The organism is Burkholderia sp. Bp8992, from assembly GCF_003853705.1.
GTDB lineage: Bacteria > Pseudomonadota > Gammaproteobacteria > Burkholderiales > Burkholderiaceae > Burkholderia.
On record NZ_QTQI01000028.1, the window covers coordinates 56,344 to 100,439 of the forward strand.

At 67.6% G+C, this 44,096-nt stretch carries 48 protein-coding genes and 2 tRNA genes (1 of these 50 running past the window's edge); 29 read left to right on the plus strand and 21 right to left on the minus strand.

Translation table 11 applies throughout. The features are described from left to right. The 6 genes from DIE03_RS31095 to DIE03_RS31120 form a co-directional block, all read left to right on the plus strand. Nucleotides 1-444: the end of an Rne/Rng family ribonuclease gene (locus DIE03_RS31095; RefSeq protein ID WP_124456032.1), read on the plus strand. 2,739 nt of this gene lie to the left of the window's left edge; 444 of the gene's 3,183 nt are visible here — the last part of the coding sequence; its start codon lies off the left edge, out of view; its stop codon occupies nucleotides 442-444. 129 nt (nucleotides 445-573) lie between these two features. Beyond that, on the plus strand, nucleotides 574-1,686 hold the full coding sequence (gene moaA, locus DIE03_RS31100; RefSeq protein ID WP_124456033.1) for a GTP 3',8-cyclase MoaA: 1,113 nt from the start codon (nucleotides 574-576) through the stop codon (nucleotides 1,684-1,686). 29 nt (nucleotides 1,687-1,715) lie between these two features. Next, nucleotides 1,716-2,333, plus strand: a complete 618-nt coding sequence (gene mobA / locus DIE03_RS31105) for a molybdenum cofactor guanylyltransferase MobA (RefSeq protein WP_124456034.1) — start codon at nucleotides 1,716-1,718, stop codon at nucleotides 2,331-2,333. A 112-nt stretch (nucleotides 2,334-2,445) separates the two neighbouring features. Beyond that, a complete protein-coding gene (glp, locus tag DIE03_RS31110; protein WP_124456035.1) occupies nucleotides 2,446-3,744 on the plus strand; it encodes a gephyrin-like molybdotransferase Glp in 1,299 nt (432 codons plus the stop codon). 39 nt (nucleotides 3,745-3,783) lie between these two features. Beyond that, entirely contained in the window at nucleotides 3,784-4,059 is a 276-nt protein-coding gene (locus tag DIE03_RS31115) for a hypothetical protein (protein ID WP_006476519.1), read from the plus strand. Further along, nucleotides 4,056-4,541: a GNAT family N-acetyltransferase gene (locus DIE03_RS31120; protein WP_124456036.1), complete on the plus strand. Its 486-nt coding sequence runs from the start codon at nucleotides 4,056-4,058 to the stop codon at nucleotides 4,539-4,541. The genes DIE03_RS31115 and DIE03_RS31120 overlap by 4 nt, the downstream gene beginning before the upstream one ends. 94 nt (nucleotides 4,542-4,635) lie before the next feature. Here DIE03_RS31120 and rmuC read toward each other — a convergent pair whose 3' ends face one another. The 5 genes from rmuC to pncB form a co-directional block, all read right to left on the minus strand. Next, nucleotides 4,636-6,114, minus strand: a complete 1,479-nt coding sequence (gene rmuC, locus DIE03_RS31125) for a DNA recombination protein RmuC (protein WP_124456037.1) — start codon at nucleotides 6,112-6,114, stop codon at nucleotides 4,636-4,638. Beyond that, the gene (locus DIE03_RS31130) at nucleotides 6,111-7,100 is read right to left on the minus strand and encodes a D-glycerate dehydrogenase (protein ID WP_124456038.1); all 990 of its coding nucleotides are present in this window, start codon (nucleotides 7,098-7,100) and stop codon (nucleotides 6,111-6,113) included. The genes rmuC and DIE03_RS31130 overlap by 4 nt, the downstream gene beginning before the upstream one ends. A gap of 81 nt (nucleotides 7,101-7,181) precedes the next feature. Beyond that, on the minus strand, nucleotides 7,182-8,612 hold the full coding sequence (locus DIE03_RS31135; RefSeq protein ID WP_124456039.1) for a sodium:proton antiporter: 1,431 nt from the start codon (nucleotides 8,610-8,612) through the stop codon (nucleotides 7,182-7,184). Nucleotides 8,613-8,655: 43 nt separating this feature from the next. Further along, entirely contained in the window at nucleotides 8,656-9,318 is a 663-nt protein-coding gene (locus DIE03_RS31140) for a lactate utilization protein C (RefSeq protein WP_124456040.1), read from the minus strand. Between the two features lie 88 nt (nucleotides 9,319-9,406). After that, the gene (pncB, locus tag DIE03_RS31145; RefSeq protein WP_124456041.1) at nucleotides 9,407-10,606 is read right to left on the minus strand and encodes a nicotinate phosphoribosyltransferase; all 1,200 of its coding nucleotides are present in this window, start codon (nucleotides 10,604-10,606) and stop codon (nucleotides 9,407-9,409) included. Nucleotides 10,607-10,873: 267 nt separating this feature from the next. On the opposite strand from pncB, the gene fdxA reads away from it, so the two are divergent. The 8 genes from fdxA to DIE03_RS31190 all read left to right on the plus strand — a co-directional run bounded on the left by fdxA (nucleotide 10,874) and on the right by DIE03_RS31190 (nucleotide 15,283). Continuing rightward, the gene (gene fdxA, locus DIE03_RS31155) at nucleotides 10,874-11,197 is read left to right on the plus strand and encodes a ferredoxin FdxA (protein WP_124456042.1); all 324 of its coding nucleotides are present in this window, start codon (nucleotides 10,874-10,876) and stop codon (nucleotides 11,195-11,197) included. Nucleotides 11,198-11,300: 103 nt separating this feature from the next. After that, nucleotides 11,301-11,376, plus strand: a tRNA-Asn gene (locus tag DIE03_RS31160). Nucleotides 11,377-11,447: 71 nt separating this feature from the next. Further along, a tRNA-Asn gene (locus DIE03_RS31165) sits at nucleotides 11,448-11,523 on the plus strand. Nucleotides 11,524-11,650: 127 nt separating this feature from the next. Then, complete coding sequence (locus DIE03_RS31170; protein ID WP_124456043.1) at nucleotides 11,651-12,136, plus strand: CreA family protein; 486 nt, start codon at nucleotides 11,651-11,653, stop codon at nucleotides 12,134-12,136. Nucleotides 12,137-12,198: 62 nt separating this feature from the next. After that, a complete protein-coding gene (locus DIE03_RS31175; protein ID WP_124456044.1) occupies nucleotides 12,199-13,104 on the plus strand; it encodes an AraC family transcriptional regulator in 906 nt (301 codons plus the stop codon). 145 nt (nucleotides 13,105-13,249) lie between these two features. Continuing rightward, entirely contained in the window at nucleotides 13,250-14,002 is a 753-nt protein-coding gene (locus DIE03_RS31180) for an AzlC family ABC transporter permease (RefSeq protein WP_124456045.1), read from the plus strand. Then, nucleotides 13,999-14,337, plus strand: coding sequence for an AzlD domain-containing protein (locus tag DIE03_RS31185; RefSeq protein ID WP_124456046.1), 339 nt, complete (start codon nucleotides 13,999-14,001; stop codon nucleotides 14,335-14,337). The genes DIE03_RS31180 and DIE03_RS31185 overlap by 4 nt, the downstream gene beginning before the upstream one ends. Before the next feature lie 160 nt (nucleotides 14,338-14,497). Then, nucleotides 14,498-15,283, plus strand: a complete 786-nt coding sequence (locus DIE03_RS31190; RefSeq protein WP_124456047.1) for a DUF4088 family protein — start codon at nucleotides 14,498-14,500, stop codon at nucleotides 15,281-15,283. A 126-nt stretch (nucleotides 15,284-15,409) separates the two neighbouring features. On the opposite strand, the gene DIE03_RS31195 is transcribed toward DIE03_RS31190, so the two are convergent. Beyond that, nucleotides 15,410-15,811, minus strand: a complete 402-nt coding sequence (locus DIE03_RS31195) for a hypothetical protein (protein WP_124456048.1) — start codon at nucleotides 15,809-15,811, stop codon at nucleotides 15,410-15,412. A gap of 270 nt (nucleotides 15,812-16,081) precedes the next feature. On the opposite strand from DIE03_RS31195, the gene DIE03_RS31200 reads away from it, so the two are divergent. The 3 genes from DIE03_RS31200 to fumC all read left to right on the plus strand — a co-directional run bounded on the left by DIE03_RS31200 (nucleotide 16,082) and on the right by fumC (nucleotide 19,551). Then, nucleotides 16,082-16,300 (plus strand): RNA-binding S4 domain-containing protein, encoded by a 219-nt coding sequence (locus DIE03_RS31200; protein WP_124456049.1) that lies wholly within the window; start codon nucleotides 16,082-16,084, stop codon nucleotides 16,298-16,300. A gap of 325 nt (nucleotides 16,301-16,625) precedes the next feature. Continuing rightward, nucleotides 16,626-18,011, plus strand: a complete 1,386-nt coding sequence (norM, locus tag DIE03_RS31205; protein ID WP_124456050.1) for a multidrug efflux MATE transporter NorM — start codon at nucleotides 16,626-16,628, stop codon at nucleotides 18,009-18,011. A gap of 145 nt (nucleotides 18,012-18,156) precedes the next feature. Continuing rightward, complete coding sequence (gene fumC, locus DIE03_RS31210; RefSeq protein ID WP_124456051.1) at nucleotides 18,157-19,551, plus strand: class II fumarate hydratase; 1,395 nt, start codon at nucleotides 18,157-18,159, stop codon at nucleotides 19,549-19,551. A gap of 46 nt (nucleotides 19,552-19,597) precedes the next feature. Here the strand turns inward: fumC and DIE03_RS31215 are convergent, their stop codons facing one another. Both DIE03_RS31215 and DIE03_RS38450 read right to left on the minus strand, forming a co-directional pair. Continuing rightward, complete coding sequence (locus DIE03_RS31215; RefSeq protein ID WP_011544912.1) at nucleotides 19,598-20,110, minus strand: acyl-CoA thioesterase; 513 nt, start codon at nucleotides 20,108-20,110, stop codon at nucleotides 19,598-19,600. Nucleotides 20,111-20,241: 131 nt separating this feature from the next. Then, complete coding sequence (locus DIE03_RS38450; RefSeq protein ID WP_185658257.1) at nucleotides 20,242-20,385, minus strand: hypothetical protein; 144 nt, start codon at nucleotides 20,383-20,385, stop codon at nucleotides 20,242-20,244. Between the two features lie 186 nt (nucleotides 20,386-20,571). Between DIE03_RS38450 and DIE03_RS31220 the strand changes: the two genes are divergently transcribed. Together DIE03_RS31220 and DIE03_RS31225 are read left to right on the plus strand one after the other, a co-directional pair. After that, nucleotides 20,572-21,279, plus strand: coding sequence for a helix-turn-helix transcriptional regulator (locus tag DIE03_RS31220; RefSeq protein WP_124456052.1), 708 nt, complete (start codon nucleotides 20,572-20,574; stop codon nucleotides 21,277-21,279). Nucleotides 21,280-21,429: 150 nt separating this feature from the next. After that, nucleotides 21,430-24,045, plus strand: coding sequence for a DUF6600 domain-containing protein (locus DIE03_RS31225; protein WP_260434983.1), 2,616 nt, complete (start codon nucleotides 21,430-21,432; stop codon nucleotides 24,043-24,045). 87 nt (nucleotides 24,046-24,132) lie between these two features. Here DIE03_RS31225 and DIE03_RS31230 read toward each other — a convergent pair whose 3' ends face one another. Both DIE03_RS31230 and DIE03_RS31235 read right to left on the minus strand, forming a co-directional pair. Next, nucleotides 24,133-25,104 carry a thymidylate synthase gene (locus DIE03_RS31230; RefSeq protein ID WP_124456053.1) on the minus strand — a complete coding sequence of 324 codons (972 nt, stop codon included), beginning with the start codon at nucleotides 25,102-25,104 and terminating at the stop codon, nucleotides 24,133-24,135. Nucleotides 25,105-25,145: 41 nt separating this feature from the next. Next, nucleotides 25,146-26,543 (minus strand): sigma-54 dependent transcriptional regulator, encoded by a 1,398-nt coding sequence (locus tag DIE03_RS31235; protein ID WP_124456054.1) that lies wholly within the window; start codon nucleotides 26,541-26,543, stop codon nucleotides 25,146-25,148. A gap of 497 nt (nucleotides 26,544-27,040) precedes the next feature. Between DIE03_RS31235 and DIE03_RS31245 the strand changes: the two genes are divergently transcribed. Further along, on the plus strand, nucleotides 27,041-27,367 hold the full coding sequence (locus DIE03_RS31245; RefSeq protein ID WP_124456055.1) for a hypothetical protein: 327 nt from the start codon (nucleotides 27,041-27,043) through the stop codon (nucleotides 27,365-27,367). A 231-nt stretch (nucleotides 27,368-27,598) separates the two neighbouring features. After that, on the plus strand, nucleotides 27,599-28,099 hold the full coding sequence (locus DIE03_RS31250) for a dihydrofolate reductase (protein WP_124456056.1): 501 nt from the start codon (nucleotides 27,599-27,601) through the stop codon (nucleotides 28,097-28,099). A gap of 91 nt (nucleotides 28,100-28,190) precedes the next feature. Here DIE03_RS31250 and pmbA read toward each other — a convergent pair whose 3' ends face one another. Next, nucleotides 28,191-29,561, minus strand: coding sequence for a metalloprotease PmbA (pmbA, locus tag DIE03_RS31255; RefSeq protein ID WP_124456057.1), 1,371 nt, complete (start codon nucleotides 29,559-29,561; stop codon nucleotides 28,191-28,193). Nucleotides 29,562-29,688: 127 nt separating this feature from the next. Here pmbA and yjgA point away from each other — a divergent pair, with 127 nt between their 5' ends. Both yjgA and mog read left to right on the plus strand, forming a co-directional pair. Beyond that, nucleotides 29,689-30,291 (plus strand): ribosome biogenesis factor YjgA, encoded by a 603-nt coding sequence (yjgA, locus tag DIE03_RS31260; RefSeq protein ID WP_311767315.1) that lies wholly within the window; start codon nucleotides 29,689-29,691, stop codon nucleotides 30,289-30,291. Next, nucleotides 30,275-30,883 carry a molybdopterin adenylyltransferase gene (mog, locus tag DIE03_RS31265; RefSeq protein WP_124456059.1) on the plus strand — a complete coding sequence of 203 codons (609 nt, stop codon included), beginning with the start codon at nucleotides 30,275-30,277 and terminating at the stop codon, nucleotides 30,881-30,883. The genes yjgA and mog overlap by 17 nt, the downstream gene beginning before the upstream one ends. 34 nt (nucleotides 30,884-30,917) lie before the next feature. Here mog and orn read toward each other — a convergent pair whose 3' ends face one another. Beyond that, complete coding sequence (gene orn / locus DIE03_RS31270) at nucleotides 30,918-31,538, minus strand: oligoribonuclease (protein WP_049030222.1); 621 nt, start codon at nucleotides 31,536-31,538, stop codon at nucleotides 30,918-30,920. 117 nt (nucleotides 31,539-31,655) lie between these two features. On the opposite strand from orn, the gene DIE03_RS31275 reads away from it, so the two are divergent. From DIE03_RS31275 to DIE03_RS31285, 3 genes are all read left to right on the plus strand, one after another. After that, nucleotides 31,656-32,915 carry a M48 family metallopeptidase gene (locus DIE03_RS31275; RefSeq protein WP_124456060.1) on the plus strand — a complete coding sequence of 420 codons (1,260 nt, stop codon included), beginning with the start codon at nucleotides 31,656-31,658 and terminating at the stop codon, nucleotides 32,913-32,915. Next, on the plus strand, nucleotides 32,912-33,853 hold the full coding sequence (gene rsgA / locus DIE03_RS31280; RefSeq protein ID WP_124456061.1) for a ribosome small subunit-dependent GTPase A: 942 nt from the start codon (nucleotides 32,912-32,914) through the stop codon (nucleotides 33,851-33,853). Before DIE03_RS31275 ends, rsgA begins: the two co-directional genes overlap by 4 nt. A gap of 65 nt (nucleotides 33,854-33,918) precedes the next feature. Next, on the plus strand, nucleotides 33,919-34,236 hold the full coding sequence (locus tag DIE03_RS31285; protein ID WP_124456062.1) for a DUF2007 domain-containing protein: 318 nt from the start codon (nucleotides 33,919-33,921) through the stop codon (nucleotides 34,234-34,236). Nucleotides 34,237-34,299: 63 nt separating this feature from the next. On the opposite strand, the gene DIE03_RS31290 is transcribed toward DIE03_RS31285, so the two are convergent. From DIE03_RS31290 to rpsP, 6 genes are all read right to left on the minus strand, one after another. After that, the gene (locus DIE03_RS31290) at nucleotides 34,300-35,238 is read right to left on the minus strand and encodes a CobD/CbiB family protein (protein WP_124456063.1); all 939 of its coding nucleotides are present in this window, start codon (nucleotides 35,236-35,238) and stop codon (nucleotides 34,300-34,302) included. A gap of 120 nt (nucleotides 35,239-35,358) precedes the next feature. Further along, the gene (locus DIE03_RS31295) at nucleotides 35,359-36,045 is read right to left on the minus strand and encodes a CoA pyrophosphatase (protein WP_124456064.1); all 687 of its coding nucleotides are present in this window, start codon (nucleotides 36,043-36,045) and stop codon (nucleotides 35,359-35,361) included. 87 nt (nucleotides 36,046-36,132) lie between these two features. Then, entirely contained in the window at nucleotides 36,133-36,525 is a 393-nt protein-coding gene (rplS, locus tag DIE03_RS31300; RefSeq protein ID WP_089450137.1) for a 50S ribosomal protein L19, read from the minus strand. A gap of 133 nt (nucleotides 36,526-36,658) precedes the next feature. Further along, the gene (gene trmD, locus DIE03_RS31305) at nucleotides 36,659-37,453 is read right to left on the minus strand and encodes a tRNA (guanosine(37)-N1)-methyltransferase TrmD (RefSeq protein ID WP_111939641.1); all 795 of its coding nucleotides are present in this window, start codon (nucleotides 37,451-37,453) and stop codon (nucleotides 36,659-36,661) included. A 1-nt stretch (nucleotide 37,454) separates the two neighbouring features. After that, a complete protein-coding gene (gene rimM / locus DIE03_RS31310) occupies nucleotides 37,455-38,132 on the minus strand; it encodes a ribosome maturation factor RimM (protein WP_124456065.1) in 678 nt (225 codons plus the stop codon). Between the two features lie 42 nt (nucleotides 38,133-38,174). Then, a complete protein-coding gene (gene rpsP, locus DIE03_RS31315; RefSeq protein ID WP_006476550.1) occupies nucleotides 38,175-38,429 on the minus strand; it encodes a 30S ribosomal protein S16 in 255 nt (84 codons plus the stop codon). A 152-nt stretch (nucleotides 38,430-38,581) separates the two neighbouring features. Here rpsP and DIE03_RS31320 point away from each other — a divergent pair, with 152 nt between their 5' ends. Both DIE03_RS31320 and DIE03_RS31325 read left to right on the plus strand, forming a co-directional pair. Continuing rightward, complete coding sequence (locus DIE03_RS31320) at nucleotides 38,582-39,721, plus strand: sorbosone dehydrogenase family protein (RefSeq protein ID WP_124456066.1); 1,140 nt, start codon at nucleotides 38,582-38,584, stop codon at nucleotides 39,719-39,721. 109 nt (nucleotides 39,722-39,830) lie between these two features. After that, nucleotides 39,831-40,298, plus strand: coding sequence for an NINE protein (locus DIE03_RS31325; RefSeq protein WP_124456067.1), 468 nt, complete (start codon nucleotides 39,831-39,833; stop codon nucleotides 40,296-40,298). 64 nt (nucleotides 40,299-40,362) lie between these two features. Here DIE03_RS31325 and DIE03_RS31330 read toward each other — a convergent pair whose 3' ends face one another. Both DIE03_RS31330 and DIE03_RS31335 read right to left on the minus strand, forming a co-directional pair. Then, the gene (locus DIE03_RS31330) at nucleotides 40,363-41,541 is read right to left on the minus strand and encodes a PA0069 family radical SAM protein (protein ID WP_124456068.1); all 1,179 of its coding nucleotides are present in this window, start codon (nucleotides 41,539-41,541) and stop codon (nucleotides 40,363-40,365) included. An 89-nt stretch (nucleotides 41,542-41,630) separates the two neighbouring features. Then, nucleotides 41,631-42,119, minus strand: coding sequence for an Lrp/AsnC ligand binding domain-containing protein (locus DIE03_RS31335; RefSeq protein ID WP_124456069.1), 489 nt, complete (start codon nucleotides 42,117-42,119; stop codon nucleotides 41,631-41,633). Nucleotides 42,120-42,264: 145 nt separating this feature from the next. Between DIE03_RS31335 and DIE03_RS31340 the strand changes: the two genes are divergently transcribed. Further along, nucleotides 42,265-43,551 carry a D-amino acid dehydrogenase gene (locus DIE03_RS31340; RefSeq protein ID WP_124456070.1) on the plus strand — a complete coding sequence of 429 codons (1,287 nt, stop codon included), beginning with the start codon at nucleotides 42,265-42,267 and terminating at the stop codon, nucleotides 43,549-43,551. Between the two features lie 291 nt (nucleotides 43,552-43,842). On the opposite strand, the gene DIE03_RS31345 is transcribed toward DIE03_RS31340, so the two are convergent. After that, nucleotides 43,843-44,096 (minus strand): electron transfer flavoprotein subunit alpha/FixB family protein (locus DIE03_RS31345; protein ID WP_221623705.1); only part of this gene is annotated, 254 nt, incomplete at its 5' end.

A 44,096-nucleotide genomic window follows, 5' to 3' on the forward strand; every position in this document is an offset into this window, starting at 1 on the left:
GTCGTCGCCGAAGCCGGCCCGGCTCCGGTCGAGGTTTCGCCGACCGACGCGTTCGAAGTGCCGGCAGTCCCGGCTGCGGCCCCGGCCGTCGTCGAGGCACCGCAGCCGGCACCCGTCGAGCAAGCCGCACCGGCCGTGGCGACCGAAGCCGCTCCGGTGGCTGTCGAGCCGGCACCGGTCGAAGCTGTGCCGGTCGAGGCCGTCGCAGCTCCGGCACCGGCAGCTGCTCCCGCGCAACCGGCAGCCGCGCCCGCTTCGGCGAGCCTGGATGTCGTGCTGGAGCAAGCCGGCCTCGTCTGGGTGAACACGGACGCCAGCAAGTTCGCCGCTGCGCAGGAAGCCGCGTCGCAACTGCCGCGCCCGGCCCGCGTGCCGCGTGAACGCAAGGCGCTGCCGCCGGCCGATACGGCCCCGATGCAGCAGGTCGAAACGACGCATCACTAAGTCGCATCACCTGACCAGGAAAAGCCCGCCCCCGGCGGGCTTTTTCTTGTCCGCGCTGCGGGTTTCCGCCCACCGGACCAGCCGGCCGCTTGCGGCTAAAATAGAGGTCTGGTTCGCACTTCTTTCAACATGTCCCGACGCATCATTCCTCTTGCCGACGTCAGCGGGATGCCGGACGTCTCCGGCGTCGCGCATGCCCCAGACGGCACGCTGGCCGACACGTTCGCCAGGCCGCTGCGCGACTTGCGCATTTCGGTGACGGACCGCTGCAACTTCCGTTGCGTGTACTGCATGCCGCGTGCGGTCTTCGACAAGGACTACCCGTTCCTGCCGCACAGCGCACTGCTCACGCACGAGGAAATCGAGCGCGTGGCACGGCTCTTCGTCGCACATGGCGTCGAGAAGATCCGCATCACCGGCGGCGAGCCGCTGCTGCGCAAGAATCTCGAATTCCTGATCGAGCGCCTCGCGCGGCTGACGACGCACGCCGGCCGCCCGCTCGACCTGACGCTGACGACCAACGGCTCATTGCTGGCGCGCAAGGCGCGGGCACTGAAGGACGCCGGGCTCACACGCGTGACGGTCAGCCTCGATGCGCTCGACGATGCGCTGTTCAAGCGCATGAACGATGCCGAGTTCGCGAGCGCCGACGTCCTCGACGGCATCTTCGCCGCGCAGGCCGCGGGCCTTGCGCCGGTCAAGGTCAACATGGTCGTGAAGCGCGGCACCAACGACAGCGAGATCCTGCCGATGGCCGAGCGTTTCCGCGGCACCGGCGTGGTCCTGCGCTTCATCGAATACATGGACGTCGGCACGTCGAACGGCTGGAACATGACCGAGGTGCTGCCGTCGGCCGACGTCGTCGCGCGGATCGCCGAACATTTCCCGCTGGTGCCGCTCGAGCCGCACACGGCGGCCGAAACCGCGCAACGCTGGGGCTACGCGGACGGCAGCGGCGAGATCGGCGTGATCTCGAGCGTCACGCAGGCGTTTTGCGGCGACTGCACGCGCGCACGGCTGTCGACCGAAGGCAAGCTGTACCTGTGCCTGTTCGCGTCGACGGGTCACGACCTGCGCGCGCTCGTGCGCGGCGGCGCGAGCGACGCGGAGATCGCGACCGCAATTGCCCGCATCTGGCAGGCCCGCACCGACCGCTATTCGCAGCTGCGCGGCAGCGCGTCGGCCGAAGCCATGCCCGACGGCACAGGCAAGCGTGTCGAAATGTCGTATATCGGCGGCTGACGCACGCCGGCCCGTTCCGCTCTCGCACGATGCCCGCTTCCGCCTCCCCGTCAATCACCGGCCTGCTGCTCGCAGGCGGGCGCGGCACGCGCATGGACGGCGTCGACAAGGGCCTGCAGCTGCTCGACGGCACGCCGCTCGCGCTGCACGTGCTGCGCCGGCTGTCGCCGCAGGTCGACGAGACGCTGATCAGCGCAAATCGCCATGCCGACCGCTATGCCGAACTCGGTGCGCCGTTCGATGCGCGCATCGTCGCGGACGAAACACCCGACTTCCCCGGCCCGCTCGCGGGCCTGCTCGCCGGCATGCGGGCGGCGCGCGCGCCGCTCGTCGTGTGCTCGCCGTGCGATACGCCCTACCTGCCCGCCGACCTCGTCGCGCGGCTGCGCGCAGCCCTCGACGCGCAACAGGCCGACATCGCGATGGCCGTGACCGTCGATGCAGCGCAGGCGCGCTCGCCGCAGCCGACGTTCGCGCTGCTGCGCACGTCGCTGGCCGACGACCTGGCCGCCCGGCTCACGGCCGGCGACCGCAAGGTGCGTGCGTGGTACGCACGCCACAAGACGGTCGAAGTCGAGTTTCGCGACGAGCGTGCGTTTTACAATGCCAACTCCTGGCAGGAACTCGCCGCGCTGGCCCGTCGCTGACGGCGCACGCGCCGTTACCGCCCGGCACCCGCCGCACGCGAAACCCGCGTCCGGGCACCCTCCTTGCGCCACCGGCCACGAACCCGATACGCCTTGCGGCGCAGTCCGACTGATGATCACGCAATCCTCGCCCGCCCCCCGATCCGCACCCGATTCCGATGCGCCGCTGTCGCTCGCCGACGCACAGGCACTCGCGTGCCGTTTCGCGGTGCCGGTCGACGCGTGCGACACGGTGACGCTGCGCGATGCGCTCGACCGCGTGCTCGCGGCCGACGTGAATGCGCCGTTCGACATTCCCGCGTACGACAACTCGGCGATGGACGGCTATGCATTCGACGGCAGCGCCGGCACGCCCGTGTCGCCGCAAGGTGATATCGAGATGACGGTCGCCGGCGCCGCGTTCGCGGGCCATCCGTTCGACGGCGCCGTGGCAGCCGGCTCATGCGTGCGCATCATGACGGGCGCGCCGATGCCGGCCGGATGCGACACGGTGATCCCGCAGGAACGCGTGCGCGTCGACGGCGACACGATCCGTTTCGCCGCGCACGACGCCGCGCCCGGCGCGAACTGCCGCAAGGCCGGCGAGGATCTCGCGCGCGGCGCCCGCGCGCTCGCCGCGGGCCGCATCCTGCGCCCGTCCGATCTCGGCCTGCTCGCCTCGTTCGGTTTCAGCGACGTCACGGTGCGCCGCCGCGTGCGCGTCGCCGTGTTCTCGACCGGCGACGAACTGCGCGAGCCCGCCGAACCGCTCGGTCGCGGCGCGCTGTACGACAGCAATCGCGGCATGCTGATCGCGATGCTGGAACGGCTGCATGTCGACGCGATCGATCTCGGGATCGTCCGCGACGACCCGGCCGCGCTCGAAGCCGCGCTGCGCGACGCCGTCGCCGCGCAGGCCGATGCGGTGATCACGTCGGGCGGCGTGTCGGTCGGCGAAGCCGACTTCACGCGCGACGTGATGGCAAAACTCGGCGACGTGACGTTCGCGAGTCTCGCGCTGCGGCCCGGCCGGCCGCTTGCGTGCGGCACGCTCGCACGCGCGGCCGACGGCGCCGGCCACGCGCTGTTTTTCGGCTTGCCCGGCAATCCGGTCGCGTCCGCCGTGACGTTCTACGCGATCGTGCGCCCGGCACTGCTGACGCTGGCCGGCGCGCAGGCAACGCCGCCGGCGATGTACACGGCACTCAGCACGCAAGCGCTGAAGAAGCGCCCCGGCCGCACCGACTACCTGCGCGGCATCGCGACTCGCGCCGCCGACGGCCGCTGGCACGTCACGCCGGCCGGTTCGCAGAGTTCCGCATCGCTGAGCGGCCTCGCGGCCGCCAACTGTTTCATCGTCCTGGGCCACGATGTCGCGGCAGTCGACGCGGGCACCCCGGTCGACATCCTGCCGCTCGACGGCCTGATCTGAATTCCACTATCGGTATATCTCTACGGGGGCAATCCACACATGAAGAAGCAAATCTCGTCGATCGCCGCGGGGCAGACCGCAAAGGCGCTGATCCTCGTCTACCTGACGTTCAGCGTGCCGATCGTGCTGCTCGGCATTCTCGTCGCGTACATCCGCTACGGGATGGTCGAATTGAGCACGATCCTGAGCGCACTGCTGCTGAACGCCATTCTCGGCTTCGTGCTGCTGTGGATCGCCTGCCACGCGTACAACTGGGTCGCATCGCGTTTCGGCGGCATCGAGATCGTGCTGTCCGACCCGCCGGAGGAAGCGTGAGCGGCATGCCGCTGATCCGCGCAGCCGAATCGCGCGACGTCGGCGCGATCCTCGCGCTGATGCGCGAGCTGGCCGAGTTCGAGAAGCTCACGAATCTGTTCGTCGCGACCGAGGCCGATCTCGCCGATGCACTGTTCGGCGCACACCCCGCCGCCGAAGCGCGAGTAGCCGAGCAGGACGGCGCGATCGTCGCGTACGCGCTGTTCTTCCACAACTATTCGACGTTCCTCGGCCGTCGCGGCCTCTATCTCGAGGACCTGTACGTGCAGCCGTCGCAGCGCGGCACGGGCCTCGGCACCGCGATGCTGCGTCATCTCGCGGCACTGGCCGTCGAGCGCCGTTGCGGGCGCTTCGAATGGTCTGTCCTCGACTGGAACCAGCCGGCGATCGATTTCTACGAGAAGATGGGCGCCACCGTGCTGCCCGACTGGCGCATCGTCCGCGTGACGGGCGACGCGCTGGATACGCTCGCCGGACAATGAGCGCAGGCCGGCCGCGCCGGCGATCGCATCAGACATGGCTTCAAAAGGAAAACGGGCGCCCGTTTTTCGTTCCGGCTGCGGCCGGCGACACGCGTCATGCGTCGTCCGCATCGGCGCCGTCGGCGCCTTCCGCACCAAGCAGCCCGGCCGCCGCGTCGCCCGGCAGCGCCTCGACCTGCTTCAGCTTGCGGCTCATCACGCGCGTGCGCTGCTCGGCGGACTCGATCGAGCGCGTGACCGTTTCGAGCTGCGCCTTCGTGCGCGCGAGCACGTCGCCGAACTTGCCGAACTCCGTCTTGACCGCGCCGAGCACCTGCCACACCTCGCTCGAACGCTGCTCGATCGCGAGCGTGCGGAAACCCATCTGCAGGCTGTTCAGCAGTGCGGTGAGCGTCGTCGGCCCGGCAACCGTCACGCGATAGTCGCGCTGCAGCAGGTCCGTCAGGCCGGGGCGGCGCAGGATCTCCGCGTAGAGCCCCTCGGTCGGCAGGAACAGCAGCGCGAAATCGGTCGTGTGCGGCGGCGCGACGTACTTCTCGGCGATCGTGCGCGCTTCCAGCCGCACGCGCGTCTCGAGCGCACGAGCGGCCTCCTCGACAGCCGCCGCATCGGCCCGCTCCTGCGCATCGATCAGCCGCTCGTAGTCCTCGCGCGGGAATTTCGCGTCGATCGGCAGCCACACGGGCGGCGCATCGCGCGTGCCGGCGTCACGCCCCGGCAGCCGGATCGCGAACTCGACGCGCTCGGTGCTCTTCGGCACCGTCGCGACATTCTTCGCGTACTGGTCGGGCGTCAGCATCTGTTCGAGCAGCGCCTCGAGCTGCACTTCGCCCCAGGTGCCGCGCGTCTTCACGTTGGTCAGCACCTTCTTCAGGTCGCCGACGCCGGCCGCGAGCGTCTGCATCTCGCCGAGCCCGCGATGGACCTGTTCGAGCCGGTCCGACACGAGCTTGAACGATTCGCCGAGACGCTGCTCGAGCGTCGCATGCAGCTTCTCGTCGACGGTGCGGCGCATCTCTTCGAGCTTCGCCGCGTTGTTGGTCTCGATTTCCTTCAGCCGCTGCTCGAGCGTCGCGCGCACCTCGCCGATCCGGCGGTCGTTCGCCTCGGTCAGCTGCGTGAGCTGCCGGTTCAACGTGTCACCGAACAGCCGGAGCGCGCCCGTCTGCTCCTCGCGCGCCTGCTGCGCCTGGCGCTGCACGCTCTCGCGCATCGCGTCGAACTGCTGCGCATTGCCGGCGACGAGCTTGCCGAGCTGCTGCGCGAAGCCTTCGATCTGATTGTTCTGCACGGTCGCCACGCTCGTCAGCTGCGCGGCGAGCGTCTGCTGAAGCTGCGCGAAGCTGCCGGCCAGCTCGGTGCGCGAGCCGCGCGCGTTCTCGACGATCTCGCCGCGCAATTCGCGTTCGAGGCGCTCGACCGCACGCGCCTGCGCATGCGCGGCGTCCTCGATCTGGTCGCCGAGCACCGCCGCATCGTCGTGACGGCCGCCGCCGCGCACGAGCGCGACGATCGCCACCGCGAGCGCGACGGCCAGCACGACGACCGCCGCAAGCAACAATGTCATGGTCATGCGCGCGGCTTCCCGATCACGTCAGGGTTGATCGGATTCGGCGGCTGCCCGGCACGCGGCCCCTCGCCCAGTGCGGCAATCAGGTTGTCGGCGGCGAGGTTCGCCATCGCGCGGCGCGTCTTTTCGGTCGCGCTCGCGATATGCGGCGTCAGCACGACGTTCGGCACCTCGAGCAGCGCCGGATGCACGGTCGGCTCGCCTTCGTACACGTCGAGGCCGGCCGCGGCGATCGTCCCGTCGCGCAGCGCGGCAGCCAGCGCCGCGTCGTCGACGATCCCGCCGCGCGCGATGTTGGTCAGCGTCGCCGTGGGCTTCATCTTCGCGAGCTCGGCCGCCCCGATCGTGTGATGGTTCTCCTGCGTGTACGGCAGCACGAGCACGACGTGATCGGCACGCGCAAGCAGCACATCCTTCGATACGTATTCGGCGTTCAGCTCGGCCTCGATCTCGGGCGCGACCCGCGAACGGTTGTGATAGATCACTTGCATCCCGAAGCCGCGGGCGCGGCGCGCGAGCGCCTGGCCGATGCGGCCCATTCCGATCACGCCGAGCGTCGAGCCGTAGATGTCGGCGCCGAGGAAGCCGTCGTACGCCCACTTCTGCCAGTGACCGGCACGCAGCCAGTGCTCGGATTCGGCGATCCGGCGCGCGGCGGCCATCATCAGCGCCCAGCCGAAATCGGCGGTCGACTCGTTCAGCACGTCGGGCGTGTTGGTGCCGAGCACGTTCGCCGCGTTGAACGCGGCCATGTCGAAGTTGTTGTAGCCGACCGCCATGTTCGCCACGACGCGCAAGCGCGGTGCCGCCGCGAGCGTGGCCGCGCCGACCGGGTCGCCGGCCGTCAGCGCGCCGTCCTTGTCGGCGAGACGCGCGGCGAGCGCGTCGGGCGCGAGCGCGTCGCCGTTGTTCCAGTCGACTTCGAAATACTGCTCGAGCCGTTCGATCACGTCCGGAAAGATCGGACGCGCGACCAGGATCTTCTGCATCGCCATCTCCGTATGCCGCGGGCCGCTCGCGGTGCGCGTCGCGCCGCCGGGATCGCCCGCGCTGGGTTGAAAGTCGTCAGGTTACGCCGGGAAGAAGATCAGCGACGTCAGCAGGAACACGGGGACCAGAATCACGAGTGCCCAGCCGAGGTACGCAAAGAAGCTCGGCATCTTCACGCCGCGCGACTCCGCGATCGCCTTCACCATGAAGTTCGGCGCGTTGCCGATATAGCTGTTCGCGCCCATGAACACCGCGCCCGCGGATATCGCGGCGAGCGTCGAGGCGCCCGTCGTCATCAGCGCCTGCGCATCGCCGCCCGCGAGGTTGAAGAACACGAGATAGGTCGGCGCGTTGTCGAGGAACGACGACAGCAGGCCCGTCGCCCAGAAGTACATCGCGTCGATCGGCTTGCCGTCCGGCCCCGTGACGAGATGGACGATCTGCGCGAACGCACCGTCCGCCCCCGCGCGCAGGATCACGATCACCGGCGCGATCGTCACGAAGATCCCGGCAAACAGCTTTGCGACCTCCTCGATCGGCGCCCAGTTGAACGCGTTGCCCTCGCGCGCGGAGCGCGGCGTCAGCGCGAGCGACGCGAGCGTCACGCCCACGAGCGCGACGTCGCGCACGAGGTTCTGCAACGCCACGTGCGTGCCCCACACGTCGAACGTGATGCCGGGCTTCCACACGCCGCTCATCAGCACGAGCGCGATCACGGCCGCGAGCAGCACGAAGTTGATCTTGCCGTCGATCGACAGCGCCGCGGCATCGGGTGTCGGATCGAGCGCGGCCGGCCGCTCCTCGCCGCCCTTCCGGTAGAAGTACGTATCGAGCGCGAAGAACAGCGCCAGCAGCACGACGCAGATGAACAGCATCGGCAGCGCGAGATGCGTGGTGGTCCAGAAGAAGCTGACGCCGTTCAGGAAGCCGAGGAACAGCGGCGGATCGCCGAGCGGCGACAGCGAGCCGCCCGCATTCGCGACGAGGAAGATGAAGAAGATCACGACGTGCACGACATGCTTGCGGTTGTCGTTCGCGCGCAGGAGCGGCCGGATCAGCAGCATCGCGGCGCCCGTCGTGCCCATCACGCTCGCGAGCAGCGTGCCGAGCGCGAGAATCGCGGTGTTCAGCTTCGGCGAGCCGTGCAGGTTGCCGTTCACGCAGATGCCGCCCGCGACCGTATAGAGCGCGGTGAGCAGCACGATGAACGGAATGTATTCCTCGAGCAGCGCATGCACGAGCGTGCCGAACGCGGTGCCCGCGCCGAACGCGAACGCGAACGGGATCAGGAACACGACCGCCCAGCCGGCCGCGATCTTGCCGAAGTGGTGATGCCAGAACACCGGCGCGACGAGCGGGAACAGCGCGATCGACAGCAGGATCCCGGCAAACGGGATGCCCCAGAGTGCGGACAGCGTGGCACCGTCGAGCGTGGCGGCCGATGCGAGCGCGGGCGCCGCGCCAAGCGCGATTCCCGACGCCATGCCCGCCCAGGCGGCATGTCGTTTCATGCAGGACTTCCTTGTTCGAGTGATAGGGGGTGCAGCGGGCGCGTCATGCGCCGCGTACGACGATCACGTGCACGCGGTACGGGCCGTGCGCGCCCAGTACGATGGTCTGCTCGATGTCGCCCGTGCGCGACGGGCCCGACACGAAATTGACCGCGCGCGGCAATTCGCCGCGCTCCGCGCGGATCAGCGCGAACGCGTCTTCATGCCCGGCGACGATCCGCGAAGCCGGTACGATCGCAATGTGGGTTTCCGGCAGCAGGCCGGCCGATGCATAGGTGTCGGGGCCCGACAGCAGCACCAGCGAACCCGTTTCGGCGGTCGCGCAAAAACAGCCGGTGAGGCCGACGAGATCGCCGTCGCGCGGCTTGCGGCATTCGACCGACAGGCCGGCGCCGGCCCAGTCGAGATCGGCGAGCGTGCGCCACGCGACGGCCTGCGCCGGCAGGCCATGAGCGGAAAGATAGCGGGCAGCGGCGGCGGGCGCGTCGGCCAGCGTCGCGACTTCGTCGACCGTGGTCGACAGGCGCGCCGCTTCGTCGACGAAGGCGGCGACGAGGTCGGCCGGCGCCGGCGGGCGCGGGCCCTGCGGATGCTGCGCGAGATAGTCGGCGACGCCGTCGCGCTCCGCTGCATCGGGTTCGGCCGCGCGCCCCTGCGCCGCGCGGATGCGCGCGAGGATCTGGCGACGGGCAGCGGAAGTGTCCATGAACGGTCCTCGTGACAGTGGCATGCAATACCGTCCGATTATACCGGCCGCCCCTGCCGCCACGCACCTTCGGCCGAACGGCCGGCGGCTACTTCGACGCGTCTTCCTCGACCGGCTGCGCAATGCCGAACACCTGGCGCAGGTACGCGAGATACGCCTTGTCGTCGCACATGCTCTTGCCCGGCGAATCCGACAGCTTCGCGACCGGCTGGCCGTTGCAGCGGACCATCTTGATCACGATCTGCAGCGGCACGTAGCCGAGATCGTTGGTGAGGTTTGTGCCGACGCCGAACGCGAGCTTGCAGCGGCCGCGGAACCGTTCGTACAACTGCATGACCTTCGGGATGTCGAGTGCGTCCGAGAACACGAGCACCTTGGTGCGCGGGTCGCAGCGGTTCGCCTCGTAGTGGCGCAGCATCCGCTCGCCCCAGTCGAACGGATCGCCCGAATCGTGGCGCGCGCCGTCGAACAGCTTGCAGAAGTACATGTCGAAGTCGTTCAGGAACGCATCCATTCCGTAGACGTCCGACAGCGCGATCCCGAGGTCGCCGCGGTATTCCTTCGCCCACATCTCGAACCCGTAGATCTGCGAATCGCGCAGCCGCGGGCCGAGCGCCTGGCACGCCTGCAGGTACTCGTGCGCCATCGTGCCGAGCGGCGTGATGTCGTGCTTCATCGCATACAGCACGTTGCTCGTGCCCGCGAACTGCGGGCCGAGCCCGTCGCGCAGCGTGAGCGCGACTTCCTCGTGCCAGACCTTCGAGAAGCGCCGGCGCGTGCCGTAGTCGGCGATCTTGCAGTCGGCGAACTCGGGCTTCGCGCCGAGCAGCTTGATCTTCTCGCGCAGCCGCTCGCGGCCCTCGCGATAGTCGGGCTCACGCTGCGTGTTGCGGAAATAGACTTCGTTGACGATCGCGAGCACCGGGATCTCGAACAGGATCGTGTGCAGCCACGGCCCCTCGATCACGATGTCGATCTCGCCATTGCCCTTCGGCGACGGCGTGATCGAGATGTATTTCTCGTTCAGGTGGAACAGCGCGAGGAAGTCGACGAAATCGCTCTTGATGAAGCGCATCCGCCGCAGGTAGTCGAGTTCGACGTCGGAAAAGCGCAGCGCGCACAGGCCGCGCACCTCGTCGCGGATCTCGTCGATGTACGGCACGAGGTCGACGCCCGGCGTGCGGCATCGGAAACGGTATTCGACGTTTGCAGCGGGAAAGTGATGCAGGACGACCTGCATCATCGTGAACTTGTAGAGATCCGTGTCGAGCAGCGAAGTGATGATCATGATTACGGCACCGCCAATATCGTGACAGGGCCCCGGCGCACCGCGCGCCGCCCGGTCTGTCGGCCATGTTACCCGAATGCGGGCCCGACCATCGTGAAACCGCCCGCCGCCCTGCGTGCGGGCATCCGCTTTGCGCACCCCATAAACTAATCACGAAACGATATAAGCCGGATAGCCGACCACGCCATGCGGGTTTTGCGCTTCAGTTACAATGCCGCTTTTGGCGCAAACGCCACCCCATATATACCGCCAAGCAGGAGCGTTTTAATGACTCACGTTGTGACCGAAGGCTGCATCAAGTGCAAATACACGGACTGCGTGGATGTGTGCCCGGTGGATTGCTTCCGTGAAGGTCCCAACTTTCTCGCCATCGATCCGGACGAGTGCATCGACTGCGCCGTGTGCGTCGCCGAGTGCCCGACCAATGCGATCTATGCCGAAGAAGACGTTCCGGGCGACCAGCAGCAGTTCACCGAGCTGAATGCCGAGCTGGCAAAGAGCTGGCCGTCGATCACGAAGACCAAGCCGGCACCGGCCGACGCGGACGAGTGGAAGGACGTGCAGGAGAAGCTGCACCTGCTCGAGCGCTGATCGCGCAGCGGGCGCGAAAAAAATTTTGTGCATCGCGGCCCAAAAGTATTGACAGGTTAGCGACCACTCCATATAATCTCGTTTCTCTGCTGTTGTTGTTTGTTCCCCGATAGCTCAGTCGGTAGAGCGCCGGACTGTTAATCCGTAGGTCCCTGGTTCGAGCCCAGGTCGGGGAGCCAAAAACACAAAGGCCCGTTGAAAGTAGACGGGTTTTTTGTTGGAAACAACACACGCAGATATACCGATTTATTCCCCGATAGCTCAGTCGGTAGAGCGCCGGACTGTTAATCCGTAGGTCCCTGGTTCGAGCCCAGGTCGGGGAGCCAGACAGCGAAAGGCCCGTCATTCGACGGGCCTTTTGTTTTTCCGGCCGCCCGCTCGCTTCTCCGCCTTTCATCGCCCGGTCACGCGCGTGCTAGAGTCTCTGTCCCGCATTCGCATCCGGTTCCGTCGATGAAGCATCGCCTCCTCCGCTCCGCCCCGTTCGCCCTCCTGTTTTCCGCATTCGCCGCGGCACCGCTCGCGCACGCGGAGGAAGTCGGCAGCGTCAACACCCATTTCCGCGTCACGGGCTCCGACCGCGTGGTCGTCGAAGCGTATGACGATCCGGTCGTGAACGGCGTGACCTGCTACGTGTCGCGCGCCCGCACCGGCGGGATCAAGGGCACGCTCGGCGTCGCCGAGGATCCGAGCGAAGCGTCGATCGCGTGCCGGCAGGTCGGCCCGATCAGCTTCAAGGAGCCGCTCAAGCAGCAGACCGACGTGTTCAGCGAGCGCATGTCGTTCATCTTCAAGACGCTGCACGTCGTGCGCGTCGTCGACACGAAGCGCAACACGATCGTCTATCTGACCTACAGCGACCGAATCGTCAGCGGCAGCCCGAAGAACGCCGTCACCGCGGTGCCGATGCCGGCCGGCACGACGATTCCGGTCAAGTAACGCGCACACCGGCCGGGCGCGCGAGCGATACACTGTCGGTTCGACCGCTCCCGCGCCCGATCATGTCCGCCACCCGCCTTCCCGACGCCGCACGCTACTGGCGCACGCCGCTGCTGCCGGACGCGGATCTGCTCACGGCCACCTATCGCGATCACGCGTTCGCGCCGCACTGGCACGACGCGTACACGATCCCCGTGATTCTCGAAGGCGCGGAACGGTTCACCTATCGCGGTGCCGGCTATGTCGCCGAAACGGGCACCGTGCCCGTGATCAATCCCGGCGAAGTGCATACAGGGTCGCGTGCCACCGACGAAGGCTGGTGCTATCGCGTCAGCTACATGCCGGTGGAATTCATCCACGCACTCGCAAGCGAGATCGCCGGCCGCCCGCAGGAGGCTCCCTGGTTTGCCCCCGGCGTGATTCGCGATCCCGATCTCGCGGCCCGGCTCACGCTGGCGCACCGGATGATGGAGGCCGGCAGCGAGCGCGCGCTGTCGTCGCAGGCACATGCGCCCGGGCAGCCGGCGGATGATCCAGCGCCCGACGCACCACGCATCTACGATCCGCTCGCCGCCGAAACCGCGATGCTCGACGCGCTGTCGACGTTGATCGCGCGCCACGCCGACGTGCGGCCGCAACCGGCGCCGCTCGCGACCGACGAACCACGCGTCGACGCCATGCGCGAGCGGCTCGCAGGCGACCTGCTGTCCACGGTGACGCTCGACGACGTCGCGCAGGCCGTCGGCCTGTCGCCGTTCCACGCGGCGCGCCTGTTCACGCGCACGACCGGCATGCCGCCGCATGCATGGCGCAACCAGCTGCGGCTGCAGCGCGCGCTGGCGCCGCTACGCGCGGGCGTGCCCGTCGCCGACGTCGCGGCGGCCAGCGGCTTCGTCGACCAGAGCCACTTCACGCGACATTTCAAACGGATGTTCGGCGTACCGCCCGGACGCTGGCAGGCGAGCTGACGCGCGGTGCCCGGCAGCGGGCAACCGCAGCGCCATCCGCGCCGGCCGGCACCGGGGCATCGCCCCGCCCCGATTCCGCGAGCGCAAGAACATACAAGCCGGCCCGCCGCCCGCTGGCTATCCTCCTGTTCATGGAGGAGACCCTTTGAACCCGACACCCGCCTCGCCGCCTCGCCGCCCGCTCAACGAATGGCTCGACGGCGCGCGCGACACGATTCCGATGATGATCGGCGCAGCACCGTTCGGCGTGATTTTCGGCACGCTCGTCGGCGGCGGCCCGCTCGCCGCATGGCACGGCGCGCTGATGTCGCTCGCCGTGTTCGCGGGCTCCGCGCAGTTCATCGCGCTCGGCCTGATCGCCGGCAGCGCGAGCTTCGTCGTCGTGCTCGCGACCACGCTGATCGTGAACCTGCGCCACCTGCTGTACAGCGCGACGCTCGCGCCCTATGTCGCGCACCTGCCGCTGCGCTGGCGCGCGACGCTCGGCGCGTTGATGACCGACGAGGTGTTCGCGGTCGCCTATGCGCACTACCGGCACTTCGCGCCCGGCACGATCGGCCCCCACTACTTCTTCGGGTCCGGGCTCGCGATGTACCTGAACTGGCAGGTCTGGACGCTCGCGGGCATCGGCTTCGGCGCGGCGTTCCCGGGCCTGCAGTCGCTCGGCCTCGATTTCGCGATGGCGGCCACCTTCATCGCGATCGTCGTCCCGCAACTCGGCACGCTGCGCTATTTCGCGGCGGCCGCGACGGCCGGCACGCTTGCGTACTTCTGGCAGGACTGGCCGTACAAGCTCGGGTTGCTCGGCGCGGTCGCCGCCGGTGTCGCGATCGGCGTCGTGCTCACGCTGCTGCACGAACGCACGCGCACCGGCTCGCGCACGGAGGCTGCATCATGAGCTACGCGTTGCTGATCCTCGGCATGGCCGTCATTACGTACGCGATTCGCTCGACGCTGTTCCTGTTCGGCGAACGGCTGACCTTCCCGCCGCTCGTGCGGACCGCGCTCGGCTTCGTCCCCGTCACCGTGCTGACGGCGATCATCGTGCCGATGACCGTCTCGCCGCACGGCGGCACGGCCGAGCTCACCTGGCGCAATCCGCAACTCGTCGGCGCGCTCGCCGCCGTGCTCGTGTCGGCGGCAACCCGCCGCCCGCTCGTGACGATCGCCGCGGGGCTCGCGGTGTTCTTCTTCTGGCAAGGGGTCGTGATCCCGCACTGGCTGCCCGCCTGAGCGGTCGCTCTACCCGCGCGCTCAAGTTTTCGCCCGGCGCGCCGATATAGGGAATGAAGACCCGCCACCGGCCTCGGCGCGTACCGGTCAGTCGACGCTGCGCCCGCTCCGGTGCGCCGTGCCGGCCGTCGGCTTGCGCGGGCCGCCATCGAGACGATTCATGGGCCAGATCACCCTTTCCCTCAAGGACGACACGCTCGAGTCCTTACGCAAGGACTACGACGCGTTCGTCCGCGTGTCGCTGAAACTCGACCCGCAGTTCGCGACGCCGTCGTTCGAGGATTTCCTGCGCGCCAAGTTGCTCGACAACATGGTGCCGCTGACCGAGCACGCGGTGCAGCGGATGCTGCAGGGCGGCCAGTACGCGTGGGCCAAGCGCACGCTCGACAAGGAATTTCCGGACGTCGTCGCGATCCTGATGCGACAGGCCGGCGAATTCGGCTTCGGCTTCGCATCGCGCTCCGAATGGACCCCCGACGAACTCGCGAAAGCGTGCCGCGACTGGGCGAAGGCGATCGTCGCCGAAGCGCAGGGCGACCCGTCGCTGATCGACCCGCTTGCATCGCAGATCAAGGGCGCCGCACAAGACATCCAGACGCTCGAGGAACTGATGCAGACGCCCGCGTGGCGGCTCGCCGAATCGTTGCGCCAGCGCATTTACGAGGCCAAGCTCGCGTGCGAGATGAGCGTCGGCAGCACCGCGCGCGACAAGCTCGGCGAACTGCGCGGGCTGCTGCGGCTCGGGCTCGCGCATGGCTCGTTCCAGAAGCAGGAAGCGCAGCAGATCATGGAATACCTGCGGCTGCTGAAGCCGGAGATCTTCGTCGAGGAACCGTACGACGTCTTCGCGCGGCTCGCCGCATGGCTGCGCGGCGTGTTCACACCGGCCGCCGTGCGACCGGCGCCGGGACAACCGGGACAGGGGCCAGGACAGCGCCGGCCGTGACCGCGCCCCGCCCGCCGAAAGCATGAACCCATGAAAACGGCCCGGTTCGCGCAAAGCGAACCGGGCCGTCGGATGGCCTCCGGCGCGACGCCCAGGGGGCCAGCGTCACGCGGCGCCAGGCGCCGCTTACTGCGTGGCGCCCTGGGCCGATGCACCGCCTTCCGCGCCGACCGACGCGCCGCCTTCGGTCGCTTCGCCGGCCTTCGCCTTGGCTGCGCCGACATGGCCCTTGGCCGACTTCGCGGCATGCTTCGTGTGCTTCTTGGCCGAATGGACGGCCGACGACGCCGAATCCTTCGCACCGTCGGCTGCCGCGCCGACCGCATCCGTGGCACCGCCGACCGCGTTGCCCGACGCGTTCGCGCCGGCACCGCCCTGCACGCCTGCGCCGACACCTGCCGCCGGAGTCTGCGCCTGCACGCCGGCACCGGCCGCACCCTGCGCCGCCGTACCCGTCTGGGCAAATGCGGCCGAGGTGGCGAACGCCGTCAGCGCGGCACCGATCAGCATCGTACGAATCTTGGACATGGCAATTCTCCTCGAGAAGTTGTGAGCCCGGACCGCATCGATGCGGTCCGTCGCGTCCCCTGCCGCAACACGCAGCAGGTACGACAAAAGACCCGCGGCGCGCCCGGCCGGTTCTCGAATCTCTCAGACTGTTACCCACCGTTTCATTTGCTGACGAATCGCTCACAGTCCTTAACAACTGCGTGCCGCGGCGGCCCGCGCTCGCGTGCCTGCCCGCGGTGCCGTATGATGCGGAGCGTTTCCTCCCGCGCCCTGCGCACCTTCTTCGTCATGCCCAATCTCGATTTCACGCTGACCGGCGAATACGTCGAGCTGCACAACCTTCTCAAGATCACCGGCCTCGCGGACAGCGGCGGCACCGCGAAGCTGATCGTCGCGTCCGGCGCGGTGAAAGTCGACGGCAACGTCGAGCTGCGCAAGACCTGCAAGATCCGCGCGGGCCAGGTCGTGCTGCTCGGCGACACGCGCATCGCGGTGCGCGAGGCCTAGGGCCTGTTCACGCTAATAACGGGCTTGCGAACGTGCCTTGCCGGTCGCAATGCAAGGAGGGAGGAGCGCCGTTTGGCCGCGCCAAACAAGCGACGATCGACGCCGCAGTGCGGCCGGCAAGGCACGTTCCCCTGTTGTTTGGAAAATTCATTCGTGGGGCTGGCCCGCTATTAGCGTGAACAGGCCCTAGCACTCGCGCGTTCCCCTGTCCGCGACATGGCCATCGGCGCACGCGTTCGACACGGTTTGAATAAAGCCGTAAGCTAGGCGTCTCTCAAAATAAATACATATAGCGCGGGCCCGCACCCGCGCGAGCGCCCATTCCATGTCGCATTCCGGTCTTACGCGGACGGTCATTGCGCCGCCGTCGCTCTCCAGTCACGCCGCCGATACCGCGCGCCTCGCCGCGCCGCTCGCAATCGCCCAACTTTCGCAGATGGCGATGAGCGTCACCGACACGGTGCTGCTCGGTTCGCTCGGCCCCGATTCGCTCGCCGCGGGCGGGCTCGGTGCGAACTTCTTCTTCGTCATCGTGACCATCCTGCAGGGCGTGCTGTCGTCGGTCAGCGTGAGCGTCGCGCACGCGCGCGGCGCGCAGGCCGAGGACCGCGTGCCGCACATCTACTGGACCGGCTTCGCGCTGTCCGTGCTGCTCGCGATTCCGGCGATCGTCGCGCTGTCGTTGTCCGAATCGATCCTGCTGATGTTCCACGAGCCGCCGCTGCTCGCGCATCACGTCGGCGAATACACGGGCATCCTGCGCTACGCGGCGCTCGGCAGCCTGATCGGCGTCGGGCTGATGCGCGCGTTCCTGCCGGCGATCGGCGCCGCAAAGCGGCTGCTGTGGGTGTCGATCGGCGGCGTCGGCGTCAACGGCGTGCTGAACTACGGGCTGATCCACGGCGCATTCGGGCTGCCGCGCCTCGGTTTTCTCGGCTCGGCGGTCGCGACGACGATCACGATCTGGCTCACCGCGCTCGCGCTGATCTGGCTGCTGCACGGCCGGCAGCGCTTCCGCCATTTCGTGACCGCGTCGCGCCCGAAGCTGCCCGTGATGGGCGAACTGATCGGCATCGGCTGGCCGGTCGCGATCACGTACGGGGTCGAATCGACGCTGTTCCTTGCCACCGGCCTCACGGTCGGCGTGCTGGGCGCGACGTCGCTGGCCGCGCACCAGATCGCGCTGAACGTCGCGTCGGTGTCGTTCATGGTGCCGCTCGCGATCGGCCAGGCCGCCAACGTGCGCGTCGGCTACTGGGTCGGCGCGGGCTCGCCCGTCGCCGCACGGCACGCGGGCTTCGTCGCGCTCGCGCTCGGCGTCGCGTTCATGTCGCTGTCGGGCGTCGTGATGATCGTCGCGCCGCATACGATCGTCGGCCTGTACCTGCACCTCGACGATCCGGCCAACGCCGCCACGGTGTCGCTCGCCGCGTCGCTGCTCGGCATCGCCGCGGTGTTCCAGATCGTCGACGGGATGCAGACCGTCGGGTCGGGCGCGCTGCGCGGCCTGAAGGACACGCGCATCCCGATGCTCGCCGCGACCTTCGGCTACTGGGGCATCGGCTTTCCGACCGGCTACTGGTTCGCGTTCCACGCGGGCATGGGCGCGCGCGGCCTGTGGTGGGGGCTCGCGGCCGGCCTGGCGAGCGTCGCCGCGCTGATGGCCTGGCGCTTTCACCGCAAGACGGCGTCGCTCATTGCGGCGCGCTAGGCGCGACACGACGCGAAATCGCGGCCGGCGCTATGCTTGTCGGTTGAATCCCTCGAGACGCCGCGCGAGCGGCGCGACTGCCTCACGATACGTCTGACGCCGCGCGACGACGCGCGGCCTTTCCCCTTTCCTGGAGGAGTGCATCATGAACGAAGCAGTTCGGATGGAACGCGACACGTTCGGCGAGATCGCCGTGCCGGCCGACCGCCTTTGGGGCGCGCAAACCGAGCGCTCGCTGCAGAATTTCCGGATCTCGACCGAGAAGCAGTCGCCCGAGCTGATCCACGCGCTGGCGATCGTCAAGCGTGCCGCGGCGGCCGTGAACCAGTCGCTCGGCGTGCTCGCCGACGACAAGGCGCGCGCGATCATCGACGCGGCCGACGAGATCATCGCCGGCAAGCATCCGCGCGAATTCCCGCTCGCGGTGTGGCAGACGGGCTCCGGCACGCAGACCAACATGAACCTCAACGAGGTGATCGCGAATCGCGCGAGCGAGCTGATGGGCGGCGAGCGCGGCGAAGCGCGCAAGGTGCATCCGAACGACGACGTGAACCGCGGCCAGTCGTCGAACGACGTGTTCCCGACTGCGATGCACGTCGCGGCCGCCTACGCGATCGTCAACCACCTGCTGCCGGCGTTGCGCACGCTGCGCACGACGCTCGATGCGAAGTCGAAGGCGTTCGCCGACATCGTGAAGATCGGCCGCACGCACCTGCAGGACGCGACGCCGCTCACGCTCGGCCAGGAATTTTCCGGCTATGTCGCGCAGCTCGACCAGGGCATCCGTCACGTCGAATCGGCGCTGCCGCACCTGTACGAGCTCGCGCTCGGCGGTACCGCGGTCGGCACCGGACTGAATGCGCATCCGGAGTTCGCGGTGCGCGTCGCCGACGAAATCGGCCGGCTCGCGAAGCTGCCGTTCGTGACGGCGCCGAGCAAGTTCGAGGTAATGGCGGCCGCCGATGCGCTGGTGTTCGCGCACGGTGCGCTGAAGACGGTCGCGGCCGGCCTGATGAAGATCGCGAACGACGTGCGCTGGCTCGCGAGCGGCCCGCGCTGCGGGCTCGGCGAACTGTCGATTCCGGAGAACGAACCGGGCAGCTCGATCATGCCGGGCAAGGTGAACCCGACGCAGTCGGAGGCCGTGACGATGCTGTGCTGCCAGGTGTTCGGCAATGATGTCGCGGTCAACTTCGGCGGTGCGAGCGGCAATTTCGAGCTGAACGTGTTCCGGCCGATGATCGCGCACAACGTGCTGCAGTCGGTGCGGCTGCTCGCCGACGGCGCGCAGAGCTTCAACGATCACTGCGCGGTGGGCATCGAGCCGAACCGTTCGCGGATCGACCTGCTGCTGAACGAATCGCTGATGCTCGTGACGGCGCTCAATCCGCACATCGGCTACGACAAGTCCGCGCAGATCGCGAAGAAGGCGCACAAGGAAGGCACGACGCTGAAGGCGGCCGCGCTCGCGCTCGGCTACCTGACCGAGGCGGAATTCGATGCGTGGGTGCGCCCCGAACAGATGATCGGGACGCGGTAAAGGCAGGACGGCGGGCGCGGCGCGGCGAGCGAGGCGCCCGTCGCGGTCAGACCGCGCCCTTCGCGACTTCTTCCGGTTTCATCTCGACGATCTTGTCGAGCGCGGCCCGCACGTCGGCCGCATATTTCGCGAGCACCTTCTGCTCGTCGGTCTCGGGTACGAACGGCGGCACCGGCACCGGGTTGCCGTTCTCGTCGACCGCGACGAACACGACGAGGCAATCGGTCGTCTGGCGCAGCACGCCGCCCTTCGGATCGCCGGCGTGCACGGACACATGGATGTGCATGCTGGTGCGGCCTGTCGCCACGACGCGCGCCTTCAGCTCGACCAGGTTGCCGACCAGGATCGGACGCTGGAAACGGATGTTGCCGACGCTGACCGTCACGCAATAGCGGCTCGACCAGACGGCCGCGCACGCATACGCGACCTCGTCGATCCACTTCATCAGCGCGCCGCCATGCACCTTGCCGCCGAAGTTCACGGACGAAGGCTCGGCGAGGAAGCGGAATACGGTTTCGGTGCGGTCGAGGGCGGCCGGCACGGGGGACGGTTGGGGCATCGTTCTGGCTCCAGGCGGCGGGGGCGCTGTAATCGGGCCATTATACGTTGCACTGCGGCAACGCGTCGCGGCAAGCCCCGTGTGGCGCGGCTGTGGCGGCCATGCCCGACACGCGCGCCGATCGGTTCCGGTCAGCGGCGCACCGTGATGCCCTGGTCGATCGTCCCGTACATCTCGATACTGCCGCCCTGTCCGCCGGCGGCGCCCGCGCCGCCCTGCGCACAGGCCGCGCAGACGAGCGCGGCGGCCAACACACAGAAAATCGTCTTCATCATTGCGTCGAGTCACATGCGGCGGCCCGCTGCCGCCGCGTCCGGCCATTCTACGCGCGCGCTGCAACGGGCCGCAGCCGTGCCCGCCGCCGGGACGGCGCCGCTGCATCCGACATTTCATCCGGAAGCGAAACATCGAATGCCCGCACGCACTACACTGCAACTCATCCCGCCTGACGAGAGACGACGATGACCGATCAAGACGACCACCACTTTCCGGGCCTGAGCCGCATCGGCGCGCTGATCGCCGACCCCGGGCGGGCCGCGATGCTATGGGTGCTGATGGACGGCAGCGCGCGACCGGCCGGCGAACTGACGCTGATCGCGGGGCTGTCGCCGTCCGCTGCAAGCGCGCACCTCGCGCGGCTGACCGAAGGCGGCCTGCTCGCGCTCGACGTGCGCGGCCGGCACCGCTACTACCGCATCGCGTCGGCCGACATCGCGGCGTCGCTCGAGGCGCTCGCGAACGTCGCCCGCGCGGCGGCGCCGCACCGCCCGGTTCCGCCGCCGTCGCGCACGGTCCCGGCCGAGCTGCGCTACGCGCGCACCTGCTACGACCACATGGCCGGCGAGCTCGCCGTACGCATCTTCGACGGCCTCACCGCGCGCGGCTGGCTGTACGCGGACGGCAACGCGATCGACACCACCGAGCTCGGCACGCAAGCGCTCGCGCAATGGGGCATCGACGTCGCGCAGCAGCGCACGCGCCGGCGCCGCTTCGCATGTGGCTGCCTCGACTGGAGCGAGCGGCGCTCGCATCTCGGTGGCGCGCTCGGTGCGGCGCTGCTCGAGAGCTTCTGCGAACACGGCTGGATCGAACGTTCCGCACGACCGCGCGTGCTGCGCGTCACAGTGCCCGGCCAGCAGGTTTTCGACGGCTGGCTTACGTCCGCTTGACGCCTGTATTGCGTCTGCACGACAACGACGCGCGATGGACAGGTTTTGTTACATCGCAGGCCATCCGACTTACAAAACATAGGGCATTGAAACAGGCCAAGCAGATATTGTGAATTCATCGGCACGAATCGACGCGCCGCGATAACGACGATGACGCTCACCATGGCCACCCTGTTCACGCTCAAGCGAACCGCCCGCTACACGCTGCTCGCGTTCGCCGCGCTTGCGGCCCTGCCGCCCGCATTCGCGCAATCGGCCGCTGCGCCGCCGTACGCGGCGGCCGCACGGCAACCCGGCGGCGATCCGCCCGGCCGCGTCGCGCGGCTCAACTACCTGTCGGGTGCCGTGACGACCGAACCGGCAGGCACCGACACATGGTCGTACGCGGCCGTGAACCGCCCGCTGACGACCGGCGACCAGCTCTGGAACGATGCCGGCGCCCGCTCGGAACTGCACATCGGGTCGACCGCGGTGCGGCTCGGCGATTCGACGAGCCTGTCGGTACTGAATCTCGACGACACGACGACCCAGCTGAAGGTCGGCCTCGGCACCGTATCGACTCACGTGCGCGATCTGCCGCGCGGCGGATCGTACGAAATCGATACGCCGAACCTCGCGCTCGGCATCACGGGCCCCGGCGACTATCGCGTCGATGTCGCGCCGAACGGTGCGAGCACGACGGTCACGATGCGCAGCGGCAGCGCCACCGTCTATGGCAGCAATGGACAGTACCCGCTGTCGCCCGGGCAGCAGGTCGTGTTCACGGGCACCGACCTGCAGGTCGCGCAGCAATCGGCGGCGCCGGGCCCCGACCCGCTCGACCAGTGGGCCGCCAGCCGCGACGCGGCCGAAGAGCGCTCGGTGTCGGCCCGCTATGTGTCGCGTGACGTACCCGGCTACCAGGATCTCGACGCGAACGGTACGTGGCGCGAAACGCCGAATTACGGCTCGGTCTGGGTACCGAACGACACGCCGGCCGACTGGGCGCCGTATCACGACGGCCACTGGATCTGGCAGGCGCCGTGGGGCTGGACGTGGGTCGATGACGCACCGTGGGGCTTCGCGCCGTATCACTACGGTCGCTGGGCATACGTGGACGACAGCTGGGCATGGGTGCCCGGCCCGATGGTCGTCAGCCAGCCGCCGGTCTATGCGCCGGCGCTCGTCGCGTTCGTGGGCGGCGGCGGCGGCCCGGACTGGAGTGTCGCGCTCACGGTCGGCGGCGTCGCCGCGGCCGGCTGCGCGTGGTTCGCGCTCGGCCCCGGCGAACCGTGGCACCCGGGCTGGGGCGGCTGGAGCCCGCACTACTACGACCGCGTGAACCGCAACGTCGTGGTGAACAACGTCAACGTGAACGTGAACAAGACCGTGAACGTGACGAACATCACCAATATCACCAACATCAACAAGACGTACGTGAACTACCATGCGCCGCACGCGATCACGGCCGTGCCGGCTTCCGCGTTCGTGCACGGCCAGCCGGTCGCGCACTTCTCGCAACACGTCGATCCGCAGCAATGGCGCAATGCGCACGTCACGCCGGGGACACCCGGCATCGCGCCGGTGCGCCAGAGCTTTACCGGCGGGCTGCGCAATGCCAGCTACCGTCCGCCGGCGGCGATCGCGCAGCATCCGTACGTCGCGACGCGCAACCCTGCGGTGCCGGCTGCCTATCGTGACCAGGCCGCCGCGCATCTCGCGCAGCAAGGCGGTCGCGTGCCGGGCGCCGGCGCACCGGTCGTGAAAACGAGCGTGCCGGCCGATTACAGGCCCCGCCCGGTCCGCGTGCCCGGTAACCCGGGCGGTGGCGCGTGGGCAATGCGCAACGTGCAGCTCGTGAATCCGCACGGCCCCGTCGTGCAGCCGTCGCACGCGCCGCGCGAAGGCCAGCCGCCGGCCGTGCAGGCCGGACGGCCGGGGGCACCGGGCGTACCGGCACCGAGCGTACCGGTGCCGGGCGTGCCGAATCCCGGACGGCCGGCGAACGGCGAAAACCCCGGCGCTTCGCACTTCGCCAACGGCGGCGTGCCTCAGGCGCCCGGCAACGCGACGCCGCATCAGGCTTTCGGGGCCGGCAACGGCGTCCCGCATCCGCCGGTCGCGAGCAACCCGCCGCCGGGACTCGGCAACGCGCACGCCGCCGAGACGCCGTCGCCCGCATGGATGCAGCCGCACACGCCGATGGAACGTCAGCGCCAAGCACCGCCGAGCGCCCTTCACGCGGCAGGACAGAATGCGCTGCCGCCCGTACGCAGCGCAGCGGTGCCGCATCCGGAGGGCGTGCCGACGCCGCAGGGCATGCCGCCCGGCAACCGGAACGAAGCGCCGCGCGCGCTGCCGCAACCGAGGATCGACAACACGGCACAGATTTCGCAGCCGCGTCCGCACCCCGATTTCCAGACACCGGCCCAGCACGCGCAGCCGCAACCGGAACGGGCCGCGCCGGCGCCGCACCCGCGCCCCGAATTCGCGCAACCGGCGCCGCACCGCGAAGTCGCACCGCCGCGCGTGAACGAGTACCGTCCGCCGGCGCCTGCCGTGCACGACATGCCGCGACCGCAGCCGCAAGCGCCGCGCATGGAGCCGCGCCCCCAACCCGCGCCTCGCATGGAACCGCGGCCGCAGCCGGCGCCCCGTATGGAACCGCGCCCGCCGATGCCCGCTCCGCGCATGGAACCGCGGCCGCAACCGGCACCGCACGTCGAGGCGCCGCACCAGAGCAACCCGCCGCCGCAAGGCGGTCACGAAGAACGGCATCGCCAGTAAGTGCCGCAAACGTGAAACAAAAAAGCCCGACCGGTTTCAGCCGGTCGGGCTTTTTCCTGCGGGGTGCGGCTCGACGAAACCGCGCGCTCAGACCGCCATCGGCGCGGTCAGCGGCTCATGGTGGCGATAACCGACCAGCGAGAAATCGGACGGTTCGATCAGCTCGAGCCACTCCGGCGCATAAACGCCCGTCTTCGCATACTCGGGCACGCGCTCGGCAATCTCGAGCCGCGGGCTTTCGTACGGCTCGCGCGTGAGCTGCCGCTGCAGCATGTCGAGCTGGTTCTCGTAGATGTGCGCGTCGCCGATGAAATACGTGAACCAGCGCGGCGTGTAGCCCGTCAGCCGGCCGACGAGCGACAGCAGCGCGGCCCCTTCCGTCAGGTTGAACGGCGTGCCGAGGCCGACGTCGTTGCTGCGGATGTACAGGCACAGCGAGATCTCGCGCTTCGTCGCGTTCGGCAGGAACTGGTACAGCAGGTGGCACGCGGGCAGCGCGATCTGGTCGAGCACGGCCGGATTCCATGCGTGAAACAGGATGCGGCGGTCGGCCGGGTTCTCCATGATCGTGTCCAGGCACTGGCGCAACTGGTCGATCGCCTTGTACAGCAGCACCTTCGGCGCACCGTCTTCGTCGAACCGCGTGACGATCCGGAAGCCGCGGCGCGTCGCATCGGCGATCTGCGCGTCGGCGCCCGCGTCGAGCACCTTGTAGCCCGGCCACTGGCGCCATTGCACGCCGTACACGTCGCCGAGATCGTCGACGCCCTGGCGATACGGGTTCGCGAGCCACTGCGCGTTCTCGTTCGCATTCGCATCCCACACCTTGCAGCCGAGCGCGCGGAAATCGGCCGCGCTGCGCGACGCGCGCAGGAAGCCGACCAGTTCGCCGATCGCCGACTTGAACGCGAGCTTCTTGGTCGTCACGGCCGGAAAGCCTTGCTGCAGGTCGAAGCGGAGCATCGCGCCCGGCATGCTGATGGTTCGGACCCCCGTGCGGTTTTCCTGCCAGGTGCCGGTATCGAGAATGGTACGAACGAGATCGAGATACTGTTTCATGCGGGTTCCTTCGGCCGCGAGGGCGGCCGTACCCGCCGATTTTAGCAAGCGTGGCGAGGAAGCTCCGCCAACGGCGGCGAAAACCCTGCCAGCGTGTCGCCGCGATCGCGCATCCCGTGCGCGCACATCAGCCGGTAGAGCGTCACGCGCGACACGCCGAGCTCGCGCGCGGCATCCGCGAAACGGCCGCGGTGGCGCAGCAGCGCCTGCTCGATCGCCTGCCGCTCGGCCGCCTCCCGCGCCTCCAGCAGCGACACGGGCGCGAGCGTCGCGAAGTCGTTCAGCTCGAGATCGGCCGCGGTGATCATCCGGCCCTCCGACATCACGATCGCACGGCGCACGCGATTGATCAGCTCGCGCACGTTGCCCGGCCACGAATAGCCGTACAGCGACGCGACCGCGTCGAGCGAGAAGCCGCGCAGGCGGCGATGCGCGTCGCCCTTGAAACGCTCGAGCATGTGGCGCGCGAGCACCTCGATGTCCTTGCCGCGCGCGCGCAACGGCGGCTCCTCGATCTTCAGCACGCACAGGCGATGGAACAGGTCCTCGCGGAACCGCCCTTCCCGCAACGCGGCTTCCATGTCCACGTGCGTCGCGCAGATCACGCGCACGTCGACGGGTACCGACACGTGCGCGCCGAGCCGCTCGATCTTGCCTTCCTGCAGGAAACGCAGCAGGCTTGCCTGGCTTTCGAGCGGCAGATCGCCGATTTCGTCGAGAAACAACGTGCCGCCGTTGGCGGCCTCGACGCGGCCGATCTTGCGCTGGTTCGCGCCGGTGAACGCGCCGCGCTCATAGCCGAACAGTTCGGCCTGCAACAGCGTCGACGGAATCGCGCCGCAATTGATCGCGATGAACGGCGCCTGCGCGCGCGACGAACGCTCGTGGATCGCGACGGCCGTCAGTTCCTTGCCGGTGCCCGACTCGCCGGAGATGAACACCGGCGCATCGGTCGCCGCGACGCGGCGGATCGTCCTGAAGAGCCCGAGCATCGCATCGCAGGTGCCGACCATCTCGCCTTCGCTGCGCCCGGCGCCGACGGGCGGCACAACGGGATCGGTCAGCGCGACCATGCCGTGCGCATGGCCGACGGTCTCGACGATTCGCGACGTTTCGTACGGCATCGTCACGTAGTCGAAGCAATAGTCGCGAATGAGATGGCGCAGCGTGGCATCCTGCAACTGGCCGCGACGCGTCGCGGCGATCCAGCCGATGTGCTGGATGCTCAGGCAGGATTCGAGTTCGCGCAGGTCCGAGGGCTTGAAGCCCGGCGAGAAGTCGAGCAGGCCGGCGCTCGCCACACCGTGCTGCACGACACGCCGTACGTCACGTACGGTCTCCGCGAGATCGACGCGCCAGCCGCATTCGTCGAAATGGCCGCGCAACGCGTCGTTCGGTTCGCGCGAATAGTAGATCACGTGCCGCTGATCGGCTCCCATATCCTCACCCCGTTCATCAACCGTCTAACGATTGCCGTGCACGTCAGGTCTCGTGCGAAAAGGATCGAATCGGGTCAGCCAGAGGTGGCTCGATTCGCCATGCCGATGCGCGGCGACGACAAAGCCTCGCATGATGGCGCTTATCTCGCGTCCAGTTATGTTTTGGTCAAGACAGCTTGGTTATAGGCACCGAATACGACAAACCCGTTTCAGCGCCGATGCGATCCGGCCGAATCGCTCAGGAGGTCGATGCAAGTCAATCATCTGCACATAGCGCAGCGAAGCGTTCGTTCATCAACACACGACCCGATTTTCATCCTTGAAGCGTGTCGATTGAATCCGCAGTATTCCCGAGCCCCCTCGTTTCAGGCCTGAAACATTTTCAGGCTGTTTCGGCCACAATTCGCAACGCCTGAGCGCGAATCGCAGCGGCGACAACGGTCACGACACGATGGCATGTATTTCGCTGAATACGCAGACGATCGGAGACAGCCATCATGCACAACCGCCTTTCACTTTCTGTCGTGCCGATGGCGCTTGCGCTCTCGGCCGCCGGCCCGCCTGCGCCGGCCCGCGCGGATGAAATCGCGATACCGGATCGCGCCACACTGCTGGCCGAAAATGCGCCGGGCCTGCAGCACGGCAACGGCTTCGGCATCGTGACCGTGTCGGCACCGCAACCGCTGCCGACCGGCAAGGCGACCGTCACGCTGTGGGACGAGATCCCGCCATCGCCCCAATTGCCGATGCCGCTTCCGGTACCGCAACCCGGCGACGCGCAGCACGCGATGCAAGGCAGCGCGCCGGGCAATACGCGTCAGTGAGCGCGCATCGGCCCATTCAATAAGGATTCCACATTGGTTCGGTGATTCGAGCAGGCCGGCCGGCGCAGATCCGCGCCGGCATCGCCGCTCCCGCGACACGAACAGGTTTATTCGGTCCGTCGCCGCGACGCAATACGTCAGGCGTCGCGGCACGCAGCAGCGTGAAAGCCGATGCGCGCCGCCGTTCCGGTAGAATCGGTGCCATTCCGGCTTTCCTCTTTCCCGACCTTCATGACGACGTTGACCCTGATCGTCGCGCGTGCCCGCAACGGCATCATCGGCCGCGACAACCAGTTGCCCTGGAAACTTCCCGAGGATCTCGCGTTCTTCAAGCGCACGACGATGGGTGCGCCGATCGTGATGGGCCGCAAGACCCACGAATCGATCGGCCGGCCGCTGCCGGGCCGCCGCAACATCGTCGTCACGCGCGACGCAACGCGCCGCTTCGACGGCTGCGACACGGTCACGTCGCTCGCCGATGCGCTGGCGCTCGCCGCGCACGACGGCGTGCCCGAGGCATTCCTGATCGGCGGCGCGCAACTCTATGCGGAAGGGCTCACGCTCGCCGACAAGCTGGTCGTCACCGAGATCGATGCCGACTTCGACGGCGATGCGTCGTTCCCCGCACCCGACGCCGCACACTGGCAGGAAGTATCGCGTGAAGCGCACCAGGCTGCCGCGCCGAACACGTTCGGCTATGCATTCGTCGTCTACGAACGCAAGCGCGGCTGACGCGTTTCGCCGTCACGCACGATGAAAAAAGCCCGACCGGCTCGCGCCGATCGGGCTTTTTTGCTGGGCGGCGGCCCACGCCGCGCGTCGCTTACTGGCCTGCGATCGTCATCTGCTCGATCAGCACCGAGCCCGTTTCCTTCGTGCCGCGCACGATCGAATCGGCACCGATCGCGACGATGTGCCGGAACATTTCCTGCAGCGTGCTCGCGACCGTGATTTCCTCGACCGGATACAGGATCACGCCGTTCTCCACCCAGAAACCCGCCGCACCGCGCGAATAATCTCCCGTCACGTAGTTCACGCCCTGCCCCATCAGCTCGGTCAGCAGCAGGCCCGTGTCGAGCTTCTTCAGCATGGCTTCGAAGTCGTCGCCCGCCTGCGTGTTCGAGCTGCGCAGCGCGAGGTTGTGCGAACCGCCCGCGTTACCGGTGGTCTGCGTGCCGAGCTTGCGTGCCGAATAGGTCGACAGGAAGTAGCCTTCGACGACACCGTCCTTCACGACGCTGCGTGCGCGCGTGCGCACGCCTTCTTCGTCGAACGGCGCGCTGCCCATCGCGCGCGGCACGTGCGGATCCTCGACGACCTGGATGTGCGGGGCGAACACCGGCTTGCCGAGGCTGTCGACGAGGAACGACGTCTTGCGGTACAGCGCGCCGCCGCTCACGGCCTGCACGAATGCGCCGAGCAGGCCGGCCGCGAGCGGCGCCTCGAACAGCACGGGCACCTTGCGGGTGTCGAGACGGCGTGCGCCCATCCGCGCGAGTGCGCGCTCGGCCGCGTAGCGGCCGACCGCTTCGGGCGCCGCGAGATCGATCGCGCTGCGCTTCGACGAATACCAGTCGTCGCGCTGCATGTGACGGCCGCTGCCCGCGATCGGCGCGCAGGCAATGTAGTGGCGCGAGTACGGGTAGCCGGACAGGAAGCCGCGCGACGTCGCGAGCACGAACTGCGAATGCTGCGCCGACACGCTCGCGCCTTCCGAATTGCGGATCTGCGGGCTGACCGCAAAGGCGGCGTCTTCCGCGCGGCGGGCCAGCTCGACGGCCTCGTCGGCCGTCAGCGCCCACGGGTGGTACAGATCGAGGTCGCGCGGGTCGGTTTCGAGCAGTTCGGCCTCGGCGAGGCCGGCTGCTTCATCCTCGGCCGTGAAGCGCGCGATGTTGTACGCGGCGGCGACGGTGTCCTTGATCGCGGCCGGCGAGAAATCGGACGTGCTCGCGTTGCCGCGCTTCTTGCCGATGAACACGGTCACGCCGACCATCTTGTCGCGGTTGTGCTCGATCGTTTCGACTTCGCCGCGGCGCACCGACACCGACAGGCCGTCGCCTTCGGAGATTTCGGTCGCGGCGTCCGACGCGCCGAGTGCCTTCGCATGGCGAAGGATGTCCGACGCGATTTCTTTGAGCTGGTCCTGCGTGTGCGGGAAATAGCGCGCTTGTACGTCGAGATTGGCTGCCATCGTCTTGGTATCCGGTGGCGGGCGGGCGCCCGCATGGTCAAAATGTTGCGTATCCCGCGATCATAGCAAGGTCCGGGGCCGGACACAGACAAGCTTGGGGTGTCCGCGCCGCGATACAATGCCGCCCATGACACGCAAAACCCGAATCCAGCCGATCGAGCATGCCGTCGAAGACGACGACAATGGCTACGATCGTCCCAGCAAATCCCAGTTGAAGCGCGAGATGCACGAGTTGCAGGTGCTCGGCCAGGCGCTCGTCGATCTGCCGAAAGACGCCCTCAAGCGCATGCCGATGCCCGAAAGCCTGGCGGACGCCGTCCGTGAGGCACGCCGGATCACCGATCACGAAGGCAAGCGCCGCCAGCTCCAGTACGTCGGCCGCGTCATGCGCTCGCTGACCGACGACGAAACGGCCGCGCTGCGCTCCGCCCTCGACGCACAACGCGGCGTGAACAAGGCCGCGACGGCCCGCCTGCACTGGATCGAGCGTACGCGCGACCAGCTGCTCGCCAGCGACGACGCGCTGACCGAATTCCTGCGCCAGCACCCGGACGCCGACATCCAGGAAGGCCGCACGCTGATCCGCAACGCACGCAAGGAAGCGCAGCAAGGCAAGCCGCCGCGTTATTTCCGCGAGCTGTTCCAGTGGATCAAGACCGCGAGCGGCACGCCCGATGCGGGTGAAGACGCGCCGGACGACACCGAAAACGACCATGACGACGAAGCGTAACCACCCGGACGAACTGGTCGTCGGCCTCGTGTCGATCAGCGACCGCGCGAGCACGGGCGTCTACGAAGACAAGGGCATTCCGGCGCTGCAGGAATGGCTTGGCGGCGCGCTGGTTTCGCCGTGGCGCGCCGAAACGCGCCTGATCCAGGACGATGCGCCGACGATTTCCGCCACGCTCACCGAGCTCGTCGACGTCGCGGGGTGCGATCTCGTGCTGACGACCGGCGGCACGGGCCCCGCGCGTCGCGACGTGACGCCCGAGGCCACGCTGGCCGTGGCGACGAAGGAAATGCCGGGATTCGGTGAACAGATGCGGCAGATCAGCCTGAATTTCGTGCCGACCGCGATCCTGTCGCGGCAGGTCGCGGTGATCCGCGAGACGGCCGACCACGCGGCGCTGATCATCAACCTGCCCGGCCAGCCGAAGTCGATCCGGGAAACCCTCGAAGGGCTGCGCGATGCCGACGGCAAGTCGACCGTGCCCGGCATCTTCGCCGCGGTGCCCTACTGCATCGACCTGATCGGCGGCCCGTACATCGAGACCGACGCCGCGGTGGTCGCTGCGTTCCGGCCGAAAAGCGCGCGGCGCTGAGCGTTTGCCGTGCGCCGAACGCGTGCCGGCCCGCTCAGGCGGCCGGCGCGGACTCGCCCGCCGGCGCAGACGCGGCCGGAATCAGGAAATGCTCGCGGTAATACTTCAGCTCGTCGATCGACTCGTGGATGTCCGCGAGCGCCGTGTGCATCGCGCGCTTCTGGAAACCCTTGTAGATCGCGGGCTGCCAGCGGCGGCACAGCTCCTTGAGCGTGCTGACGTCGAGATTGCGGTAATGGAAGAACCGCTCGAATTCCGGCATCCAGCGCGCCATGAAGCGGCGGTCCTGGCAGATCGAGTTGCCGCACATCGGCGACTTGCCGGGCGACACGTACTGCGCGAGAAACGCCTGCAGCTGCGCGGCGGCTTCCGCCTCGGTCACGGTCGACGCACGCACGCGGTCGATCAGGCCGGAGCGGCCGTGGGTCGACTTGTTCCAGTCGTCCATCTTCGCGAGCGTTTCGTCGCTCTGGTGGATCGCGAACACGGGGCCTTCGACCGCGATGTCGAGCGTGGAATTGGTCACGACGACCGCGATCTCGATGATGCGGTCGTTATCCGGGTCGAGGCCCGTCATCTCCATGTCGAGCCAGACGAGGTTCAACTCGTTGCGCACGAGCGCGGGCTGGCTGGCGGAAGCGGCGGTATCGGTCATGAGTCATCCTGGAAAATGGCGGGCGGCGCGCGATGCCGCCCGGACGGCCGGCATCGCATCAGCGGGGCCGGTCCGCAAGAACATATAATTCTCGCATAGAACCCTTTGGCGCCTTCGATGTCACCCTTTTCGTTCACCCTGCTGTTCGCGATCGCCGTACTCGCGATGGTCGTCACCAAGCTGTGGCTCGCGTCGCGGCAGATCCGCTTCGTCGCGGCGCACCGCAACGGCGTGCCCGCGCAGTTCAGCGCGACCATTCCGCTGACCGCCCACCAGCGCGCGGCCGACTATACGGTCGAGCGCACCCGGCTGACGATGCTCGAAATCGTCGTCAGCGCGGCCGTGCTGGTCGGCCTGACGCTGCTCGGCGGCGTCGGCGCGCTCGACACGCTGCTGACCGGCTGGCTCGGCCGCGGCTACGGGCAACAGGTCGCGCTCGTCGCCTCGGTGCTCGTGATCACCGGCGTGATCGACGTCCCGTTCGAGTATTACCGCCAGTTCGGGATTGAGCAGCGCTTCGGCTTCAACCGGATGACGAAGCGGCTGTTCTTCACCGACATGCTGAAAAACACGTTGCTCGGCGCCGCGCTCGGCCTGCCGCTGCTGTTCGTCGTGCTGTGGCTGATGAACCAGGCCGGCAGCCTGTGGTGGCTGTGGACCTGGATCGTCTGGGTCGCATTCCAGATGCTCGTGCTGCTGATCTACCCGACCTTCATCGCACCGATCTTCAACAAGTTCGAGCCGCTGAAGGACGATGCGCTGCGCTCGCGCATCGAGTCGCTGATGAAGCGCTGCGGCTTCGCGGCAAAGGGGCTGTTCGTGATGGACGGCAGCCGCCGCTCCGCGCACGGCAACGCGTACTTCACGGGCTTCGGCGCGTCGAAGCGGATCGTGTTCTTCGACACGCTGCTCGCGCGCCTGTCCGGCCAGGAAATCGAGGCCGTGCTCGCGCACGAGCTCGGCCATTTCAAGCGCCGCCACGTGATGAAGCGGATGCTCGTGTCGTTCGTGCTGAGCCTCGTGCTGCTCGCGCTGCTCGGCTGGCTCGCGCAACGCACGTGGTTCTACACCGGGCTCGGCGTCATACCGTCGCTCGACACCAGCAACGCGGGCGCCGCGCTCGTGCTGTTCTTCCTCGCGATTCCGGTGTTCCTGTTCTTCGCGACGCCGTTCAGCAGCCTCACGTCGCGCAAGCACGAATTCGAGGCCGACGCGTTCGCGGCCAGCCAGACCGACGCGCAGGATCTCGTCAGCGCGCTCGTGAAGCTCTACGAGGACAACGCGTCGACGCTGACGCCCGACCCTGTCTACACGGCCTTCTACTACTCGCATCCGCCTGCGTCGCAGCGGATCGACCGCCTGCTGCAACACGCATGAGCCGCCCGACTTCCCGCAAGCCGGCCCCGCGCGCGTCGAACGCGCAACGGGTCGAAGGCCGCGTGATCGCGGCGCACGGGCGCCACTACATCGTCGCGCCCGACGACGGCGGCCCGATGCTGCAGTGCTTCCCGCGCGGCAAGAAGAGCGACATCGCGGTCGGCGACCGCGTCGTGTACGAACTCGCGTCGGCCGACCAGGGCGTGATCGTCGAGATCGGCGAACGGCGCAACCTGCTGTACCGCTCCGACCAGTTCAAGTCGAAGCTGTTCGCGGCCAATCTCGACCAGTTGCTGATCGTGCTCGCGACCGAGCCCTATTTCAGCGAGGACCTGCTCGGCCGCGCGTTGATCGCCGCCGAGGCGAACGAGCTGAAGCCGCTGGTCGTGCTGAACAAGATCGACGTCGAGGCCGCGCTGCCGGTCGCGCGCGAAAGGCTCGCGCCGTACCGCGCGCTCGGCTACGACGTGCTCGAGCTGTCGGTGAAGGGTTCGCCCGACGACGCGCGCGCGCAGCTGATGCCGCATCTCGCCGGGCACTCGACGATCCTGCTCGGCCAGTCCGGGATGGGCAAGTCGACGCTCGTGAACCTGCTCGTGCCCGACGCCGAAGCCGCCACGCGCGAGATTTCGGCCGCACTCAACAGCGGCCGCCACACGACGACGTTCACGCGCCTCTACCCGCTGGAAGGCGGCGGCGCGCTGATCGATTCGCCGGGCTTCCAGGAATTCGGCCTCTACCACCTGACCGAAGGCCGCCTCGAGCGCGCATTTCCGGAGTTCCGGCCGCTGCTCGCGGACTGCCGTTTCTATAATTGTCATCATCTGCACGAGCCTGGCTGCGCGATTCTCGAGGCTGTCGCCGACGGCCGCATCGCGCCGACGCGGCATGCGCTGTACGCGCAGCTCGTGCACGAGGCGAGCCAGATCGTTCGCTGAGCGCGCGACACGCGCGCGGCGCCGGCCGGCATGCTGCGGGCCGGCCTTCACCGACAGGAGCCGCAATGCGCTTCAAGGCACCCGATCTCGCGACCGCGCAGCATTGGGCCAACGTGCTTCAGGTGGCCGGCGTCGGTTGCGAGCTGCACAACTGCTATGCGACGGGCGCGCTCGGCGGCCTGCCGGCCGATGCGTGCACGCCCGAGCTGTGGCTCGACGACGAACGCGACGATGCACTCGCCCGCAAGCTCCTCGACGCCGCATCGCACGGCCCGTCGGCCGGCGCCGCGCCGTGGCGCTGCCGGCAGTGCGGCGAAGCGCTCGAAGCGCAGTTCACCGCGTGCTGGCAGTGCGGCGCCGTCCGGGACCCGCGCGACGACTGACCACACAGCAAACAGGCCGGCATCGAGCCGGCCTGTTCTTTCATCGAATCCTGCACTGCGTCGTTACGACACCCAGACGGCGAGTGTCAGCATCAACAGCAGGATCATCCACAGGATCACCGCGCGCCAGACGAGGCCGACCGCCGATTGCAGCGTACGCGGCGTGCAATCATCACCGACCGTCAACGGACCGCTGTCGCCGACCGCCAGCGCATCGAGGCTCGACGGCTCCGCGAGCGGCCCCGCGAGACGTGCACCGAGCGCCCCGCTGCCGGCTGCGAGCAGCACGCCGTCGTTCGGGTCGGGCCACTGGCGCGTGTGATTGCGCCACGCGTAGATCGCATCCTCGAAATTGCCGACGATCGCGAAACCGAGCGCGGTCAGTCGCGCGGGAATCCAGTCGATCACGAAGAACGCGCGCTGCGCGAACGTCGAGAACGCGGCCGTGCGGTCGTCGCCCGGCGTCGACCAGCTGCGCGCGAGGTATTCGGAAATCCGGTACAGCACGGCGCCGGCCGGACCGATCGGCAGCACATACCAGAAGAACACGCCGAACACGTGGCGATGCGATGCGACAACCGCGTGAATCAACGTATGGCGGACGATTTCGCCGACCGGCATGTCGACCGTGTCGATGCCCGTCCACTCGTGGAGGATTTCGCGCGCACGCGGCACGTCGTCGTTGTTGAGCGCGAGGTGGATGTCGGTGAAGTAATGGCTGAACTGGCGGAAGCCGAGCGTGAAATACACGACGGCGACGTTCCACAGGAACGCGAGCACGAAGCTCACCTTGTACAGCAGGAAATAGATCAGCGCGACGATCAGCACCCACGGCAGCACGACCGCGAGCCATGCGAGGATGCCGTGCTTCTGCTTGCCGGCGTCGAGCCCATGCGCAACGGTTTCCGCATGAAACTGGAACAGCGCAAACACCGGATTGCTCGGTGATAACGCGCGGACCTGCTCGATGATGAGGGCGAGGAGAACCGAAAAGAAAGTCATGCGTGGCGCCGTCTTCGGAGTTATGTCATTTTTTGCATAACGATAGCACAGCGTAAGCCCCGCATGGCTGCCGGCGCAGTCGCCCGGCGGCCGGCCGCGCGCGCCGGCCGGTGCGTGCGCCTAGCCGGCGGCCAAGAAGCGGTAGAGATTGCGAAACATGGCGGCAGTTGCGCCCCAGATGAAGTAATGCCCGCCCGGTTCGCCATTCGGATAAGGCATCGCAAAAAAACGACGCTCGCCGCCCTCCCAGCGGAACACACGGACCTGATGGTTCGCGGGATTCATCAGAAACGCGAGCGGCACTTCGAAAATCTCGGCGACTTCGAACGTATCGGCCTGCACGGTGAACGGCGGATGCACGAGGCCGACCACCGGCGTCACGCAGAAGCCCGTGCCGGTCAGGTAGTCGGGCAGTGCACCGAGGATCTCGACGCGTTCGTCGGCCAGCCCGATCTCTTCCTTCGCCTCGCGCAACGCAGTGGCCGTTGCATCGCGATCGAACGCCTCGCGACGGCCGCCGGGAAAGCTGATCTGCCCGGCGTGGTCGTTCAGGTGATCGGCGCGCAGGGTCAGCAGGACAGTCAGGCCCGCCTCGCGGACGACGAGCGGCATGAGGACGGCCGCACTACGCGGATCGACGCCTTCCTGCAGCCTCGCCTCGCCGGGCTCGACGCTCCATTCGAGCGTGCGCGCGAAACGTTCGCGCAAGCCGGACGGCGTCATCAGCCGGGGATCGATGACAGGCAGGCCGGCACCGGTGCCTTCGACCGGCAGGACTTCGGGATCGATGATGGGGCGGCGATTCAATGGGGCTCTCGAGTTCGTGTCGTATCGAGCATATTGTCGCGCCAGAATGAAAAAAGCACCCGGGTGGGTGCTTTTTCCTTACAGCTCTTACTCTTGGGAAGCTGCTGCGGCGCGATCCTTCGACACCAGCTTTTCCTTGATACGAGCCGACTTGCCCGAACGCTCGCGCAGGTAGTACAGCTTCGCACGACGCACATCGCCGCGACGCTTCACGACGATGCTTGCCAGCAGCGGCGAGTACGTCTGGAACGTACGCTCGACGCCTTCGCCCGACGAGATCTTGCGAACGATGAAGTTCGAGTTCAGACCACGGCTGCGAATCGCGATCACGACGCCTTCGTAAGCCTGAACGCGCTTGCGGTTACCTTCAACCACGTTCACGTTCACGATCACCGTGTCGCCCGGGGCGAAATCGGGGATCGTCTTGCCGGCGAGCGCGCGCTCGATCTCTTCCTGCTCAAGTTTTGCGATCAGATTCATTACTGACTCCTTATGCCATCGTGTCGGCGTTGGTACCCGCCTGCTTCCAGGCCTGGCCCCGATAGAGGATGGATTCACATCAGGCGCCGCACACGCATGCACGGCACCGCCAATTCCCGCCCGCGCAGCCGCCTCAGGAGGCGTCCTTCGCTTCGCGTGCGAGGTTCGCAAGCCACGCCTCGTCGGCCCGGCTCAACAACTTCTCGCGGCGCGCCCGGACGATCAGGTCCGGCCGCTTCCGCAACGTATTCCTCAATGCTTCCTGGCGCCGCCACCGCTCGATCTCGGCATGATGCCCGCCGAGCAGCACGTCCGGCACGCGCATGCCGTCGTATTCCTCGGGACGCGTGTAGTGCGGACAATCGAGCAGCCCGTCGGCGAAACTGTCCTGCACGGCCGACAGCGAATCGTTCAGCACGCCGGGCAGCAACCGCACGACCGCATCCATCATCGCCATCGCCGGCAGTTCGCCACCCGACAGGACGAAATCGCCGAGGCTGATTTCCTCGTCGACGCACCGGTCGAGCAGACGCTGGTCGATCGCTTCGTAGCGGCCGCACAGCACGACCACGCCCGGCTCCTGCGCCATCCGCACCGCACGATCGTGCGTGAGCGGCGCGCCCTGCGGCGACATCATCACGACACGCGTGCTCGCGATGCCCTGCTCCGCCTGCGCCGCTTTCGCGGCGTCAATGGCGGCTTCGAGCGGCTTCGCCAGCATCACCATGCCCGGACCGCCGCCGTACGGACGATCATCGACCGTGCGGTAGTTGTCCGTCGTGAAATCACGCGGGTTCCAGGTGCGCAGCCCGAAGCGCCCCTGCTTGACGGCCCGGCTGGTGATTCCCCAGTCGGTCAGTGCACGGAACATCTCGGGAAAGAGCGTGACGACGTCGAACTGCACCGCGCTCTCGGTAACCTGGTTCATTTCAGTAATCGGCTTCCCAGTCGACGACGATACGACGCGCCGCCTGATCCACCGTTTTGACGTATACGCCGACAAACGGGATCAACCGCTCGTCGGTGGTCGGCTGACCGTCTTTGCCGGTCGCCGGATACTCGACACGCATGATCGAATGCACGCCGTTGTCGATCATCCCGCTCACCTTCCCGAGCGCCACCGATTGCTCGTTGACGACCTCGAGACCGATCAGGTCGACCCAATAGAATTCGTCCGCGGCCAATGCCGGGAAATCTTCCCGGCGCACGAACACGCGAAAGCCGCGCATCGCGAGCGCGGCATCGCGGTCGCTGACGCCCGCGGGTTGCGCAACGACGGTGTCGCTGTGCGTCTTCGACTGCATGATGCGGACGGAAAGCCGCTCCGCACCGCGTTCCAGCCACCAGCGACGCGCGTTGAGCAACGCGTCGCCGCCGCGACCGGCGTCGGCATGCGTCGCCACCTTGACCCAGCCCTTCAGGCCGTAGGCGTCGACTACCGCCCCGACCTCGACGGCATCGTCGGGCCAGGCTTGCGTCGCTTCGAGACCACCTTGCTCGGCAGCCTCACCGGCGCCCGCGACAGCGTCGCGCTCGACCGGCTTGCGGACGAATGCGCCGAATGACGCACGCCCGCGCCTTGCATTACCGGAATCGTGACCCGCCATCAATGCACCTCACAGCCGGCACGACCGGCACACCGTGCCATGTTAGGCAGCCGGTTGCGCCTTTTGCGCTTCCTTCACGAGACGCTGGACGGTCGGCGACAGTTGCGCGCCAACGCCTTGCCAGTACGTCAGGCGATCCTGAGCGATACGCAGCGATTCGCCCTTCGTGGCGACCGGGTTGTAGAAGCCGACGCGCTCGATGAAGCGGCCGTCACGACGGTTGCGCGAATCGGTAGCGACGATGTTGTAGAACGGGCGCTTCTTCGAGCCGCCACGAGCCAGACGGATGATAACCATATGATGTCCTTCGGAAAACCGGGTTCGAAACTACTGAAACACGCGATTATAGCCGGAAACCAGAGGTACAACAAACACTTACGCGCAAATAATCCGCGGACGGCCTGGCGGGCGGGCATACAATCGTCGTGTCCAGGACGTTTCCCACCGTCATGCCGCCCTTTCGCGCCGCCTCGACGCGCCGCGCGCAGCGCCGTTTCACGGCGCTGCTTGCCGGCCTTGCCTGCCTCGCGTCCGCACCGGTGTTTGCCGCATCGTTGCCGGTGAGCGAACTCGTCGTTCCGCCCGGCTTCCACGTGGAAGTCCTGACCGACGCGGTACCGACCGCGCGCGAAATGGCCTGGTCGCCGCGCGGCATCCTGTATGTCGGTACGCGGGAAGGCCGCGTGCATGCGTTCGTGATGCACGAGGGCCGGATCAGCGCACGCCATGTGATTGCATCCGGGCTCGACATGCCCGTCGGCGTCGCCTACCGCGATGGCGCCCTCTATATATCCGCCGTCTCGCGCATCTTGCGCGTCGATCATGTCGACGACCGGCTCGCCAAGCCACCGGCCCCCGTCGTCGTGACCGACGCGCTGCCGACCGAACACCATCACGGCTGGAAATTCATCGCGTTCGGCCCGGACGGCAAGCTGTACGTGCCGACCGGCGCACCGTGCAACGTCTGCCTCGCCGATCGCAACCGCTACGCGATCATCGCACGCATGAAGACGGACGGCAGCGGAAGCGAGGTGGTGGCGCGCGGCGTGCGCAATACGGTCGGCTTCGCATGGCATCCCGATTCGGGAGAGCTGTGGTTTACCGACAACGGGCGCGACATGATGGGCGACGACGTTCCCGACGACAAGCTGAATCGCGCGCCGCGCGCCGGGCTCGACTTCGGCTTTCCTTATTGTCATGGGGGCGATACGCCCGACCCTGAATTCGGCAGCGCCGACGCGTGCCGCCGCTACGTACCGCCCGTCCTGAAACTCGGCGCGCACGTTGCCGCGCTCGGCATGCGCTTCTATACCGGACCGATGTTTCCGGCGTCGTATCGCAATAACGTGTTCATTGCCGAACACGGTTCGTGGAACCGCAGCACGAAGGTCGGCTACCGCGTCGTGCGCGTGGTCGTGTCGGCGGACGGCAGCCAGGCGCGCCAGACGCCGTTCGTCACGGGCTGGCTGCGGCCCGACGGCACGGTATGGGGACGCCCGGCCGACGTGCTGCCGCTGCCGGACGGTTCGCTGCTCGTCAGCGACGATTACGCCGGCGCCATCTACCGCGTGACCTATGCGGCACCTTGACGCATGCAAGGGGTGACCGGCCCCGACCGGGCATCGTAGAATGCGTGCCGGGCCGCGCGCCCGCGCCGGCCCGCCGGCCGCCCACGCCAACGACAACACGCCGCCATCCATGTCCAGCAGCACCGCACCGTCCCGCCGCTTCCGCTCCAAGACGCTCACCGCCGCCCTCGCGTTCCTGTTCGGATCGCTCGGTGCGCACCGCTTCTATCTGTACGGCTTTCGCGACGTGTACGGCTGGGCACACCTGCTCGCGACGATCGTCGGCATCCCGGGCTTCCTCCTGCTCGCGGCGACCCAGCGCACGGCCGGCCTCGGATGGTGGCTCGCGGTACCCGGCGCGATCTCGTTGCTGGCGGCGTTCCTCGCCGCACTCGTCTATGGGTTGCGCCCCGACGAGAAATGGGATGCGCAATTCAACGCGGACACCGGCAAGCACAGCCGGTCGGGCTGGACCGTGATCTTCGTCGTGATCTTCTCGCTGCTGATCGGCGCGTTCCTGCTGATGACCGCACTCGCGCTGTCGTTCCAGACGTATTTCGAATCGCAGGTCGAGGCCGCGAAGCAGATTTCGCAGTAAGCACGACGAACGCGGCACCGGCGCGCATCACCCGGCGCCGATACGCGACGGCCCTGCCCGCGCGTCAGAACAGGTTCAACTGCAGGTCGTCGCGCGGCTTCGCGCCGGCCGCACGCACGGCAACACGCGGCGCAGGCGCGATCGTAGCCGGCGCGCCGCGAAACTGCGACAGATCGAGAATGCCGTTCGTGCGCTCGTTCAGCCCGAGCCGCTTGACGGCCTGGCGAAAGCGCTGCCGCAACAGGTCTGCCCAGATCCCCTCGCCCTTCATCCGTTTCGAGAAATCCGAGTCGTAGTCCTTGCCGCCGCGCATGTCGCGCACGCGGTTCATCACGCGCTCCGCACGGTCGGGAAAATGCGCGGCAAGCCAGTTCTTGAACAGCGGTGCGACCTCCCACGGTAGCCGCAGGATGATGTAGCTCGCATGCGTCGCGCCGGCTTCCGCGCACGCTTCGAGCACGCGCTCCATGTCGGGCTCCGTCACGAACGGAATCACCGGCGCAATGCTCACGCCGACCAGCACGCCTGCCTCGCGCAGCGCGCGGATCGTGCGCAACCGCCGCGCCGGCGTGGCCGCGCGCGGCTCGAGCGTGCGCGAGAGATCGGCATCGAGTGTCGTGATCGTGACCGCCGCCATCACCTGCCCGCGCTCGGCCATCGGTGCGAGCAGGTCGAGATCGCGCTCGATCAGCGACGATTTCGTGATCGCCGCGAACGGCAGCCCGCGATCGTGCATCACCTGGATCACGCTGCGCGTGATGCGCAGGTCGCGCTCGACCGGCTGGTATGCGTCGGTATTGACGCCGAGCGCGATCGGCTCCGGCACATAGCGCTTGCGCGAAATCTCGCGCTCGAGCAACTCGGCCGCGTTGACCTTCGCGTAGATGCGGCTTTCGAAATCGAGCCCCGGCGACAGGCCAAGATAGCTGTGCGTCGGCCGCGCGAAGCAGTAGATGCAACCGTGCTCGCAGCCGCGATACGGATTGAGCGACACGCTGAACGGAATATCGGGTGACTGGTTATGCGTCAGGATGCTCTTCGCGCGCTCCTCGAACACCTGCGTGCGCAGCGGCGCGGGGAAGTCGTCATCGTCGGACTCGTGCGTCCAGCCGTCGTCGACCGCTTCGCGCTGCGCGATTTCATACCGCCCCTGCAGATTGTCGACCGCCCCGCGCCCCTTGCGGGGCACGGGCGGCGCTACCGGAAATTCGTTGTCGGATCGATCGTCCATGTACCCACCCATTCGCCTGCGCCCAATACTGTACATTTATACAGTATTGGGCGCAGCATGCCAAGGGTGGGATAAGGGGCCCGACAACAGCCGCCGGCGCGTCACTCGCCGACGGCGATCGTCAGTGTCTCCTTGATTTCTTCCATCACGACGTAGCTCTTCGACTGCACGGCGCCCGGCAACTGCAGCAGGATGTCGCCGAGCAGCTTCCGGTAGTCGGCCATCTCGCCGATCCGCGCCTTGATCAGGTAGTCGAAATCGCCGGACACGAGATGGCATTCGAGCACCTCGTCGATCTTCATCACCTCGCGCCGGAACTGCTCGAACATGTTGCCGCCCTTGTGGCCGAGCGTGATCTCGACGAATACCAGCAGCGCGGCATCCAGCTGATGCGGGTCGACCCGCGCGTGATAGCCGGTGATCACGCCGTCGCGCTCCATGCGCCGTACGCGCTCGATGCACGGCGTGACGGTCAGTCCGACCTGTTCCGCGAGGTCTTTCATCGCCATCCGGCCGTCATCCTGGAGCAGTTTCAGGATGCGCCGGTCGAGCTTGTCGAGCGAGCGTACGGGCTGACGTTGCGTTCTCATTTGTTTATGCTGAAAACCTGAAAAATACGATAACAAAACCTACACATTCGACAATACCATAGCGCAAAAAACTAGATCAGCTAGAGGTTACACGGAGCCGCACATGCGCCCGGCCTCGACCTGGTCCCTTCCATCTGGAGCAGCTATGCGAGTCGTCATTCTGGGCAGTGGTGTAGTGGGCGTGGCAAGCGCGTATTACCTCGCACGCGCCGGCCATGAAGTCACGGTGATCGACCGGGAAGCCGGCCCGGCGCTCGAGACGAGCTTCGCGAATGCAGGCCAGATCTCGCCCGGCTATGCCGCGCCTTGGGCCGCGCCCGGCGTGCCGCTGAAGGCCGTCAAGTGGATGTTCGAAAAGCATGCGCCGCTCGCGATCCGCCTCGACGGCACGCGCTTCCAGCTCCAGTGGATGTACCAGATGCTGCGCAACTGCACGGCCGAGCGCTATGCGGTCAACAAGGGCCGCATGGTCCGCCTCGCCGAATACAGCCGCGACTGCCTGCAGGCGCTGCGCGCCGATACCGGCATCGAATACGAAGGCCGCACGGGCGGCACGCTGCAACTGTTCCGCACGCAGCAGCAGCTCGATGGCGCGGCCAAGGACATCGCCGTGCTGCAGGAAGCGAACGTGCCGTTCGAACTGCTGTCGCCCGCCGAACTGAAAAACGCCGAACCGGCGCTTGCGGCCGTCTCGCACAAGCTGACGGGCGGCCTGCGCCTGCCGGGCGATGAAACCGGCGATTGCCAGCTGTTCACGACGCGCCTCGCGGCGCTCGCCGAATCGCTCGGCGTCAAGTTCCGCTACAACACGCCGATCGATGCGCTCGCGATCGCGGGCGGCAAGATCGCCGGCGTGCAGTGCGGCAGCGAGACGGTGCGCGCGGACGCGTACGTCGTCGCGCTCGGCTCGTATTCGACGAACTTCATCTCGAACCTGATGAAGATCCCCGTCTATCCGCTGAAGGGCTATTCGATCACCGCGCCGATCGTCGACGAAGCGGCCGCGCCCGTGTCGACCGTGCTCGACGAGACCTACAAGATCGCGATCACGCGCTTCGACCAGCGCATCCGTGTCGGCGGCATGGCGGAAATCGTCGGCTTCGACAAGAAGCTGCGCGCCGCGCGCCGCGAAACGCTCGAAATGTGCGTGAACGACCTGTTCCCCGGCGGCGGCGACACGTCGAAGGCCACGTTCTGGACGGGCCTGCGCCCGATGACGCCGGACGGCACGCCGATCGTCGGCCGCACGCCGGTGTCGAACCTGTTCCTGAACACCGGCCACGGCACGCTCGGCTGGACGATGTCGTGCGGCTCGGGTCAGCTGCTCGCCGACCTGATCTCGGGCAAGATGCCCGCGATCCAGGCCGACGACCTGTCGGTGCATCGTTACCTGAAGGACGTGGCCGGCCAGACGCGCCCGGCCTACGCGTAAGCCGCGACGGCCTGCCTCGACGCAAGTTCGTCACCGGCAAAAGGAAAGGCGCCCCGAGGGGCGCCTTTTTCATTGCGTCGATCGCGTTGCGCACGATCAGAACGGAGCTTCCGTCAACGCGAGCACGCTCTCGTTGCCCTTCGCACCGACGATCGACGCTTCGAGCGCACCGGCCCACACGATCCTGGTGCGGCGCTCGCTTCTCTCTTCCCCCATCTGTCGATGGCGCAAAAAAAAAGGGGCGCTCGTCGCGCCCCTTTTTCCACATGCTCAATGCTGAAGCATCTCGCGTCAGCCGAGCTCGCTCACGAGTTCCGGCACGAGCGCGAACAGATCGCCGACGAGGCCATAGTCGGCCACGCTGAAGATCGGTGCTTCGGGATCCTTGTTGATCGCGACGATCACCTTCGAATCCTTCATGCCGGCCAGATGCTGGATCGCACCCGAGATGCCGACCGCGATGTACAGCTGCGGTGCGACGATCTTGCCGGTCTGGCCGACCTGGTAGTCGTTCGGCACGTAGCCGGCGTCGACTGCCGCGCGCG

What these genes read in the sequence shown, in the direction of transcription:
- rimM (WP_124456065.1), bottom strand. Translation starts at nt 38,132, where the DNA reads ATGGCGGGTCACGATTCCGGTAATGCAAGGCGCGGGCGTGCGTCATTC.
- DIE03_RS31190 (WP_124456047.1), top strand. Translation starts at nt 14,498, where the DNA reads ATGGGCCAGATCACCCTTTCCCTCAAGGACGACACGCTCGAGTCCTTA.
- glp (WP_124456035.1), top strand. Translation starts at nt 2,446, where the DNA reads ATGATCACGCAATCCTCGCCCGCCCCCCGATCCGCACCCGATTCCGAT.
- DIE03_RS31320 (WP_124456066.1), top strand. Translation starts at nt 38,582, where the DNA reads ATGCCGCCCTTTCGCGCCGCCTCGACGCGCCGCGCGCAGCGCCGTTTC.
- rsgA (WP_124456061.1), top strand. Translation starts at nt 32,912, where the DNA reads ATGAGCCGCCCGACTTCCCGCAAGCCGGCCCCGCGCGCGTCGAACGCG.
- DIE03_RS31285 (WP_124456062.1), top strand. Translation starts at nt 33,919, where the DNA reads ATGCGCTTCAAGGCACCCGATCTCGCGACCGCGCAGCATTGGGCCAAC.
- DIE03_RS31220 (WP_124456052.1), top strand. Translation starts at nt 20,572, where the DNA reads ATGACCGATCAAGACGACCACCACTTTCCGGGCCTGAGCCGCATCGGC.
- DIE03_RS31245 (WP_124456055.1), top strand. Translation starts at nt 27,041, where the DNA reads ATGCACAACCGCCTTTCACTTTCTGTCGTGCCGATGGCGCTTGCGCTC.
- norM (WP_124456050.1), top strand. Translation starts at nt 16,626, where the DNA reads ATGTCGCATTCCGGTCTTACGCGGACGGTCATTGCGCCGCCGTCGCTC.
- DIE03_RS31130 (WP_124456038.1), bottom strand. Translation starts at nt 7,100, where the DNA reads ATGCAGAAGATCCTGGTCGCGCGTCCGATCTTTCCGGACGTGATCGAA.
- DIE03_RS31215 (WP_011544912.1), bottom strand. Translation starts at nt 20,110, where the DNA reads ATGCCCCAACCGTCCCCCGTGCCGGCCGCCCTCGACCGCACCGAAACC.
- DIE03_RS31175 (WP_124456044.1), top strand. Translation starts at nt 12,199, where the DNA reads ATGTCCGCCACCCGCCTTCCCGACGCCGCACGCTACTGGCGCACGCCG.
- DIE03_RS31275 (WP_124456060.1), top strand. Translation starts at nt 31,656, where the DNA reads ATGTCACCCTTTTCGTTCACCCTGCTGTTCGCGATCGCCGTACTCGCG.
- DIE03_RS31170 (WP_124456043.1), top strand. Translation starts at nt 11,651, where the DNA reads ATGAAGCATCGCCTCCTCCGCTCCGCCCCGTTCGCCCTCCTGTTTTCC.
- trmD (WP_111939641.1), bottom strand. Translation starts at nt 37,453, where the DNA reads ATGAACCAGGTTACCGAGAGCGCGGTGCAGTTCGACGTCGTCACGCTC.
- fumC (WP_124456051.1), top strand. Translation starts at nt 18,157, where the DNA reads ATGAACGAAGCAGTTCGGATGGAACGCGACACGTTCGGCGAGATCGCC.
- DIE03_RS31115 (WP_006476519.1), top strand. Translation starts at nt 3,784, where the DNA reads ATGAAGAAGCAAATCTCGTCGATCGCCGCGGGGCAGACCGCAAAGGCG.
- pmbA (WP_124456057.1), bottom strand. Translation starts at nt 29,561, where the DNA reads ATGGCAGCCAATCTCGACGTACAAGCGCGCTATTTCCCGCACACGCAG.
- DIE03_RS31185 (WP_124456046.1), top strand. Translation starts at nt 13,999, where the DNA reads ATGAGCTACGCGTTGCTGATCCTCGGCATGGCCGTCATTACGTACGCG.
- DIE03_RS31195 (WP_124456048.1), bottom strand. Translation starts at nt 15,811, where the DNA reads ATGTCCAAGATTCGTACGATGCTGATCGGTGCCGCGCTGACGGCGTTC.
- DIE03_RS31225 (WP_260434983.1), top strand. Translation starts at nt 21,430, where the DNA reads ATGACGCTCACCATGGCCACCCTGTTCACGCTCAAGCGAACCGCCCGC.
- rpsP (WP_006476550.1), bottom strand. Translation starts at nt 38,429, where the DNA reads ATGGTTATCATCCGTCTGGCTCGTGGCGGCTCGAAGAAGCGCCCGTTC.
- DIE03_RS31135 (WP_124456039.1), bottom strand. Translation starts at nt 8,612, where the DNA reads ATGAAACGACATGCCGCCTGGGCGGGCATGGCGTCGGGAATCGCGCTT.
- mobA (WP_124456034.1), top strand. Translation starts at nt 1,716, where the DNA reads ATGCCCGCTTCCGCCTCCCCGTCAATCACCGGCCTGCTGCTCGCAGGC.
- DIE03_RS38450 (WP_185658257.1), bottom strand. Translation starts at nt 20,385, where the DNA reads ATGATGAAGACGATTTTCTGTGTGTTGGCCGCCGCGCTCGTCTGCGCG.
- DIE03_RS31235 (WP_124456054.1), bottom strand. Translation starts at nt 26,543, where the DNA reads ATGGGAGCCGATCAGCGGCACGTGATCTACTATTCGCGCGAACCGAAC.
- moaA (WP_124456033.1), top strand. Translation starts at nt 574, where the DNA reads ATGTCCCGACGCATCATTCCTCTTGCCGACGTCAGCGGGATGCCGGAC.
- orn (WP_049030222.1), bottom strand. Translation starts at nt 31,538, where the DNA reads ATGACCGATACCGCCGCTTCCGCCAGCCAGCCCGCGCTCGTGCGCAAC.
- DIE03_RS31335 (WP_124456069.1), bottom strand. Translation starts at nt 42,119, where the DNA reads ATGAGAACGCAACGTCAGCCCGTACGCTCGCTCGACAAGCTCGACCGG.
- DIE03_RS31230 (WP_124456053.1), bottom strand. Translation starts at nt 25,104, where the DNA reads ATGAAACAGTATCTCGATCTCGTTCGTACCATTCTCGATACCGGCACC.
- DIE03_RS31250 (WP_124456056.1), top strand. Translation starts at nt 27,599, where the DNA reads ATGACGACGTTGACCCTGATCGTCGCGCGTGCCCGCAACGGCATCATC.
- mog (WP_124456059.1), top strand. Translation starts at nt 30,275, where the DNA reads ATGACGACGAAGCGTAACCACCCGGACGAACTGGTCGTCGGCCTCGTG.
- yjgA (WP_311767315.1), top strand. Translation starts at nt 29,689, where the DNA reads ATGACACGCAAAACCCGAATCCAGCCGATCGAGCATGCCGTCGAAGAC.
- DIE03_RS31200 (WP_124456049.1), top strand. Translation starts at nt 16,082, where the DNA reads ATGCCCAATCTCGATTTCACGCTGACCGGCGAATACGTCGAGCTGCAC.
- rmuC (WP_124456037.1), bottom strand. Translation starts at nt 6,114, where the DNA reads ATGACCATGACATTGTTGCTTGCGGCGGTCGTCGTGCTGGCCGTCGCG.
- fdxA (WP_124456042.1), top strand. Translation starts at nt 10,874, where the DNA reads ATGACTCACGTTGTGACCGAAGGCTGCATCAAGTGCAAATACACGGAC.
- DIE03_RS31325 (WP_124456067.1), top strand. Translation starts at nt 39,831, where the DNA reads ATGTCCAGCAGCACCGCACCGTCCCGCCGCTTCCGCTCCAAGACGCTC.
- DIE03_RS31140 (WP_124456040.1), bottom strand. Translation starts at nt 9,318, where the DNA reads ATGGACACTTCCGCTGCCCGTCGCCAGATCCTCGCGCGCATCCGCGCG.
- DIE03_RS31340 (WP_124456070.1), top strand. Translation starts at nt 42,265, where the DNA reads ATGCGAGTCGTCATTCTGGGCAGTGGTGTAGTGGGCGTGGCAAGCGCG.
- rplS (WP_089450137.1), bottom strand. Translation starts at nt 36,525, where the DNA reads ATGAATCTGATCGCAAAACTTGAGCAGGAAGAGATCGAGCGCGCGCTC.
- pncB (WP_124456041.1), bottom strand. Translation starts at nt 10,606, where the DNA reads ATGATCATCACTTCGCTGCTCGACACGGATCTCTACAAGTTCACGATG.
- DIE03_RS31330 (WP_124456068.1), bottom strand. Translation starts at nt 41,541, where the DNA reads ATGGGTGGGTACATGGACGATCGATCCGACAACGAATTTCCGGTAGCG.
- DIE03_RS31290 (WP_124456063.1), bottom strand. Translation starts at nt 35,238, where the DNA reads ATGACTTTCTTTTCGGTTCTCCTCGCCCTCATCATCGAGCAGGTCCGC.